The organism is Empedobacter sp. R132-2, assembly GCF_030324375.1.
GTDB classification, from domain to species: Bacteria; Bacteroidota; Bacteroidia; order Flavobacteriales; family Weeksellaceae; genus Empedobacter; species Empedobacter falsenii_B.
Genome location: NZ_JACAGG010000011.1, coordinates 1 through 57,671 on the forward strand (window position 1 = coordinate 1; position 57,671 = coordinate 57,671).

Sequence of the window (57,671 nt, forward strand, 5' to 3'; positions counted from 1 at the left end):
TTTTTGAGTTTAATAATAATTTACAATTTTTAAAAAATGTAGCTTAACTTACACTGGAAAATTCAGGGGGATATCCAATGTGATTGTGTTATATTATTAAACTACTGTTGTGAGTTCCTTTCAATTTGGTATATTTATCAAAGTAATTACAACAATATTGAATTTATCATTTACCCACTTCTCGTTGTGAGTTCCTTTCAATTTGGTATATTTATCAAAGTAATTACAACTTATTTCGATATTCGTATAATGCTCTTTGAGTTGTGAGTTCCTTTCAATTTGGTATATTTATCAAAGTAATTACAACACAAACATATATATTATTATAGCTGTAGCTGTTGTGAGTTCCTTTCAATTTGGTATATTTATCAAAGTAATTACAACATAGGAAAGCGATCTTCTATGTACATTCGTGTTGTGAGTTCCTTTCAATTTGGTATATTTATCAAAGTAATTACAACACGGCAACTCGCAACCAAACAAGCGATTATGTTGTGAGTTCCTTTCAATTTGGTATATTTATCAAAGTAATTACAACACGAGTATTTGCAACGTCGAATTAATATCAGTTGTGAGTTCCTTTCAATTTGGTATATTTATCAAAGTAATTACAACTTATTTCGATATTCGTATAATGCTCTTTGAGTTGTGAGTTCCTTTCAATTTGGTATATTTATCAAAGTAATTACAACGAGGAGAAGAATCTGATATTGCAAAAGCTTGTTGTGAGTTCCTTTCAATTTGGTATATTTATCAAAGTAATTACAACAAGCTAATTTCATTTCACCATCAACATTTCGTTGTGAGTTCCTTTCAATTTGGTATATTTATCAAAGTAATTACAACTCTTGAAAAGGTAATTCATTATAAAGTATTGTTGTGAGTTCCTTTCAATTTGGTATATTTATCAAAGTAATTACAACCCACTTAAAAAGTTTGTGACTTTTGAATCTGTTGTGAGTTCCTTTCAATTTGGTATATTTATCAAAGTAATTACAACACGACGCAATGAAAAAAGAATCAGTTGGTGGTTGTGAGTTCCTTTCAATTTGGTATATTTATCAAAGTAATTACAACTAAAATTACCTTATGGCACTTTACATTATAGTTGTGAGTTCCTTTCAATTTGGTATATTTATCAAAGTAATTACAACAAAAGAGACCAAGACAATAAGACCCATTATGTTGTGAGTTCCTTTCAATTTGGTATATTTATCAAAGTAATTACAACAGTGATGATTGGATAGAAGTAGATATTCAGGTTGTGAGTTCCTTTCAATTTGGTATATTTATCAAAGTAATTACAACGTAGTACTAAGTTTATAACAAAGGCTACTTGTTGTGAGTTCCTTTCAATTTGGTATATTTATCAAAGTAATTACAACTTCTAGGTGTTAAACTAATAATACCTATAAGTTGTGAGTTCCTTTCAATTTGGTATATTTATCAAAGTAATTACAACTTAAGCCATTTAGACATAAGAGGACTAGGAGTTGTGAGTTCCTTTCAATTTGGTATATTTATCAAAGTAATTACAACAATAATTAACTTTGCAATAGTATTAACAACGTTGAGAGTTCCTTTCAATTTGGTATATTTATCAAAGTAATTACAACATCAAGCAGGTATTTTTCAAATTAAAAACTGTTGTGAGTTCCTTTCAATTTGGTATATTTATCAAAGTAATTACAACCAATAGGATGCGGAAACTGCATAGAGTGCAGTTGTGAGTTCCTTTCAATTTGGTATATTTATCAAAGTAATTACAACGACACATACGCAGAAGTTGCAAGACTTAACGTTGTGAGTTCCTTTCAATTTGGTATATTTATCAAAGTAATTACAACGGTAGAAGTTAAAAATAGGACTTCCATCTAGTTGTGAGTTCCTTTCAATTTGGTATATTTATCAAAGTAATTACAACAAGCAGGTCGATTAAAAGGAATGTCAGACAGTTGTGAGTTCCTTTCAATTTGGTATATTTATCAAAGTAATTACAACTAGGATTATCTTTTAACCACTCTAAAATTAGTTGTGAGTTCCTTTCAATTTGGTATATTTATCAAAGTAATTACAACCCCACCCCAAACATCATCGCCTTTATATTTGTTGTGAGTTCCTTTCAATTTGGTATATTTATCAAAGTAATTACAACCAAGTTTTTCGTTAATAGATGTTAATTCAAGTTGTGAGTTCCTTTCAATTTGGTATATTTATCAAAGTAATTACAACATGCACTTACCTTATTTGATAATAAAGTATGTTGTGAGTTCCTTTCAATTTGGTATATTTATCAAAGTAATTACAACGCGCTTCGTCCTTCATCTACCCAATTAGCAGTTGTGAGTTCCTTTCAATTTGGTATATTTATCAAAGTAATTACAACTGAACAACTATGCTATGTCTTTTCCTCATTGTTGTGAGTTCCTTTCAATTTGGTATATTTATCAAAGTAATTACAACCAGAAATTGGACAATTAGACTTTAAAGCGAGTTGTGAGTTTCTTTCAATTTGGTATATTTATCAAAGTAATTACAACACCTTAATTCCAAAATTGTCTGTTTGTCTGGTTGTGAGTTTCTTTCAATTTGGTATATTTATCAAAGTAATTACAACTTTATCAATAACATTTTCATGATGATTATAGTTGTGAGTTTCTTTCAATTTGGTATATTTATCAAAGTAATTACAACCTCATTTTTATTATCCTTTGTTTTAAAGGGTTTGAGAAGAAAAGTAGAAATGAGAAAAAAAGTAAAAACCGATAGAATACATATTATTCTATCGGTTTTTTTATTTCTAAAACAATTCTAATTGTTGGGGTCCTGTGGGTAAATTAGTTTCTTTTTTTGAAAAGAAGATCTCCATTTGTCCAAATTGTTTATCGGTAATACAAATAATTCCTACTTTCCCATATTCAGGTAATTTAGATTTGACGCGTTTTATATGTACCTCAGCATTCTCTTTACTTGGGCAATGCCGCAAATAAATCGAAAACTGAAACATTGCAAAACCATCGTCAAGCAATTCTTTTCGAAATCTTGTTGCCTGACTTCGTTGTTTCTTTGTTTCGGTTGGTAAATCGAATAAAACTAAAACCCACATAATTCGATATGCATTATAACGACTAAAACTCATACCATTTCAGGAAAACGAATCATACGCTGCTCCCCTGTCATACACTTATACAACGAACTTGTTGTAGAACTTAGCGCAACCAACAAAGGTCGTTTTAGTCCATCCATCATCACATCTTTTGTTGCAATCGATAACAAATGCGCTTTGGCTTCTTTATTCATTTCTGTTGGTCGAAATGGTTTATTTATCCATTCTAATACCAACTCGTCAACATAAGGACGATAAGGCTCCATTATATCGTCAGCCAAACAATAGGGATTGTATTTATTACGGTGAAAAATTCCTATCGTTGGATTAAGACCACTACTCACCAATGCTCTTGCAACCATACTTCGAAGAATAGCATATCCAAAATTCAAAAAATTATTAGGCACATCTCCGTCACGTTCTCTTGTAAAATTATCAAACAGTTGTTTCCAATAATACTGCGCTGCAATCCCTTCCATATTCGTCGTATCTCCAGATTTTACATTGGTTAAATAATTTTGCATCGGCTCTTCTACAAATCCCAATTTACTTAGCAATGCTTTTTGCTGAAATATCTTTGCCTCTACAGTTTGTTTCCATAATTGTTTACGGAGAGGCTCCGAAATGTTGATTTGATGCTTTAAACGTTCGCTATGCAAAACATGACCACTCATTGGCAACATCAATCCCAAAGGCAAATGACTCTCATCACAACTAATAATGGCAACATTATTTTGTTGCAACGCAAGTATCAATTGATGACTCAACGTAATTTGATAATGATCCAATACCAAAAATCCCATATCCTCAACAGAAACAGAACCTTTGACTTCTTTTGTAATCGTATCCTCTATTTTCAGTTGATTATCCTTCAGCTTTAAATAGGACGGACTGCCAATGTAAATGGTGCGTTTTAGCATAGTTTAAATAAATGGATTAATTATTCTTATTTTTTTTTCAAATATTTGATTATGTTGCATATCTCTTGAATATAAAATTGAACAATCATTCAGGATTGCATCGGCAATTATAATCGAATCCTTAAGAGAAATTCTATATCGTTTCACAATAAAATAAGCTAAATTATAAGTCTCCATATAACAATAATTAGTTCTTATTATCCCTAAAGATTCTATTATAAGTTTCAAAGTTTCACGTTTATCCATTTTAGAAATTGTATGTATAATGTGTATAAATTCAATTAATACAAAATGCGATACTACTAGATTTTCATTCATAAATAAATCAATAGACTTATTTTTTAGTCCCAAATTATCATTCTGAAAAGCATAAACTAAAATATTTGTATCTATAGCTTTTTTACATTCTTCTTTTATAAAATAATTCTTCAAGTTTTGATGATTTAGAAATTAAATTACCTAATCTATCAAATTCTATTTTTTTAATCAAATCTTTCTCTTTCGTCAGTTCAATTTTATTCAATTGAGTATATTCAATTTTATTTACAATTACAGAAGATACAAAATGTGGTATTACATATAAGCGCCCTCCTGTAAAACTCACCACTTTGTAAACATCTTTACTATTTATATCTCCATCTTTAGGTATAACAACCAAATCATTTGGAGATAAGTGAAATAATAAACGATGTCCTTTATCATTGATTTCTGAAACTGGCGAAAGTCCTTGTTTTTGACGTTCTATCACTAAATTTAAAGGAATAGTATTGTAACTGCGTTTACCTGCTTTATCTTCATAAATTCCAAAAAATAAGTTTGTTCCCTTCGCTGCCTCAACAAACTTCTTTGTTTTATTGCCTGTTTCACCTAAAGGAAATTTACTTCCTTGTTCAAAAACGCGCACTTTAAGAATAGGTTGATGATTTTTACCTTCATTATAAAGAGAAATTGTTTTATTCATTTCTTCTATTCCTTCGGGAGAAAAAGCAACTTCAGGACTTCCTTTTGCCTTTAAATAATTCAATAATATTTTCTGAATTCCAGTATCGGTAATGGATTGAATTGTCTTTTCATTAAATGTTGTATCTAAAGATTTACGCGTAGCAGAAAGAATTTTACCTTTCGCAACCTTCACTCGGTCTAAATGTACTTGCCCAGAAACAGTTTCTTTATGCAATGGTTTTCTAACCGCCCAATTCATACCCTTTTGTTCTACAAAATCCTTTTTAGGCTTCCCATTTTTATCAAAACGCAAATTACCATTTTCGTCTTTATAACTTTCGTAATAGTTGGTTGCTTTATTAATAACACGTGTATTTTGTTTAAAACTCACTACAATATTTTCTAATGCATTTTTTGCTTCTATTGTAAATTGAGTCCAAGGTTTTAAGAAATCTTTTGGAACTTCACGAGTTATTTGTTCTCCTGTTTTTTGATCCTTATAGGTTACTTTTTCATAAACACGAAGCTTACGATTCAGATCATATCTTTTGGTTTCAGATTTTGCCGATTCATTATTTAATAAATTAACATGATCACGCGTTGCACAAGCAATTACCAAAGCATCCATAGCGTGATGTCTATGATCGATACGCTTTTTTGAAAAACCTTTTGATAATTCTATAGGAACCGTCGGAATTACTTTTCCATTTGTATTTGTTGAAGTAAAATCAGTAGAATTCGTTAACTCATTCATTCGCTCAAAACGTGGTAAAATCAATTCATTCCAAACGTCATTTAATCCCCAATCTTGTTTTAGGCGAGTCGTAATTTTACCATTTCCAGGTAATACATTAATTGAATTTATTCCATCATCTTTTGAATCTGGCGTAACATCACGCACAATATTAGACAGTAATTGACTGATATATTTGCTTATATAACGTGTATCATTCAGTTGACGTTCAATCATTTTTTCTGGAATATCTTCCATCAACAATTTATTACGTTTTGTTCTGTTCTTACTATAATTTTGCTTCACAAAATCCTCATAATCTTGCACTTCAAGAATTTTTACGGTTTTCCCATTTCCTAACGGAACAACTTCTCCGTGATATGCTTTAATGAAGGCTAAACCTATTCGATTGTCTTTTAATTTATTTACAGCCGATTCACAAATAATTTTATTACTCAAACTGTCGTCAAAAAACAAACTTTGCGGGATAATATGCTCGATTTCATATTCGTGGCTAAATAATTTGTTCAGCGGAATCATTTGACCTGTATAAGGTGAACGATAACGTTGCTCTAACCATAATTTATAGCGTTTTAAATCTGAGCTTGAAGGTTGTGCTGTTTTACTTATTTTTAAAATATCTTCCTCTATATTTTCTTCGGCATTTAAAACACCTTCTTCGTAGATTTTTAAAATATCCTGTTGCATCGGCGAATATGGGCGCACATTTTCTACAGTTGCATCCAAGGCTAACTCCGCCAACAATGCTTTAATACGCAAATTGGTATTTTCATTTTCGGTAACTACATTAGTTAAGCGTTTACGTTCATCAGCAGTATTTTTCATTTCACGACCTAATTCAATATGAATTTCTGAAAAGAAATCTTGTGCACCTTTTCCGTATTCTTGCCAAATATCTTTTACAACACGCAAGGTTTCAGTAATAACTTGCTCTACAATAGGATTACGAAGCGAATGCTGTTTAAATTCTTTTAGATAATTTTCTAAATCAGAAACAGAATTCCATTTTCCTGTAATTTCAGCCTCCGAATGACGACCATACGCTACATACTGAGCCAACCAAAGCGGGAGATTTTGAAAATTATTTTCTGTTGTTAAATTAAACTGTTCTGCCTTTTCGCGAACTCTATTTTTAATTTTTTCGTCATATTCTCCAGTTATGATTTTATAAATTCTTTCTTTTGAAATGTTGTCAATAGCATCATAATTCCATTGATTTCCAAATCGCATCAAAGGCAATAATTTCTTAATAGCTTTTTCAGAAAAACTTCCATAATCTGATTTAAACGGTGGAAATTTCTTAAACGATTCTACAAAACTTGCTTCGTCTAATTGATGTTTTAGTGCAAACTTTGCTAAAGCTTTTTCATATTCAATTTTGTCATTTACAGAATAGATAATATGCCACAAAGCCATTTCATTTTCAAACGAAAGAAAATCATTTGGAACATCTTCTACTTTATCTAACTTGGATTGAATTAAATATCTCGTTTCATTCATCGGATATTTTTTATCCTGAACATAATTCCATCGGTATTTTTCCGCTTCTCCTTTTGGAAGTTTGTTTTTGTTGCTTTTTTGTTTCAATAAAAAATCGATAACATGCTTCTGCTCAACTTCCTTTTTACTATTTAAGAAATCAAATAATGCCTCTTTATCTTCTACAGAAGTAATAAATTCAGTAGTAACTTTTGTATCATCTTCATTTCTATAAATTTCTAAATTTTGCAACCATTGCAAGAGACGAAATTCTTGATAATATGGATTCGATTTCGAAATGACTTTTATAGAAAAAACAACACCTTCTTTGGAGATACGTTTTTCTAACGTACAATTAGAAATAGAAGATTTTTGACTTCTTAAAGGACGTTGATAAAAGATGATATCATTTAAAAACAAATGAACAAAATCTTTAGATTCCAACATTTGCTGGTGCTGTTCGTTGTGTTTGTATAATTCACGTACACAATCTTGCAACAATTCTTCGTTTTGTAATTCTGAATGAAACTCTTGTTGTTTTCTAAGAATTTGATTGAGCTCCTCTTTATAAAACTTACGTTCAATCGTACGAACTAACTTTCCTTTAATTTTTTGTTTTGGATTGAGCAATAGATTTTCGTAAATGTAAGTTCCAACTGTTTTATTGGAATTATCAATATCTTGCTCTGTTTTTGATTTTATTGCAATCCAATCTTTTTCAGAATCAACAGCTTTATATGTCCTTTTTATATCACCATTCTTTAAGCATGATTCTGTTACAATGAATTCTTTTGTTTTTCCTACCCAATCTTCGGTTTTTACAATTTGTCTATCATATTTCCAACCATTATCGAAATAAACATCATGTAATATATTTCCCTTGATTTTTTCGCCAGAATCAACAACCTTATCAACTTTTAATTTTACAAATAATTTATCTTTTTCTTCTGCAAAATCTTCACCTCTTAATTGATAATAACCACGTTTTTGATTAAAGTTTAGAATTAACCATGCCAATTCTTCCTTTTCAATCTTTTGCGATAAGGCTTTCTTACGCAAGTAATAAATCGTCCAATCGTAAGGAACCAAACAATTATTTCCGTTTTTGTCTTTTAAAAATTCAGGTTGATTGCTTTTAAAATCTTCCAACATTTCAAGAAAAGACTTTTTAAAGAGAAAATCACCATTCTTATATGGAAGTTTAGGTTCGGCATGATTGATAAACTTTCCAAATCGCTTGGTAAAATCAATTTCATTAGCATAATGCCTTGGTAAAAAACCTAAAATATTTAAAGTGCGATGTAAACGTTCACGACGAAGTAAATGGCGTTCGCGCAAACGACGAACACCACGATAACCTGTACGTTCCGCTGTTTGAGAAATAGAATTCCCTCTACCAAATTCGCCTAAAATATCTTGCGACATAGGTATAATACGAGATCCCATACCAAGTATTTCGCCTTGTTTATTTTCAAAATCTTGCTGTACTAACGCCCAACCAATGGAGTTGGTTCCTAAATCGAGTCCAAGTATAGTTTTAGTCATAAGTTTTTATTTTGCCTATTAAATTACATAAAAAATATTTTATGTAATTACGGTTTCACGTAATTATATATTAATATTTTATTTTTATATTTGTCTTATTGAAAGGAACTCACAATAAGGATTATTCCGTTGTGAAAACATTTAGCGCCTCACCTATCTGTGGGGCTTTTTTATGTCCAAATGCTTCACGAACTCTATTAAAAGCAATATAATCTTGTGAGCTAAAACATTTAGCACCTCGCCTATCTTCGGGGCTTTTTTTATTTCTTATTATGTAAAAACAAAAAACCTCTCTAAAATCGCATTTAAAGAGGTCATTTTTATACTTTTTTTGTACCTAAAATTAGTGTTGCGCAACAGTTGCCGCTGTTAGCTGTAGCCTTTTATTTCAGTTTCAATTTCATCATTATGTCGGTCTGCTCATCATTTCCCAGTTTGAAAATATGTTTGTCAAAAACTACAAAGCCGTTTTTTTCATAAAATCTTATTGCTCTTGGATTTTGTTCCCATACTCCCAACCAAACATATTCAGAATCTTTCTGTTCAGCAACTTCGATTGCTTTATTATATAGTAATTGACCAACATTTTTTCCATGAAATTCTTTTGAAACATAGATTCTCTCAATTTCAAGTGCTTTATTGTCTTTCAATTCGGTTTGGGATTCTCCAAAATTGACTTTTAGATAACCGATTACTTCATTATCAATCTTTGCAAAGTAAAACTCAGAATTTTCATTGTTTACTTCTTTTGTCAATTTTTCGAGTGAGAAACCTTCTTCTAAATAAGATTTCATGTTTTCCTCGGAATTTGAATCTGCAAATGTTTCTTTGAAAGTTTGTCGCCCAATTCTTTGTAATTCCGTTATATTGCTTATTGTTATTTTTATAATTTCTATTGGATTCATTTTAAATTGTTTTTAATAATTATTTTCTATATTCCATTCATAGTTTAGCCAATCGTTGTTTTCTTTGGCACCTAATCTTTCGTAAAAAATTTTGCCTCCTTCGTTCCATGGTGCAACTGTCCATTTTATTACTTGACAATTATTTTTTATTGCTTCTTCTTTTATAAAATACATTAGCTTTTCACCAATTTTCTGACCTCTATAATTTTCATCCACATACAATTCTTTCATATAAATTGCAGGTCTGTTTTGTGCAGTAAATGGTAAAAAATAGTACACTAAAATTCCCGCAATTTTGTTGTTACATTCAGCAACTATACAATGAAAGTCTGGTGGATTTTTATGAAAACCACTTTGTTTTACTATTTCAGGAGTGATTGTAAAACTGTTAATGTATTTTTCAAAAACAGCTAATTCTTTCATTAGTTTCCAAATATTTTCACTGTCTTTTTCTTCAGCCTTTCTTATTATATCCATATAGTTTTAATTTTTTCTCAAAGTTCTGAATATGAAGAAAGAAAAAATTATACAAATGATAAAAAATGGAAACTATTTTATATTTGTTCTAATACGGCTTAAGCTTACCTGTGTTATTCCTAAATATGAAGCGATGTGTCCAAGTTGGACTCTTTGTATTAAATCTGGATAATTTTTTAAAAGCTCGTTATATCTTTCTGTTGCCGTCCCGAATTGTCTTGAAATAAGTCTTTCTTCGGCTTTAATAAGTTCTTGTTCCGCGAATTTTCTGCCCCAGTTAGCAATTTCTATACTTTCATTGAAAAGATTTTGAAGGTTTTCGGTGTTTAGCTCGTAAAGTTCACAATCTTCCAACAGTTCAATATTTTCATATCCTTTTTGATTGGCAATGTAGCTTTTCAAGGAAGCAATTGTATCTCCTTCTTTTCCAAACGAAAAAGTAATTTCGTTGTCATCAATTGTAGAAAAAGTACGAGCTATACCTTTTTTGATAAAATAGATATTTTTCTCAACCTTGTCTGCACGTATTATAATGAGATGTTTTGGAAAACTTACTTCAATAATATTTTCTTTAAGTACAAGTTTTGATTTGGCTGAAAGTGGATATATTTTATCAAGTATTTGGTCGATATTCATTTTGTTGACAATGCTGGTTTAAGGTTACAGATAACATCATTTTTTACGAAGTAAAATATAGTTGAGTTTCGTAATATTTACTCGCTAATATAATTATTTATTATCTTTTACTTTTTTTACAAACTCCTCGAAAGTATCAGATTTTTCATTTTCCCAATTCGTTGGTTCTATAAAATCATAAATACTTACTCTTAATCATTTTGTAATCTCCCTTTATTTACTGATAAGAGAGAAGATTATTTTTAAGTTGCTTTTGTTTTATAAATATGTAATTTTTCTAGAGAATTCTGCATCTCTTATTTTTTTATCATTTAGTAATTTGTAGCGAACTTTCTTAGTCCAGTTTCCATATTTATCATATTTGTATTCGAATATGTATTTATTATCTTTAACTAAGTCATTTTGTTCATTATATGTATATCTTTCATCAGGGATATTGAAATCTAATTTAATATCTTTATTGGAAACAATTAATTCATTATTAGTATTGAAAACTGCCGTAGAATAAGTGTTTGATTTATAATTATATATTGCTTTTTCATAACCATACTCTCCATTATTAATTACTAACATTATTGGATTACCGATTGAATCATTTTCGAAAGTTATTATTTCAAAAATTTTGTTATAATTATCCTTTTTAGTAATTTTTACGAGGTAATTTTTAATATCATATTCATAAAGTACCAAACTTCTTTCATTTCCATAAATTGGTATATTCTTTTCAGAATTAATACTTAGTTTAATACTATCATTTTTATATTTAATTGTAGATCTGTACTTCAAATTATTTTCAGAATCAAAACCTTCTTGTTTTATAATATAAAAATACTGATTAAGGTGATAAATATCTCTCTTCTTTTCAGAGCTATTTGAATTATAAAATATTGTTATTTCTTCAATTTTCTTTATTCCTTTTGAAGATCTAACATCGAATTTATCATTGTAATGAATTGCACTGTAAATATTTTGAGCTTTAACATTAAATGATAATATATATAAAAAAATGAAAAATATGTATTGCATATACTTAAACTTTCTAAAACTCATTATAGTGTTAAAATTAGTTCTTAGGCTTTATATAAATAGCCTTTCTACCAGTTGTTTCTTCTGAACTGACCAACTCATCGTTTTTTAAGTTCCTCATAACACCAGCGATAGCAACAGAAGTTATATCTTTTGGTACTAATTTCAACCGAAGTAACTCCTCTTTTATTTCAGCAACAGTTTTACCTTTATTAAGAAAGTTTGTATTTACTATATGCTCTCTAATTTTTGATGTCAATTTTAAAGATTCTATCCTATCTTTTGGTAATTCATTTAGAGGTTTAAGAGGGATTTTAAAGTCTAATAAAGTTTCTAATGGGTACTGAACGGCTTTTGCATATTCAACGTAATAATCTATATTGGTAGTTATACCTTTTTCAATACTATTGATTGTGTTTTCTGTTATAGTTGTTAATATAGAAATATCTTTTCTGGTATAGTTTAATTCTATACGCCTATTTAATAAAGACTTACCTAACTTTTCTCTATAAGCAGGTGAAACTAATCTATCTTTTCTATTATTATTACTCAACTCTAATGTTATTTTAAATTAATTAGATATAAATTTGCATGTAACAAAATATTTATCTATATTTGACTATAATTAATTAAGCGACAGTTATTAAACTCGAGTCTTGTTATCGAAAACGGCTAATTTAAGATGACGCAAGACCAATAGGGTTGTCGCTACCTCATATTTTGTATATTTGCATTCTATGGGGTGGTTTTCTCTATCGGATATTTCGTCAAAGGTTCTTAGCCGTACCTCGATTTAAATTGAAGATAGGAAATCGCCCCTCTTCATATCTCGACTCGTTCCATAAAACCCAACACAAAATGAGAACGAAACAATTTCCATTCATCCGTAAAAAACCACCAGATAAAGTCTGTTTGTTTTAACCATTCTTTTAAAGAACAATATTCCGTATTTATAACATTTTTAAAACACGGATCGTAAAGCAAAGGGCAATCCTTTCTTTACACGCTCTCTATCAGAGCCTCGGTAAGGAGACTTTGACAGCTAGGTTATACTCTTTTTTTTCGCACATTAAAAGTAAACCCTTTATTGCCATTTTCCAAATTTATTGGGGCTACTACCTGATTTAAGTTGTAAGTAATGAGTTATAAGTAATGAGTTAAATGTATAATGTACAGATTAGATGTTAGATATGAGAATTGAGATTTTAGAGTTGTACTATGTAAAAAGTAGAATGTATTATGTATTTGAAAAAGGATTAAAAAAATGTCATATGATTTGGAGGCGAGTGTCAAAAAGTTGAAGAGAATGGTTAAAATGTTTTACTGTTTGCGTAGCAAATGATTTAAAACATTGAATGGCTGAAACTTATTTTGACCGTCGAAAATCAAAGACAAGTCTTTTTTCGTTAGTTTTTTTGACGAAAAAAAGTGACAAAAGATTTCTTGAAATGACAGAATATTAGAGAAATTATGTGTTAAAAAGTGTTAAATTCCTGTATCGGTGTATATCGAAAATGACACTTTTCTGTATCGGTTGTGTATCCGCGCTGTATCCATTCTGTATCCATTGTATATGCGTTCCGTATGGTTTGTTCGTGGTTCGTGTATCGGAAGGGATAGGATTTTTGATTTACGAGGTGGGATTTAGGATGTAAAAATTACAGATTAAATGTTAGATGTATTTGAGGTTAAGAATGAGGTTCTGAACATAATTACGATAATAAGAAGATAATTATTTTATTACGTTCATTTTTGTCTTGACACAAAAACGAACCAAAAAAGTCAAGACTGCGATTTTCGACGTTCAATTACCATCTCACGCACTAAAAAGATTAAATGTTTCGCATACGCTCACTAATCTTTTTTACGCTTGTTTCAATGGATTGAAGCTCGTCTGCAAATCGTATGTCGACTCTAAAATCCGTTGTTAAATAGTGAATTTGAGTATTAATAAGAATAAAAATACGTATAACGTAAAATAACAAAAACCCCTTTCCCAAAAACAAAGTTGGCGCGATGTACTGGAAAAGGAGTGGCTTTTAAAACTAATGTTGAATTTTAAAAAACTTATGTAAAATCATGAAATAGTAAACAGATTCACACTCTATCCCCCGAAGACAACACAATAAGAAAGTAAATGATCTTCATAAAATGTATTAGTGTTAATTTTTTTCATTTATTAATGTATTTTTTAAAACTGTTGGAGGGGGATATTTTAGGAGGAATATAGGATTAACAGGCGCGAATGCGCGCACGCGTGATAATAGAGATGAAATTCTAAATGGAATTTGCGATAATAAGAAGTTCTCTATTTATTGCTTTTTGCTTGATCAAAAAGTAATCAAAAAATCAAGTCTGTGCTTACAAGTCGGTCAATAACGGCTATTCGCTAAATGCTTTAGAACATTCGCATGTGAAATGCGAACAGTAAATCATTTTTAACGCTCTTTACGCCGAATTGACACTCGACTTTTCAGCAATGACGATTTATAAATTCATTGTTAAAAAAGGATTTGAGTATTGAAAAAAGAGTTAAAAATCCGACGATTTAGAATCGAAATGATAACGAATTTGAATATTGAAAAAGGATGTAGAAAATGTCATATGATTTGGAGGCGAGTGTCAAAAAGTTGAAGAGAATGGTTAAAATATTTTACTGTTTGCGTAGCAAATGATTTAAAACATTGAATGACTGAAACTTATTTTGACCGTCGAAAATCAAAGACAAGAGTTTTTTGATTACTTTTTTGCTCTCTTCCCCGAAGGGCATATGAATTCCGATAATTAAAATAGATAAGCTATGAATAAAAAAGTGATAGAAAGAATTTTACATTCATTTTTTCCTTGATGAAAAAACATTTGAAATTAAAAGGAGAAGCTCCTGTGGAGCTTAGGTAAAATTGTTACAAGTTGATTAATAATTATATGTTCATTTTTGTCTTGACACAAAAACGAACCAAAAAAGTCAAGTCTGTGCTTACAAGTCGGTCAATAACGGCTACTCGCTAAATGCTTTAGAACATTCGCATATGAAATGCGAACAGTAAATCATTTTAACGCTCACTACGCCGAATTGACGCTCGACTTTTCAGCAATGACGAGTTTATAATTCGTTGTAGTAAGTGAATTTGAGTATTGAAAAAGGATTAAGAAAACGTCATATGATTTGGAGGCGAGTGTCAAAAAGTTGAAGTAAATGGTTAAAATGTTTTACTGTTTGCGTAGCAAATGATTTAAAACATTGAATGGCTGAAACTTATTTTGACCGTCGAAAATCAAAGACAAGTCTTTTTTCGTTAGTTTTTTTGACGAAAAAAAGTGACATTAAAGAAAAGAATATTCACCACATAGGTACATAGAACTGGATGTAGAAAATAAAGAGCAATAGAGAAGATAAATCTATTAAACAGAGTAAGAAGATCGCTATGTTTCAGTTTACTGAACTATACAATCTCTAAAAAAAGTGACAGATAGATTCTTCGATAGGCTCAGAATGACAAAAGACGTAAAACGTTAAGCGTAGAACGTCAAACTTTAAAAAAAACCTATGTTTCTATTGTGGTTAAAGATAGAATTGATAAAAAAACGTTAAGCGTAGAACGTAAAACATAACAAAAAACCCCTTTCCCAAAAACAAAGTTGGCGCGATGTACTGGAAAAGGAGTGGATTTTAAAACTAATGTTGAATTTTAAAAAACTTATGTAAAATTATGAAAATATTTTACTTTAAACTCAATAGACATACAATAAGTGTGCTATTGGGATTGGTTTGTGCTACACCCCTATTTGCACAAACAGGAAAAACCGTGACTGGAACGGTGAAAGATCATAACCATTTGCTCTCTGGCGTGGTGGTAACAGAGGAAGGTACACAGAATAGTGTGCAAACTGATGCAAATGGACAGTATTCGCTGATCTTAGAACATGATGATGCAAAGCTTATTTTTGAGCAATTGGATTTCCCTATTCGTGAAGAAGAGGTATTGAATAGAAGTGTGATAAATGTGAGTTTCATAAAAGAAGATAACGGGATTCAGCTAAAAGATGTGGTGATAAATGCGGGGTACTATGCTGTAAAAGACAAAGAACGTACGGGGTCTATTGCTCGTGTAACGGCTAAGGAAATAGAGAATCAACCCGTGAATTCTGTTTTAGATGCTTTACAAGGTCGTGTTCCTGGTTTAGAGATTACGCCAACTTCTGGTAATTCAGGTAGTGGTTATAAAGTTAGAATAAGGGGTCAAAATAGTATTGCTGCAGGGAATGACCCCTTATATATTATAGATGGTGTTCCATTTAGTACCACTAGCTTAGGATCTACTGCTTTAGGAGGTGTAATATTACCTGGTGGTAATTCAAATCCATTGAATACGATGGATCCTCAATCCATCGAATCTATTGAAGTGTTGAAAGATGCTGATGCTACTGCAATTTATGGATCACGTGGTGCAAATGGTGTACTATTGATTACTACTAAGAAAGGTAAAACTGGCAAAACAGCTTTTACTGCCGATGCTTCTACAACTATTATTACTCATGGTATATTCCCTACTCTATTAAATACCAATCAATATCTTGAAATGAGACGAGAAGCTTTTGCAAATGATAAGATCACAACCTATCCTACCAACGCATTTGATGTAAATGGAACATGGGACCAGAATAGATTTACCGACTGGCAAAAAGAATTTATAGGAAAAGCCACTACAGCTAACACCTTGCGTTTTTCTGTTTCTGGTGGTAGTGAACAAACAAGTTTTATCTTAGGAAATACATTGGTAAAAGAGAATGCTGTTTACCAAGGAGATTTTAAATATACTAAACTTGGTTTTTTTTCTACGCTAAATCATCAATCTATTGATTATAAATTCAACTTAAGATTATCTGTACAATATAGTTTAGATCGTAATTTTTTACCCACTACAGATCTTACACGTTCTGCTATCACGTTAGTTCCCAATGCACCAAGTTTATACAATGATGACGGAAGCTTAAATTGGGCTAATAATTCGTGGTCTAATCCTATTGCTGCATTAAGAAGTACATATAGAAATGAAACAAATAACCTAAACACTAATGCTGTAATTAGTTATCAGTTGTTGAATGGAGTTACAATAAAGACAAACTTAGGCTATCAGCGTACTGATTTTGATGAATTTCAATCGAATCCTAATACAATGAGAAATCCAGCTTTTGGAAGTACAAGTGCAGCATCTAATATACTTAAGAGTGAAAACTATCAAAATGGCTGGATTATAGAACCTCAGATTGATTTCAATTATAAATTAGGAAAAGGAAAAGTAAGTGCTACAGCAGGTGCTACTTTGACAGAACAAGAGAAAGAACAAAATTCTTTATTAGCAAGTGGGTTTGCGAGTAATCATTTAATGAATAACATACGTTCTGCGACTACCATAAGTTATTTGAAAGAAACTAGTTCTCAGTATAGATATGCTGCCTTATATGCTCGTATAAATTATCAATATAAAGACCGATATATACTTAATTTAACCGGACGAAGAGATGGATCTAGTCGATTTGGTCCTAATCATCGTTTTGCAAATTTTGGTGCAGTTGGTGCAGCTTGGATATTTTCTAAAGAAAATTTCCTACGTGACGTATCATGGTTGAGTTTTGGGAAATTGCGAGGTAGTTATGGTGTAACAGGAAATGATCAGATTGGTGATTATCAATTCCAAGATACTTTTACAATAGCGCAAGGTGGATATGACAATCTGCTTGTTTTATATCCTACACGTTTACAAAATCCTAATTATAGTTGGGAAAAAAATAAAAAGTTAGAAGTAGCATTAGAAGTAGGTTTAATTCATAACAGATTGGATATGGAGATAGCCTATTATCGTAATCGGTCATCTAATCAACTTATAAGTTACAAACTGCCTACAACAACAGGATTTACAAGTATCATTTCTAATTTAGGTGCTGTTGTACAGAATTCTGGAATGGAAATAACATTTAGTGCAATTCCAATACAGCATGGTTTAGTGAAATGGACTACAAGCACACAGTTATCTCTGCCACAAAACAAACTGAAATCGTTTGAAGGATTAGATAAAACACCTTATGTCAATGATTACGTAATAGGTGAATCACTATACATCCGAAAATTATATGATTATCAAGGTATAGATTCGACAACCGGATTATTTCAATTCAAAGATTATAACCAAGATGGACAAATTACCTCTATAGAAGATAGAAAAGTAAGTGTTGATTTATCACCACAGTTTATTGGGAGTTGGCAGAATAGCTTAGTCTATAAGCAATGGACAATGGATTTCTTATTTCAATTTGTTAAGAAAAAAGGATACAACGAATTCTACAGCTTCGGTACTCCAGGTATGATGTCTAATTTTCCTGTTGCAGTCTTAGATCGTTGGCAAAAACCTGGAGATAAAGATAAAAAATTTCAACGTTACACAACGGGGGTAGATTCTAAAGCTTTACAAGCTTATAACAACTTCTTATCAAGTACAGGTGTTATAGAAGACGCCTCATATATACGACTGAAAACTATAGCAATCTCCTATCGATTACCAATTAAAGAGTTGAATGGTTTGATTTATATACAAGGGCAAAACCTATGGACATTAACAAAAATGAAAGGTGTAGATCCTGAAACCGAACGTACTTTTTTACCTACAACGAAAAGAATAGTAATTGGTGGAAAAATAGAATTCTAATCAGTAATTAAAAAATCATGAAAAATTCAATAACAATACAATTGCTATTATTAGTGTTTATTACAAATAGCATACTTTTTAGTTGCGAAAAACTAATCGAAATAGACGATCCAAAAGGTGAAATACCTTCTGAAATAGTTTACGAAAATACACAAACTGCAACAGCTGCTATCACACAGCTATATGCTAACCTTAGAGATGAATATCTTGTAAGTGGAAATTTATATGGTGCATCTACTTTAATGGGGTTTTATGCAGATGAATTGGATTACTATGCGTTAGCAACGAATCCGGTAAATGATTATGTAGAACATAGAATACTTTCTTCTAATACCATTAATTCATCCATATGGTCAAGTGGCTATCAATTAATTTATATGTGTAATGTAGCATTAGAACGTTTAGATAATAGTAAAAATTTATCTAATGAAACAAAAAATCAATTGAAAGGAGAAGCTTTGTTTATAAGAGCTTTCGTTCATTTCTACTTGTCTAATTACTATGGAGAGATTCCTTACATCAAAACAAGTCAATATCTACAAAATGTAAAAGTGACTAGACAATCTACACTAGATATATACATCCAATTAAAAGACGATTTGAAGCAAGCACAAGTATTTCTTAAGAACGAATATCCTACTTCTGAACGTATAAGAGCAAACTACTTTACTGTAACAGCTTTACTTGCACGTGTTGAACTCTATCATAAAAATTGGAAAGATGCAGAAGAATGGTCTAATAAAATTATAAATACTGCATCTATGTATTATTTAGAAAATGATCTTTCCAAAGAATTTTTAAAAGAAAGTCATTCTGCAATTTTACAGTTGAAACCTAAAAAGATTGGAGATCCTACGAACGAATCTAAACAATTTATTTTTGAAGTTGGCCCTCCCCCTACTATGGCTTTGAGTCAAAAATTAGTAGATGAATTTGAATCCAAAGATCTACGTAAGCAAATATGGATAAAACAGATCAATAAAGGAACTGATTATTGGTATATGCCTTATAAATATAAACAAAACACTATAAAAAGTGAGTCTACAGAATACGCTATTCTTTTTAGACTTGCTGAACAAATTCTGATACGAGCCGAAGCTAGAATAATGCAAGGTAATATAACAGGGGCTCTACAAGATATAAACACCATACGAAATAGAGCAGGATTGACAAATACAACGGCTGTGAATTCAGTAGCAATAATGGATGAAATCCTTAAAGAACGTCGTTTAGAATTATTTACTGAACATGGACATCGTTGGTTTGATATTAAAAGATTAAACAAAGCTGAAATAACATTACAACCCTTGAAACCTGGATGGAAATCTACTGATATTCTTTTTCCTATTCCAGATACTGAAATAAGGATGAATCCTAATTTACTCCCTCAAAACAATGGCTATTAAAAATAATATTACAATTATGTATAAAATAATTTATACCACATCATTTTTTTTGCTCTTGTTAATTTTATCAATTGAAAAAGTAAATGGACAAACAGACACCAAAAAAGTATACTCTGAAAGCCTAAACGGCCGATGGAGTGAATCTTCTGTTATTATTAATTCAACAGAGGATGGTAAATGGATTTTAATACGTGAAGATTTTCGTAATAAATCAACTCACTATTTAATTCATCAAAAAAGAAAAATTAAAATTGAAATAAGTCTTCTGCTTACTTCAGAATTTTCAACGGATGAAAAATGGTTTGCATATTATACTTCTAATAAAGAAATTAAAGTAATCAATCTTCTAAATTTAAGTAATAAAACATTCAATAATATTTCTTCTCATGTATTTAGTTTTGATAATAATTCGAGATTTATAGCATTCTATCAAACGAATGAAAAGAAGTCTCTAATCATCTACAATTTACAAAATGATACAACAAACGAGTTTATAGGTGTTTCTGACTTTAGATGGAACCCTAAAGGTGATAAAGTTGCTATGATTTTGAATAATCCTATTTTATCAGATGTTAGGATCTATAATTTAGATCATAATAGTGTAAAAGTTATTCAATCATTTGATCATACTAATTTAAGCCTTTTGAATTGGAACGAAAATGGGGATGTATTATTATGGTCCGAAAATAACAAAGATAACACCATTTTGTTCCATGTAAATGGTAAAGGAAAAATAAGCAAATTAACTTCCGAAGATATCAGAACTCAATTGGATGACAAAGTTATAAGCACAAGTAACATACGCCTAAGTAGTGATGGTAGATCTGTATTTTTTTATAGAAAAAAGAATAATATACAACAAAAAACGGATGTAGAAATATGGGATACCAAAGATAAATGGATTACTCCTCGTAAAAATTCTTATGACAAAAATAAAAGTGATTTTCTTTTGTCTAGTTGGACACCTGAAGATAATATTGTTAAATCAATAACTGACAGTAACACCTCTTCTATTCTTTACAGACATAAACAACCATACGCATTGGTATGGGACGCGTTACAATATGAACCTCAATACAAACAAGATACCTATGTTGATTTGTATGTACAAGATATAAAAACAGGAAAAAGAAAATTAATTGTAGAACATCTCTATTTAGGTAATTATGATGAGTATGCTGTTTTTTCTCCAAGCGGTCTTTTTGTAGCTTATTTTAAAGAGCATCATTGGTATTTGTATGATATAAAAAAGGAAAAAACCTATAATTTAACAGAATCTATAGGGAGAAATTTTTACAATGAATCTGATAATAATATTACAGATAAAGCTCCAGTAGCGGTTCCTATTTGGTCGGAAGATGAGCATGAAATTCTTTTACAAGATCAATATGACATTTGGTTATTGAATGATAAAAAAGTAACTAATTTAACCAACGGTTCTTCAAAAGGTATCCATTTCAAATTAAGTAAAGCAAATAATACCATAGTTGAAAAACAATTGGTTCGTTATTCTTTTTCTGATACATTTACTTATAATTTTAATCGCCCCTTATTGATAGAAACTATTACAGATAATCTAGAAAAAGGATTTGCTTTGTTACAAAAAAATAAAGTTAAACATTTAATTTCAAGCGATCTAAATTATAGTAACCCTAAACTATTTCTAAATTCAAATAAGTTTGCTTATCAAGTGAGCTCCTATAAAGATTCACCCTCTTTCTATATGTATGATATGATACTAAATAAAAGTGAGTTACTTTATCAAAGCAATCCTACTTTGCAAGAATTTGATTTAGGAAAATCAGAAGTTATTGATTATACTTTACCAAATGGAGTAACCTTAAAGGCTACTTTACTTTATCCTTCCAAATTTGAAGCTTCAAAAAAATATCCAATGATTATTAATATCTATAATCAAAATGCAGATAAAAAGTTTGTTTTTCAATCTCCTAATTTTTATGGTTATGACGGTTTTAAACCTATTAATTATGTCACAAATGGTTATTTTGTTTTATTACCTAATCTTTCATACGAAATAGGTAAACCAGGAGAATCTGCTCTTCTCGCTGTAGAATTTGCACTAAAAAAAGTAATAGAAAACAAAGCTATTGATGCTAGTAGAATTGGATTGATTGGTCATTCTTTTGGAGGATATGAATCAGCTTTTATTGCCACTCAATCTAAATTATTCAAAACAGCAGTTGCTGGTGCTGCCGTAAGCGATTTACAAACTTGGTCTCACGATATGCAAGGCAATGACTGGAATACAGATCAGTTATGGAGAACTGAAAGTCATCAATTTAGAATGGGTGATAGTTATTACAAATTAAAAGATAATTATAAACGTAACTCACCTCTAGATCAAGTAGAACAATTGAAAATGCCCTTGTTACTTTGGACAGGTAAAAATGATTATAATATTAATTGGTATCAAAGTGTTTATCTCTTTATGGGAATGAAACGACTTAATAAGGAAGGTAAATTAGTAATATTTGAGAACGAACCTCATCAAATATTTAAAGAACAAAATCAATTAGAATTATCAAAGATCATAAAAGATTGGTTTGAAAAATATTTAAAATAATAATAAAGAGAGGAAGGAAAATCAAATCATCCTTCCTCTCTTCTTTTCGTCTACTATGGACGATGAGTTAAAGGAACACTACAGAATGTACCATTATCATTTTGATAAATTTGTGGTCCTGATGCTCCCATGTAAGTACATGGAACATCACCTATATTGTTACATTCTTGTGGTACCGATTCACATTTTTCATTCAAAGAATTAAAAATATAACCCGTAATTAACATATCTTCATTTGAAGATTTATTTTCAGAGGCAAATGCAAAAGCAACAGCCATCATTCCTACCCCAATTGGTAGCGCTTTTTTTAGAAAATTTGTTTTCATTTTGTAAAATTTTAATGTGGTGACTTACTCTATTATACAGGTTTTCAGTCTTCCCCTGCATTGCGCAATTAATTATTATTTCTTAGTTTGTACATCCATAATTGATCATCTACTACTCCTATCAAATAATTATTATAAGCCACTAATTGTTGAATTGATTGCTTTGGTTGATGATAAAAATAAAAGCTATATTCATATCTATTGTTTCTAAAATCATACGAGTCGATAATCGACATTCCTTTTGCATGATAATCTTTTTCAAACTTTCCTAACCTATCACTTACAATGAAATATGAATTATTATTTGATGCAGCTGTTTTATTAACCATAATTGTTTGACTACCTAACTCATAGTGATTTCTTTTCTTAAAATGAACTAAATCTATTTTAGCAGATGTAATGGTATCAATTGTATTATTTTGAGACTTCAATATTAAATTCTCATCTAAAACCAGATATTGATTTCTGTAATGATATAGATATGTATATATTTTTGATTGCTTATTCCACTGTAGAAGTCCATCAGTATCAAAGGTACCAGTTGATTGTTTTGTCAGGATTTTATCTTTTAAGTTGAATTTATTTTGATCTGTTACTATTTCTCCAATAACAGTGGAATTTGTTTTATTAATGGCTGTGACTACCGCAATTGCAACAGAATCCCTTGGAATAAATTGATTAAAATAAATCTTTTCATTTAATAGTGTTGATGCTTTCCAGTTTACTATTCTTCCTCTAAGTATTATTGGAACTGTACCGTCACCAACAAAAAAATAGGGAGGTTGCACAACAATACGGATGCGTTTATACGGTAAATCATAACGATTAATCTCAATTCTATGAATATTTTCTGTATAATTATGAAAATCAATCTCTTTTATATAAAGAGGCGCATTATAATTTCCTAAATATATAGAACAGCTATCTACCCCAGCTATATAATAGTCATTAGAATTTAAAGTTATTTGTTTTATTTTGTCAAGAATATGTGGAATGTATTTACGCGTAAACGCATTGTTATACTGAGATTTCTTTTCTGATAAACCATATAAAATGGTTACACTAACAATTCCAATTAAAATAAGAAAGAATTGTTGAATTATATAATCTCTCCATGTTTGAGAAATGTTTGTTATCCTAATGCCAATTAAAGCCAATCCTACAAATACACCATTAAAAATCAGATGTTCTGTCCATCCCATCTTTTCTAAAACTCCACCACATGAACAAGGTGTAAATGCTGTGAAATGTAGAATAATGACAATATAGGTGGTGAACATCACCATTAAGAAAAGTGAAATCTGTAAGGCAATTATTCGGTATCGATCAAACATCAAAAGAACCGCTGTTACCAGTTCTATGATTATAACTCCATACGAAATAGGAATCGCATAACTAGCTAATAAGGGCGATTGTCCTAACTGCGTTTGAAAGGTCTCAAAATCCATCAGCTTGCTTGCCGCTGCATAAATGAACAACACAATAAATAGGTAGCAGATGAGTGTTTGTATAAATGGATCGTATTTTCTCATCTTAATGTGTTTTAGGGTTTAAAGTGAACTACTCACCTCCTTCTTCAGTACGCTTGATATAAGGATCTTTATCTTTTGGTGGATCAGCTTCTTGTTGAATAGAATCAGCAGTAACTACACTATCCAATTCTATATGTAAATCTGATTCGCGTTTTTGTTCTACAACAGATAAACCATCTGATCTTAATTGTTCTTTTTCTTCCTGTTCTATACATTGATAAAATAGGAAACTAATGATGCTAATGAATAAATAAGTTTTTGTTTTCATAGTCGTGTTTTTTAGGATTATTTATATTCTTAGCTTAAAATTAGAAGGCATAATGATTAAAACAATAAAGAAGCACGTCAAAAACATAAACACTATGTTGATTTTATAAAAGTGTTACTTGTAATCGTTTATATTATTAATAATTAGCAAATTACCAAATGTTAATTTTTTAATTTACTATGAAAATAATATCCTACAACGCTGTATAAATGTGTGAAATTTATAAATTCATACATTTCATGGTGTAATCGATTAGTGATTTGTGGTAATTTACAAGCCTTATTCGATTAAAATAAGTAACTTACATGGAAATCTACTACTGTTTTCATCTAAAAAAACAATGCTTATGAAAACATCTGTACCCCTTCTAATTGGATTTTTATGGCTTATTTTCAACATCGAAAATGTCTATGCAATTGATCAACTAAGCACAGAAACAAATGATTTTCTGGTTCAGAGAATTGATTCATTTCAAACCGATAAGAACAATTCCGAAGTTTGGAAGTACATTAATGCTTATATCTTAAAGGCTAAGATTAGCAATGATGGCGAAACTTTATTCTATGGCTATAAAGAAGCTATTTACTATTCACAGGATTATTCAACCAAATTAAAATATGCTGATAGTGCAATAGTTGTTGCTCAACAGACAAGGAATAATGATTTGATTGTTCAAAGTTTTCTTTCGAAAGGATTGGTTCATTATCAGTTCAAGAAATTTCAACCAGCCTTAAAAAATTATTTATTAGCTGAAAAGAAATTGAATAAGAAATCATCCAACTACTTAACATATAAAGTCCTTTTTAATGTTGCTTTAATTAAATTTCAATTAAAACAGTTTGAGGAGTCTCATGATCTATTTGCGAAATGCTCTTCTTATTTTGAAAAAAATAGTTCGGATATCAATCACCAAGCTTATTATTTAAATAGCCTTTATTATTCCGTTCAAATCTTACAGGCTCAACATAAATACAAAGAAGCTAATCAGCTTAATAATAAAGGCTTGAAATTGAGTCAAGATTCGCAAAACGACTATTTTATTCATTATTTTACTTATTTAAAAGGAATTCAGTTCTATTTAGAAAAAGAGTATCAACAGTCTATAACCACGCTAAAAAATGAATTAGATCATTTGAAAAGTCACCACGATTCTAATACACTGAGTTTGGCTTATTTTTATATTGGTAAAACTTACGAGGCAATAAATGAAGTACAAAAAGCAATTATATATTTTGAAAAAATAGATCAACTTTTTAATGAATATGATTTTTTAGATAGCGATATTCGTGCTGCTTACGATGCCTTAATCCATAATTCTGAAAATAATCGTAATTACCCAAACCAATTGTATTATATCAATCAGTTACTAAAACTAGATCATTTGACTCAGCAAAATACAGTAAAGCTATCTCCCGTTCTCCAAAAAGAATATGATGAAAAAGAACTATTGAAGTTGAAGAAAAATGTTGAATTCAAAATCATCTTCTACCCTATTTTGATAGGTTTTGTGATCATTTTATGTTCAATCGGGGTATTGTATAGTTACAAACGTTTTTTCAAACAGCTTACGATAGATAAAAAGAAAGTAAAAGAACCTCCTGTTATTGAGATTCCGACTGAAGTTGTAAATCATATTTTGAATCAGTTGAATGATTTTGAAATGAATCACTTATTTGTACAGAAAACTTTAACCTTGGCTCAATTAGCAAAATCATTTAAAACCAATTCTGCATATTTATCAAAGATTATTAACTCAGAAAAAGGAACTAATTTTTCAAATTACATCAATCAACTTCGAATAAATTATGTTCTTCATCTCCTAAAGGATTCAGATCAGTTTCATCAACATTCAATTGGTGATTTAGCAGAATTAGTAGGTTTTTCATCTTCTCGTCAATTTTCGAATGTATTCTTTCAAGTGACTTCATTTCGCCCTTATGAATATATAAAACAATTGAAATTCAATTTGAACAAAAACAATTAAAAAGAAAAACGTAAACAACATTTTCATCTCTAAGTAGTAGCAGGATACTCCCAACATAAAGGCAAGATGAAGGCAACATAGTGGCAGTAGAATGTATGTAAACGATTTTTGAATTGAGATGTAAGAATTGTAGTATGTAAAAAGTAGTATGTATTTAAGATTAAGAATGAGGTTCTGATCATAATTTACGATAATAAGAAGATAATTATTTTATTACGTTCATTTTTTGTCTTGACACAAAAACGAACCAAAAAAGTCAAGACCGCGATTTTCGACGTTCAATTACCATCTCACGCACTAAAAAGATTAAATGATTCGCATACGCTCACTAATCTTTTTTACGCTTGTTTCAATGGATTGAAACTCGTCTGCAAATCGTATGTCGACTCTAAAATCCGTTGTTAAATAGTGAATTTGAGTATTGAAAAAGGATGAAAAACCGGCATTAAAACTCTCACGTTAAGAAAATGGTTGAGTGCAACGTTAAAAAGGTTTTAGCCCGTAGGGTTTGTAAAATCTTTAGTGGAATGAGAACATTTTTAGTAGAGAGGTTTACAGCCAAGAGTTTTTTGATTACTTTTTTGCTCATAAAAAAGTGATAGAAAGAATTTTACATTCTTTTTTTCCTTGATGAAAAAACATTTGAAATTAAAAGGAGAAGCTCCTGTGGAGCTTAGGTAAAATTGTTACAAGTTGATTAATAATTATATGTTCATTTTTATTCATGAGTTATTATTGTTTTCAAATGAATTCATATGCCCTTCGGGGAAGTCTTGACACAAAAACGAACCAAAAAAGTCAAGTCTGTGCTTACAAGTCGGTCAATAACGGCTACTCGCTAAATGCTTTAGAACATTCGCATATGAAATGCGAACATAAATCATTTTTAACGCTCTTTACGCCGAATTGACACTCGACTTTTCAGCAATGACGATTTATAAATTCATTGTAAAAAAAGGATTTTGAATATTGAAAAAGGAGTTAAAAATCCGACGATTTAGAATCGAAATGCAATTCAACTCTAAATTATTGGAATAAAAAAAGTTGGAGTGTTTGAGCAAAGCGAGTTGCCAACTTTATGGAAATAATTTATTTAAAATACCTGAGCCATAACATGGCTCCTCCTTTTAATTTCAAATGTTTTTTTGGATGAGCTTCCCCAAAGGGCATATGAATACCAATAATTAAAATAAACAGGAAATGAATAAAAAATGAAAGGAAGAAATGAAAATTAGAAATAAGTAGTACCTGAGCCACACCGTGGCTCCTCCTTTTAATTTCAAATTTTTAATTTCAATTTTTTTTTTTGGATGAGCTTCCCCGAAGGGCATATGAATTCAATATTCGTAAAATAAAAAAGAGGATGACTTTTAATAAAGATCTAAATAAAAGATTAAAAAAATTACGCAAATAAATAACTGTATGATAATAATTTATAGTATTTTTATCTCAAATAATACTATAAAATTAATATTTGAACAGCGATGAATAAACTATTTATTGTAGCGATTGCAGCTACTTTGATTGTTTCTTGTAACAACAAAACAGAAGAAAAGAAAACGGATAATGTTATAGTAGATACTAATCAAAAACAAGAAAATACGGTTGCTAATAATGGATTTGACATCAGCAAAATTCCATTTTCAACAGCTGATATTGGAGATTTTCCTTTCATAAATCTTCCGCAAGGTTTAAAAGAAATGAACAAACCTTTGGTAAAACAATTTGACATATGTTTTTTTCCTATTAACGGTGTTATGACACCTTTTGAAGGAAAGTTGTATAAAACTTTTGTTTCACCTAAACAAGGAGAAGAATTTTCGCAAAATTTCTTTGAAAAAAGTATGGCTGATTATTTACAATCTATCGGGGCTGTTAAAGTGTTTGATGGTGAAATAACCAAAGAAGAATATGAGCGTTACAATAAACAAGATCCGAATAAAGGAGGCGAAGGTGATATGGGATACGCTGGACAAAATATGAAGTTTTGGGTATTACGTACAAAAGATAAAGGAAATGTATATATACAATACCTTTCTAACAATGCTGGTGCTTCGCTTAATGTACTACAAGAAACAGACTTTAAGCAAACTATCACCAAAGTAACAGCAGACGAAATTGCTGAGGATTTGACTAAGAATGGAAAATCTATTTTATATATTAATTTTGATGTTGATCAAGCAAAAATCACGCAAGAAGGTGATGAGATTGTGACTGAAATTGCAAATGCCTTAAAGAAAGATAACACATTAAAAATATCAATTGAAGGGCATACTGATAATTCTGGCGACGCTAAGCATAACAAAAAACTATCTAATGATCGTGCAAATGCTGTAATGCAAAAACTAATTGCTTTAGGTATTGATAAAACACGTTTATCTGCTATAGGATACGGAGCTGAAAAACCATTGGTAGCAAATGATACAGAAGAAAATAAAGCTAAAAATAGACGTGTAGAGTTGGTTAAAGTAAAGTAAAATCTATATATGTTTTAATTTTATTAAACATGAAAAATATTGATACTAATCCGTAGTACATTATTAAAAAAAGTTGCTCCAAACATTATAGAAACTAAAGAACTAGATTCTATACCAAAGAATGTTTAATTCTGATGATTCTTTAAAATCATTTAATCAAAAATGATACAAATTCATATCTACTAAAAAAAAAACCTTGAATAATTCAAGGTTTTTTTATGTTTATACAATCAGTAAAACTGTTTCTTTTAATTTTTCGGCTTGTTTTGAATAAATAAAAATCTCAAAATCGGTTTGTATTTTTTCTTCAAAACTTTGTTTCATTTGTTGATAGGAAACTGCTTTTGGACTTTCTTTCAAGTATTGAATAAAATCAACCAACCATTCGCTAATCTCTTTGTCTACAACAATTTCAAGATAATCTTGTTTGGTATGAAATTGTAAAACTGCATTCTCAAAAGTTTTTCCTTTTTTTGTTTTCGTTACAAATTCTATTTGTGGTCTACCTCCTAACCAAACTACTTTTTGCGTTGGTTTATACATTACAAAAGTTTCATTATTCAAAACTGTTTCGATATAATTTGGTTGAATTGACGTTCTCGGAACTTTAAAATCAAACCACTCATTCAGCGACAACTCAAAACCAACACCGTGCATATAGTTAAACAATGATTTCTTTAATCCATACGAGAACTGATCATGAATTAAACCTGATTTTTCCTCGTGAATCATATCATTATTCGCAAAAGTTCCTAATTCGGTGCTATGATTAATTACTTCATATTTTTCTGGGTTCAACCCAACTGGGCTATGCGCTGTCATCGCAAATTGATGCCAAAATCCTGATTGAAGAATTCCTAATTCGAACATTTGACGCACCATTTCCAAACTATCAATCGTTTCTTGCTTTGTTTGTGTCGGAAAACCATACATCAAATATGCATGTACCATAATTCCAGCTTCGGTAAAATTTCGATTTACAACCGCAACTTGCTCCACTGTTACACCTTTATCAATCAATTTCAACAATCGATCCGAAGCTACTTCCAAACCTCCAGAAACCGCAATACAGCCCGAAGCTTTTAGTAATCGACATAAATCGTATGTAAAACTTTTCTCGAATCTTATATTTGTCCACCACGTTACGGTCAATTTTCTTCGAAGAATTTCTAACGCAACTTCTCGCATTAATGCTGGTGGAGCTGCTTCATCAACAAAATGAAAACCTGTATTTTGAGTTGTTTCAATCAACTCTTCCATTCTGTCCACAATTTGTTTTGCTGCAATCGGTTCATAAATTTTGATATAATCTAACGAAATATCGCAAAACGTACATTTTCCCCAATAACAACCATGCGCCATTGTCAGCTTATTCCAACGCCCATCACTCCACAAACGATGCATTGGATTAACCACTTCGATGACAGAAATATATTGATCTAATTTGATATCCGTATAATCTGGCGTTCCAACTTCGCTAAATTTATAATCTCGAATAGTTTGATTATTGATATAAGAAACTTGATGATTTTGAAGGGTAAAAGTTCTTTTCAAATCAGAAATTTCAACTTCTTGATTGATGTATTTTATCAACTGTTCAGTTGGTGCTTCACCATCATCTAATGTAATAAAATCGAAAAACTCAAATACTCGAGGATCGCTTAAAGAACGTAATTCCGTATTTGGAAAACCTCCGCCCATATCCACCACAATTTCAGGATAATTTGTCTTGATATATTGCGCACAACGAAAAGCCGAATATAAATTCCCTGGAAAAGGAACCGAAAAACCAATCATTTTTGGATTCGTTTTCTGAATTAATTTTTCTAATTCCGAAAGTGTAATTTTATCAATATAAGTTGGATCTTTTTGTAATTCTTGATACAATTCATCAAAAGAATTTGCTGATCTTCCCAAACGTTCAGCATAACGAGAAAAACCAAAATTTTCATCAACCGCTTCAATAATTAAATCCGATAAATCTTCTAAATATAAAGTTGCTAAATGTTTCGCTTTATCTTGAAAAGACATCGAACCAAAGGCCCATTCCAAATCTTCAACCTCCGCAAAACGAGAAGCTTCTGGTAAATATCCATCTTGAATAATTGAATCAGCTAAGGTCGAATTTTTTCCTTGTAGAAATCGGATAACAGGATCAATAGTTGCGATATATTCATCGCTTAACATCACCATTCTTTTACTATTATCACCTAATTCAATTTCTTGATTTTGAATAAATTCAAATAAATCAATTAAACCTTTTCTTGAGAATAATTGTAAGATGACATCTAAACCTAAATCAGCTTGAAAAGTTGAATATGAAAGTGTGTTTAGAAATCCTTTTAAATAAACTGTTCCAGGATATGGTGTATTTAATTGCGTAAAAGGTGGTGTGATTAATAAAAGATCCGTTTTCAATCGTTGAAATTTGTTGCAAAAATACGGATTGAAAAAAAATAATTTTAGATTTTTATCAATTATTTTTCAGTTTTATCAGTGGTTCTAAACGGCATCGTTTCAATTTTGAAACTCCCCTCAATCACAGCTTTTTCGAGATTAAGAATTCCTTTCAACGATTCATAATCTACTTTATCTGCATCGTCAGTTGGTTTGTGATAATCGTCGTGACCGCCTGTATGGAAAAATAAAACTGGAATATCTTTCTCATAAAACGAAGTTTGATCCGAACCACCTCTACCTTCATAACCTGTATAAAATTTGACAAAATCAGTCGGATTAATTTCATTAAAAATTGTTTCAAAAGTTGGAGAAGTTCCATAACCTATAATCGAAACACCTGATTCTTTGTTCAAACGACCAATCATATCCATGTTCAACATCCAATGCACTTTCGATAAATCATACGTTGGGTGTTTCACAAAATAACGTGAACCAACCAAACCTAATTCCTCTGCACCAAAAGCAATAAATAAAAAATTAACAGGTTCTGTCATTTTATTTTTACTGTAAAATCTTGCTAATTCTAACAAACCAGCAACGCCAGAAGCGTTATCATCAGCACCATTGTGAATCATTCCATAGCTATCTTTCGCCAAAGAACTACCTTGCTTTCCTTCTCCCAAATGATCGTAATGCGCACCAATCACAATCGTTTTTTCCGCTTTATTATCTAAAAAAGCAATCACATTTTTTGCAGAACGAATACTGTCAACAACTTTTACTTTTTTTACTTTTGCCTCAAATCCTTGAAAATAGCCATCTTCTCCTAAAGGTTGAAGTTTATATTTTTTGAATTCTTTCACAATATATTTTGCAGCTTTCAAATTTTCTTCACTTCCAGTCCCTCTTCCTTTCATTTTATCATCAGCCAAAAAATAAACGTGTTTTTTAAGGTTTTTTACTTCAATTTCTTGCGCAAAAGACTTGGTTCCTACAACCAAAGATAAGATGATAACTATTTTTTTCATATTCAATTTCGACTAAGTATACGTCTAACAAAAATAGAAAAATAATCAAGAATATAGATGAGTAGGATAATTTTAGAAATTTAATTTCGCTTATTATCACTGAAAATCAGGGTGAATAATTCAATAATTGTTAAATTTCAAAAACTTTTTTAAAAATTGATGCAACATTCAAAAACTTGCTGCGTCTATACAATAGAAACAACAATGAAACCTTGAAAATTTTGGAGAAAGAAAATTTTTCAATAAATGATAAACAACTATTAGATTGGTGCGAATCTGGTGTAGAGGCTGGTTATACTCAGCTCTATCATCGCTATTCGAAATCAGTTTACAATTCTGTTTATCGTTTGGTGACAGAAGTTTCTGATGCGGAAGATTTGACACAAGAAATTTTTATTTCACTTTTTTCTGATATTCAAAAGTTGAAAAGCATCGAGAATTTAGGAGCTTGGTTCAGTAGAGTTGCGATTAATAAATCGATTTCACATTTACGAAAAAATAAAGTTTATTTTTCTGATGTTGATGGAGCAAATATTATTGATGACAGTGAAGAAAGTTTGGAAGAAAAACAAATATTGGATGGTAAAATTGAAGAATTGCAACAAGCGATTGAAGAATTACCTACTGATACAAGAACAATTGTGAATCTATTTCTGTTCGAAGACATGCCGCAAGAAGACATTGCTCAACTTTTGGGATTGAGCCACAACACGGTGAGAAGTAAATATCATCGTGCAAAAAAGAAAATTTACGAAACCTTACAACAAACCGTTTGCAATGAATGATTCTTTAAAAAAACATATCAAAAAAAACAGAGAAGCCTTTGAAAACAAAGAACCTTCTGCAGAATTATGGAAAAGAATTCAGGCTGAGATTCCTAAACAGGAAGAAAAAACGTTGGTAATTGAACAACCTAAGAAATGGAGAATTCAGAATTGGAGTATTGCTGCTTCTGCGCTTGTTCTATTGAGTGTTGGTGGATATTTTTTCTTGAAAAATGATCAAGTAAATTCGCCAAAAACAATTGAAGTTGTTAAGGAAAAACAGGTTAAAAAAGTAGAAGAAGTTCAACCAGAAATTGTTTATCCAACTGAAATTAAAACTGAACAAAATGAAAAAGAAATTCAGTTTGTAAGAATTACGAAAGAGAAAAAAGTTGAAAAAGTTGTTCAAGCAAAAGAAGAATTAATTGGTATAGATGAAAACCTTAAAAATGAAATTTTAAGTTCATTAAACGATCAAGAATCAACAAGTAATCGTATTAATGCAATTGCAAAAATAGCTGATTTACCAAGTATTGATCACAATTTAAAAAAGAGTTTATACAACTTAGCTTTAAATGACAACAATACAATTGTGCGACTAAATGCACTCGAAGCACTTGCTTCAAAATTACCTAAATCGGACGTTTCAAAAGAGTTAACAGACATTTTTATGAAGCAAGATGATCCGATGGTACAAATGGAATTAATAGGAATGATAGCGCATATCAATAACGATCAAATCGATTTGAAATTAACAAATAAATTACAAGAAATGGTTTTGGATCCTACAACAAAACCGTTTGTGAAAGACGAAGCGTACGCGGTTCTTTTTAGAAAATAATAATTAACAAAAAATCAAAAAATGATAAGAAAAATATTTTTGGTAGCTGCATCTTTTATGATGATGTCTACGTACACTTTTGCGCAAAACGAATCGAAAAGTGCGAATGAAGATAATTCGAAAACGTACAAATTAGCTGTAAGTAAAGGAAAACTGAACCTTGATCTTGGACGAGTTACAGTCGAAGGTTACAATGGAAACGAAATTGTTTTTTCTACTAAAACAAGATCGCGAGATAATGACGAAAGAGCAAAAGGATTGCGCTCAATCAACTCATTAGGACTTGAAGACAACACTGAATTAGGAATAAATGTTGTAGAAAAAAATGGTGTAATCGAAGTAAAACAACTTCAACAAATGACACCTCCAAACATCAAAATATTGGTTCCGAAAGGTGTAACAATTTCATTTAATCATCAATCTCAATTTGGAAGTACCATTACGTTCAAAAATATTGAAAATGAAGTTGAAGCAACTGCAAGCTACAACAATATTGTATTAGAGAATGTAACGGGTCCTGCAACAATCAACACGATTTATGGTTCTATCGATGCTAAATTTAGTCAAAATGTAAAAGGTCCTTTGTCGCTTGTGTCGATCTATGGTCACGTGGATGCTTCGATTCCGAAATCTTCTAAAGCAAATGTAAAATTAACAACTTCGTTTGGTGATATTTTGATTGCACCTGAATTATCGTTAAAATTAGAAACAGTTGATAAATCATCTGAAATGATAAAAATTAACAATCAAGCAACAGGAACGTTAAATGGTGGTGGAACAAGTTTCCTTTTCAGATCAGATTACAGTAAAATATATTTGAGAGCGTTATGAGAACAGTAATTTTATCTTTAGCAATGGGCTTATTGGCAAATTTATCAATCGCTCAAACAAAAATTCAGAAGAGTTTTTCAGTTGAAAAAGGGCAAGAATTAACATTAAAATTTGATTATCCACAAATCGTTAAAATCACAACATGGAAACAAAACGAAGTGAGTATCTCTGGAAATGTTAATATCAATAATGGTAAAAATGACTCGAATTTCAACTTAACTGAAAGCAAAAACAGTCAAGGAAAAACCATCGAAGGTAAAGTTGTAAAACTAGAAGATATTCCACATCATGTGACAGCGACTTTTGGTAGTGAGAAAAAACAATTTCAAACCAAAGAGGACTATCAAAAATATATTGATGCAAATGACATTAAATCCTCTTCGGTTTCTACAGGTGTACAAATGGATATTACATTGGAAATCAAAGTTCCTGAACATATGAAAACGACTATCGAATCAACGTATGGAACAATTGAAGTTATCAATTTTGATGCACCGATTATTGCACAATCAACATATGGAAGTGTAGATGCAACAATGAATGCAAAACAAATTGGAGAAATAAAAGTGGAAACTTTTTTTGGGAAGATGTACACGAATCTAGATTTTGCAATCAAAACTATAAAATCAGATAATTTTCATTCTGTAATTGCAGCAAACGTAGGTAAACAGCCATTGCAAGAATTTTCTTCGAAATATGGAAATGTCTATTTAAGAAAGTAAATAGTAGATAAATTATAACATTTTTTGAAAACACAATTGAGGATTCTCAGTTGTGTTTTTCTTTTAGAAAAGATTATTTTTGATAAAAATTAAGCCTTGAATCATTTATTTAAAGTTGCCCTAAATTGGATTAAGAAAGAGCCTCAAACAGATTCTTCAACCAGAATTTATACAAAAAGTCATTACATTTCGATTGAAGGAAAACCTGATTTAGAAGTTTCTGCTGCGAAAACTTTCAAAGGTGATCCAAACTTATACAATCCAGAAGATTTGCTTTTGAGTAGTTTGACCTCTTGTCACATGATGTCGTATTTATATTGTTGTACACAACATAAAATCGAAGTAATTTCTTACCAAGATCATTCGGAGGCCACATTGCAAGTGAATCCTGATGGAAGTGGAAAAATTATAAAAGTAGATTTATTTCCTGAAATCATTATTTCTAATTCATCACAAATCGAGTTGGCGCTTTCACTTCATAAAAAAGCAAACGAATTGTGTTTTATTGCGAATTCGTGCAATTTCCCTGTTTATCATCACCCAAAATGTAACGCAAAATAAAACCGAACTAAACTCGGTTTTAATAATTTATTTTATTTCTGTTATAATTTCTCTTTTAAGAATTGAGCTGTGTAGGACTCTTTTACTTTGACAATCTCTTCTGGCGTACCTTCGGCAACCAAATAACCGCCTTTCTTCCCTCCTTCTGGACCAAGATCAATCACCCAATCGGCAACTTTGATAATATCCATATTATGTTCGATTACAAAAACCGAATGTCCCAAATCAATCAAAGCACGTAATGCTTTAATCAACTTCTGAATATCATGGAAATGCAGACCTGTAGAAGGCTCATCAAAAATAAACAAGGTTTTATTTGTCGTTTCTCCTTTCGTCAAGAAAAAAGCCAGCTTCACACGTTGTGCCTCTCCACCAGAAAGCGTATTCGACGATTGCCCAAGTTTTACATAACCCAAACCAACATCTTGTAATGGTTTCAGCTTTTCGACAATTTTATTTTGTTGATGCGTTGCAAAAAAGTCAATTGCTTCATCAATTGTTAGATTTAAAATATCTGAAATCGATTTTCCTTCGAATTTAACTTCTAAGATTTCTTTCTTGAAACGTTCGCCATGGCAATCTTCACAAACCAGCTCTACATCAGCCATAAACTGCATTTCGATGGTAATTGTCCCTTCTCCTTTACATGCATCACAACGTCCGCCATCTACATTAAACGAAAAATGTTTTGGTTGAAATCCCATCACTTTACTCGCTTTCTGATTGGCAAATAAATTTCGGATATCATCGTAAGCTTTTACATACGTCACAGGATTAGAACGCGAAGATTTCCCGATTGGATTTTGATCGATTAACTCAATTCCTTCCAATTGTTTCAGATCTCCAACTAACTCATCAAAATCACCGATTTTATTTCCAAAAATCTCGAAATGACGCTGAACAGCTGGTGCTAAAATATCTTTCATTAAGGTAGATTTCCCTGAACCCGAAACACCTGTAATAACGGTTAATTCGTTCAGAGGAAATTTAACATCAATATTTTTTAGATTATTTTCTCTTGCTCCAATAATTTTCAGATAATTAGGAGATTTCAAACGTTTTTTAGGAACTTCAATCTCTAATTTTCCGTTTAAATATTTCGACGTTAATGTATCACCTTTTAATAATTCATCATAGGTTCCTTCAAAAACTACTTCACCTCCATTTGTTCCCGCTTCTGGACCAATATCGATGATATAATCGGCAGCTTTCATAATGTCTTCATCATGTTCTACCACAATCACTGTATTGCCTAAATCGCGTAAACGATGTAAAATCGTAATAAATTTAGCTGTATCACGCGAATGTAAACCAATCGAAGGCTCGTCTAACACATACATCGAACCAACCAAACTACTTCCCAAAGAAGTTGCTAAATTGATACGTTGAGATTCTCCTCCAGACAAGGTATTCGAAGCACGATTTAGCGTTAAATATTCTAAACCAACATCTAACAAAAACGTTAAACGCGACTTAATCTCATATATAATTCGACCCGCAATTTGCTGATCATATTCGTTAAATGTAATACTTGTAAAGAAATCATTCAACTCATTCAAAGGTAAATCAACCAAATCATTAATCGATTTATCCGCAATTTTCACGTAATTCGTTTCCTTACGCAAACGCTTTCCTTTACAAGTTGGACAAGTTGTTTTACCACGATAACGAGACAACATTACACGATATTGAATTTTGTATGTATTCTCCTCAACCATTTTAAAAAAACCATCCAATCCTTCCCAGTCGTTATCTCCGTGCCACAAATAGTCTTTTTGCTCTTCGGATAATTCAAAATAAGGTTTATGAATTGGAAAATCTACTTTTTGAGAAAGTTTGATAAAATGATTTTTCCACTCGCCCATTTTCTCGCCTTTCCAAGCTACAACCGCATCTTCGTAGATTGACAACGATTTATTTGGAACGACAAGATTTTCCTCAACTCCAATTACTTTCCCGTAACCTTCGCAAGTTGGACAAGCTCCATAAGGATTATTGAAACTAAAGAAATGAATAGTTGGTTCATTAAAAATCAAACCATCTGATTCAAATTTATTTGAGAAATATTTTACCGTATTATCTTCTACATTTACAATCGCTATTTCTCCTTTTCCTTCGAAAAAAGCCGTCTCGATAGAATCTGCCAAACGATGATAAAAAGATTCTTCGTCCTCTGTTGGCAAAGCGATACGATCAATGACAAGATGAATATCATTTTCGGGTTGAGGTTCAAAATTAAATGAAATTAAATCTTCAATTTTCACTTGATTTCCATCGACACTCAAACGTGTAAACCCTTGCTGTTGAAGAATATTCAAATGTTCTGCAAACGAACGCTCTTCTGGCACAACCAATTTTATTTGAAGAATAAATTTAGTTTCAGCCACAAAAGTTTTTAGATAATCAATCGCATCCGTTACCGAATCTTTTTGAACTAATTCTCCTGTAATCGGTGAATATGTTTTTCCAATTCGTGCGTACAACAACTTTAGATAATCATAGACTTCTGTCGTTGTTCCAACTGTAGAACGCGGATTTGTAGAATTTACTTTTTGCTGAATCGCTATTGCTGGCGCTATTCCTTTGATATAATCAACTTGAGGCTTATCCAATTTTCCTAAAAACTGACGTGCATAAGACGATAAACTTTCGACATAACGACGCTGACCTTCCGCATACAACGTATCAAAAGCCAAAGTAGATTTCCCAGAACCAGACATCCCAGTAATCACGACTAATTTATTTTTTGGAATCGCTAAATCAATGTTTTTTAAGTTGTGCAATTTTGCACCTTTAATCAGAATAAATTCTTTCGGATCAAGTTGATTGATATCTTTTTTCATCTTGGCACAAAGTTAAGTTATTTTAGAAAGTTAAACTTAATCGCAACAAAAATTAGTCATAAAATATAACGTATAAAAAAGAACAGATTTAGTTAAAATATAAAAGCGCATCAACATGTTGACGCGCTTTTTTCAATAAAAAAATAAAAATTTATTCCTGAAATAATAAATAATTTTCTTCGTTTAACTCTTGATATCCAACATCGTACACATAAAAAATTGTGCCATTTTTTGATTCATCTACATTTGTAATGTACTTAAAATCAAAGTTTCTCAAACTCAATTCGTTTTTATTTACCGAACGAGCTCCTTCTTCTAATAAAGTTTTTAAGATACGATTATTTTTTCTTAATCTGTTGTTAATATTTCGTACAATTTCTACTTTATCACGATTAAGATTATTATTATAAGAATTTCGACAAAAATCGTTACAAAACTTTTTGTCTTTTCGACCAAATAAAGTTTGGTTACATTGAAGACACGTATTCATAAGATAGATTTTAGGTTATTTAAATACAAATATAAAAAAAAGTTAATCAATTTACAAATACTTAACATTATACCCTTTTCTACTTTAAAACGAAAGTATTAAATATTTAGTAAATGTTTATCATCTTATTTATTATTTTTGTTTAAATTTTATTGATTTTGAAAATTCTAAATAAATTACCCGACCCTTTTATTCTGTTTTTATTCGTTGCCATTGTTGTCGCATATTTTTTCCCAGATATTAGTTTGTGGTCTTACAAGGATTTCAATCTGAATACAATAATTGATATTGGAGTTATCTTAGTATTCTTTTTTTATGGATTAAAACTTAATTGGAAAGAAGTTTTTAAAGATTTAGCAAATTGGAAAATGCATGTCTTGATTCAATCCATCACATTTATATTTTTTCCATTATTAGTCTTGTGTTTCTATCCTTTCATAAAAAATTACCCAATTTATTTTACTCTGTATGTCGCAATATTTTATTTAGCCGCGTTACCAAGTACAGTTTCTTCGTCAGTTGTAATGGTTTCTATTGCGAAAGGAAATATACCAAGTGCTATCTTTAACGCAAGTATTTCTGGACTAATAGGTATTGTTGTTACACCGCTTTGGATGAGTTTGTTTTTATCAAAAAGTAATGGTGAATTTGATTTATTAGGAACTTTTTTGGATTTAGTTCTTAAAATTATTTTACCTGTTTTTATCGGAGCTCTTCTTCAACCTTATTTAGGGTTCTTTTACAATAAATATAAAAAGCAATTCGGTAATTTAGATAAACTAACCATTGTACTTATTGTTTACAACAGTTTTAGTCATACTTTTTTGGATGGATTATTTACAAAATTAGGCGTTCTTCCGTTGTTGGCAGTTTTCATAATTGTAGTTGCGTTATTCTTTTTCTTTTTCAAACTTTCAAAATGGATTGGTAAGAAAATGAATTTTAATCGAGAAGATGATATCACAATTCAATTTTGTTCGACTAAAAAATCATTGGTTCATGGCTCGGTAATTGCAGCGGTTATTTTCACGGGAGATATCGGTATTTATTTGATTCCGATTATGCTTTACCACACTTTTCAGTTAATTTATATCAGTTATATCGCCAATCAATATGCTAAAGAAGTTGAATAAAACTTATCGAAGTATTCTTATTTTTCTATTTCAAATTATTTTATTTTCGATACTATTTTCAATAGAAAGCGTTGATGATTTCATCGTCAATCATCTTACATTTCCAATTTCAAGATTTATTGCAAAAATCACGAATTCAGTTCATTTTCCTGTTGGAGAATTGTTTTATTTAATCATTGGAATAATCGGTTTTGTATTGATTTTTAAATTGATTCGAAGTTCTTTCAAATCGAAAGAAAAAATTTCGAATTCAATTTATTGTATTATGATTTTTGTAAACTGCATCTATTTTATTTACACGTTTGCTTGGGGCGTGATGTACAAAAAAGAAACGTTAACTATTGACAAAGAAAAAATCGTTATTCAACCTAAAATTCTGAAAGAAATCTATTGCTACGAGCTTGATAAAGCAATATCAGCAAGAAATTTAATCGAACATAATGATTCGACAACAACGATAAAATTCAAATCTAATTTAAAAGATTATAATCAAGAATTTTTTGCTTTACAACACCAAGTAAATAATGTAAAATGGTTAAAAAATTATCGATTATTAAAAGATACACAATACAAATTATCTTGGATTTCGGAAATGCAAAATTATATGGGTATTTTGGGATACTATAACCCTTTTACGGCAGAAGCAAATCTGAACAGATACAATACAAATTTGAAACAACCTGCAACACTTTTCCACGAATATGGACACCAAATGGGATTTGCATCAGAAAGTGAAGCTAATTTTTTAGCTTATTATTTAGGTACAAAATCTAGAAATCCTGAAATTAATTATTCGTTTTATTATAAAAGTATTTATACGCTTTTAGGTGCTATTTACAAATCTGATCCGTATTTTGTGAAAATGGAATTGGATAATATGCATTCTAAAATAAAGCAAGACAGAAAAGCCGAATTAAAACATTATTTGAAATATGAAGGTGTTACGAGCGATACTTTTTCTGAGTTAAATAATCAGTTTTTGAAGGCTAATAATCAAGAAGGAACTATAAGTTATAGCAAATATGTCGAATTGATTTATTTGTTATATCAGACAAAAAAAGCAACGAATTAATCGTTGCTTTTATATTATTGTTAAAGTTCTAAATCATTTAAAATTAATTTTTCCACCAGCTAATTTTTTCTGATTACGTTGCGTTGGATTACCATAAATATCAATCACTCCTCCTGCTCTAGTTTTTGCATCTACAGATTTCTCCGCTCTCGCTTCTATTACTCCTCCTGCATTTGTTGTTAAACTTGCTGTATCAGAATTTAATGTTTTCGAATAATATTTCCCTCCAGAATTTGCAATTACAGTCTGAAATTCAGTATCACCAGTTAAAATTACTTCAGCACCAGAATTTATTTTGACTTCTAATTTTGATGTTTCGATTGGTAATTTGATAGATGAACCTTCGTTAGATGTCAAATACAATGCTTGTGATTTTACAACATCATCAGAATAAATGCGAGAACCTTGACTTGCCTGAATTTCGTATAATGATTTGTAATAAACCTTAACCGTTGCTTCTCCTCCTTGCATCAATTTGGTTCCTGTCATTTTCAATTTCAGTTCACCTTTGTTATTTTCAACTTGAACATCGCTCGCATTAACTCCATCTATTTTTACTAAGTTTTCGTTCGAAGAAATTAACTCAACCGGAATTTTATCATAAACTTTTAAGATATTAAAATCTCCAACATTTATCTCTTCTTGCGCAAACGCAAAAGTTGAACAAAATATAGCGGCTGCTGACAATACGATATTTTTCATAAAAAAAGTTTTCTAATTTGATTTGAAATTACACAAAATTTAAACCAAAAAAGAAAACTTAAGTTATTTTTAAGATATATTGTAAGAATTATTTCGCTCCTTCAGCTGTTAATTCTGCAATACGTACAATAATTTCTGTTGCTTTTTCCATAGATTCTACTGGTACATATTCGTAAGGTCCGTGGAAATTGTGACCTCCAGCAAAGATATTAGGACAAGGTAATCCCATAAAAGATAAACGAGCACCGTCTGTACCACCACGAATTGGTTTGATATTTGGTGTAACTCCACAGTCTTTCAAAGCTTGTTCTGCGATTTCAACTGATTGAAATTTCTCTTTTACTTTTTCAATCATATTAAAATATTGATCAGAAACTTCTGCTGTAATTACTTCATGATCAAAGCGCTCTTGAATATCAGCAGCAATTTGTAAAAATAAAGCTTTACGCGCTTCATATTGCTCCATATCGTGGTCACGGATAATGTAAACCATTTTTGCTTCAGATACATTTCCTGTAATTTTAGCTAAATGAAAGAATCCTTCGCGACCATCAGTTAATTCAGGAACTTCGTCGTTTGGTAATTGTGCAGCAAACTCCATTGCAATATTAGATGCATTAATCATCTTATCTTTCGCATAACCTGGGTGAACAGATTTACCTTTGATTGTCACAATACCAGATGCAGCATTAAAGTTTTCGTACTCTAATTCTCCAATTTCAGAACCATCCATTGTATACCCCCATTCAGCTCCAAATTTCTCTACATTAAAAAAATCTGCTCCACGACCAACTTCTTCGTCAGGTGTAAATCCAATAGCGATACGTCCATGTTTAATTTCTGGATGAGCAATCAAATATTCTGCAGCTGTTACAATTTCAGCAACACCAGCTTTATCATCAGCACCTAATAATGTTGTACCATCAGTTGTAATGATTGTTTGACCTTTATATTGAGATAATTCAGGGAATTCGTTTGGTGATAAAATCATTGATTCGTTCAATTTGATATCTCCACCATCGTAATTTTCCCAAATTTGAGGTTGTACATTTTCTCCAGAAAAATCTGGCGATGTATCCATATGAGAAACAAAACCAATAGTAGGCACTTCGTGATCAACTGTAGAAGGAACATATCCAAAAACATACCCGTTTTCATCTATTGAAACATCTTCTAAACCGATTTGTTTTAACTCTTCAACCAAATAATTTGCTAAATCCCATTGACGGTCTGTACTTGGAAATTTATCTAAAAAAGCTTCACTTTCAGTGTAAGTTTTAACATATTTCAAAAAGCGTGTTACCAACTTTTCTCTCCATTCTGTTTGCATTGCGTTTTAATTTTTGTCAAAATTACTAAATTATCTACCTTTAAGGCGCAAATAAACCAAAAAAATGAGTGAGCTAACTTTTAAAATTATTGAATGTCCACGTGATGCGATGCAAGGACGCAAAGATTTTATACCAACTGACAAGAAAATTGATTACTTAAATCGTTTATTGACTGTTGGTTTTGAAGCGATAGATTGTGGAAGTTTTGTTTCGCCAAAAGCGATTCCACAGATGGCGGATACGAAAGAAGTTTTAGATAATATTGATAAAACCAATTCAAAATCGAAATTGTCTGTTGTTGTTGCCAATAAAAGTGGCGCAATAAAAGCTGCTGAACACGAAAAAGTTGATATTATTGGATTTCCTTTTTCTATTTCAGAGAATTTTCAGCAATTCAACACGAATAAAAGTCGTGAAGAAGCATTTGAAATGGTGAAAGAAATCAACCAAATTGCAAATGATAATGGTAAACATATGTTAATTTATTTATCGATGGCGTTTGGAAATCCTTATGGAGAAACTTGGAATGAAGAAATCGTAAAAGAATGGTCGAAAAAAATGGCTGATATCGGAATTTCTTCAATCAATTTATCAGATACAATTGGCGTTGCAGACGAAAAAACAATTGTTGATTTGTTTCAAAATTTGATTCCTCATTATCCAGAAATTGAATTTGGCGCACATTTTCATACCGTTTATACCGAATGGCATTCCAAAGTACAAGCCGCTTATGATAATGGTTGTCGTCGTTTTGATGGCGCTATAAAAGGTTTGGGCGGATGTCCAATGTCAAAAAGTGATATGGTCGGAAATATGCCAACTGAGAAGTTAATTAGTTTCGCAAATGAGCACAAAGAAAAACATGGTTTGAATCTTTTTGATTTCGAATCTGCTTGGAATGTTTCTTTGCGTACATTTGGCTTAGTTTAATCTTAACAATAAACTAAAAAATCAATTCTTTTGTTAAAGGAAATTAAAATATGTTGGACTTTAACAAAAAAAGTTAAATTTGCTCATCGGTAAGTTTTTTTATCGAGCTTAGAATATTAAAATGAAATTAAAGTATATGAAATTTAAATCGAGTATGATGTTGCTAATTGCAGCATTATTTACGGTAAATACTTTTGCACAAACAGCAAAACCAACACCAAAACGTCTTGCTAAAGTAGATGGTATAGCTGCTGTTGTCGGAGATCAGATTGTTTTAGAGTCTGATGTAGATCGAGATTATTTAATGTCAAAACAACAAGGGATGCAAGTCGAAGACAAATGTGATTTCCTAAACGACATTATGTTAGACAAAATGTTGGTTGATCGTGCAAAACAAGATACTTTAATCAAAGTGACACAAGATGAGGTAACTCGTCAATTAAATAGCCAAATCGAAGGTTGGATTGCTCAAGCTGGAGGAGAAAAACAAATTTTAGACTATTTCGGATTCCGTACAATGGCGGAAATGAAAAACGAAACTAAATATATCGTTGAAGATAATATTTATGCGCGTAACAAAAGAGAAATGGTTGTAAAAGGTGCTGATGCAACACCAGAAGAAGTTCGTATGTTTTTCGAAAAACACCAAGGTGAATTACCAGACGTGAAAGACGAAGTTTCGATTAGCCATATTGTAACTTATCCTGAAGTTTCACAAGAAAATCAACAAAAGATTATCGATCAATTAAAAGAAATCAAAAAAGAAATTGAAGAAGGTGCCTCTTTTGCAACGAAAGCAATTTTATATTCAGAAGATCCAGGTTCCGCAAGTAACGGAGGTGAATACAAAAAAGTTTCTCGTGGTAAAATGGTAAAAGAGTTTGATGCGGTTGCGTTTAACTTACAAGAAGGTGAAATTTCTGATCCATTCAAAACTGATTTTGGATATCATATTATTAAGTTAGAAAAACGTCGTGGACAAGAATTAGATTTGCGTCATATCTTGATTACGTTGAAACCAACGGAAGAAGAAATAAAAAAGGCTTATAATAAATTAGATTCAATTCGAGTTTTAATTAACGACGGAAAAATGACATTTAAAGATGCTGCATTAAGATTTTCTGATGATAAATACACAAAATTTAACTCAGGAAATATCATGAACCAAAATTCTGGTGACGATCGTTTCGAGAAAATGGCTTTGCCTCTACCAATGTTTACAGCAATTGCAACATTAAATGAAGGAGATATTTCTCAAGTTTTCGAAGATGATTTTGATAACAGAAAAGCTTTAAGAATCTTAAAAATCAATAAATTTTATCCAGAGCATAAAATCAATTATCAAGATGATTACTATAGAATTCAGAAATTTGCGGTTCAAGATAAAGAACGTACATTGTTGATGGATTGGGTAAAACGTCAAGTTGGTGATGCTTACATTAAAATTGGAAAAGAATACCAAAGTTGTAATTTCCCGATCGATTGGGAAAAGAAAAACCAAAAATAATAAAACAAAAAACCTCGAGAAATTCTCGAGGTTTTTTTATGTCTTAAAAATAAATAATCTTATTTCGCAATCGGAACTTGAGAAGGCCAAATTAACTTACTTGGATCAAATCCTACTTTCTTTGCCGAATCAAAAAATCTGTCTTTTACCTTATCCGAAATCTCTTTCTTACGCGATAGAATCCATAACTTTTTATAATCTTCACTTGCAACTAATACATTATTGTAATCTTTATCAAAATCGATTACATATAATTTTTTTGCTAAAATTGGTAAAAACGTTGTCGAGAACAACCCAACATTTTCGATATCTTGTGCTGCAATTCCTTCAATCTTTTCCCACCCTTTTTTCTTCGCATTGTAGCCGCGCACAATCACTTCCAATTGCCCATTTTCTTCGTTCAAATTAAAACGATGCGTCACATTTGTTTGTCCTTTTTGTGCTTTATTTTCCAAACGTGCAATCTCGTACCAACGCCCTAAAAATCCACCTAAATCAAAATTTTGAGCAGGTTTATATTTTACATTTTTCTTATTGTGATTAACGATATATGCTGTTGTCCCTAACGCCAATGCTGCAAGGGCTAATTTCTTAAAATTCATTTTACTAAAACTTAGGTTGCAAATGTATCAATAATATTAAAGTTGAAAAAATATGATTTCAAATTTTGAATTAATTAAACTTTCATTTAACTTTATTAAAATTAATTTTAATATTATTTAACCAAATGAAAAAACTTCCTGTTATATGTCCCAGCTGTGCCGAAGAATTAGCGGTCGAAAAATTAATTTGCAACCATTGCGAAACACAAGTTGTAGGAAACTATGAACTTCCTTTATTTCTGAAACTTACAAATGAAGAACAAGCATTTATTATGCAATTCTTTGTCAACTCAGGAAGTTTAAAAGACATGGCGAAAGAATTTGAAGTCAGCTATCCAACCATGCGAAATAAAGTAGATGATTTGATTAATAAAATAAAAACAATGTCCGATGAATAAAGAATTTTCAGTATCGATGTCGCTATTTTTTAAGGTTACAACTGCTATTTTAATTGTATTATTAATCTTAATTGGAGGAATATTGTTTAAAGAAACAGAAGTATATGTTGCGGTGATTTATGCAATCATTATTTATCCATTGTTTGCGTATTATTATTTAATCTCTTTAAATAAAATTAAAGTTGATTTGAATAATATTTATCTTATTTCAAAAATAAAAACGATAACTATTCCGATAAATGAAATAAAAATTATTACAAGAAAATCTCAAAATAATTTGATAATCGTTGGATGCAGAGGTTTTATGGGTTTGATAGGAAGATCTATGGACAATTATCGATGCAATATAAAAAATCGTACAAAACTTGTTGCTATTGAATTAGAAAATGTAAAATATTTGGTGAGCTGCGATCAGCCAGATGAATTTGTTAACACAATAAATACACTAAAAAATGATAAAGAAACTCCTTAATCCATTTGCATATTTCGATGAAAAAATACTGTTCATTATTGGACTATTTTCGCATTTCCTTTTCACTTATATCGCCAATATTACTGAATCTTTTTTCCCTGATTTTTTAAGCATTAAGAAAAATGGAATTTCTTATTCTTATCTCGATTTGTTGTATCAAAATACGAGAAATTTAGTAATTGCAATCCTCATATTTTACATTTTAGGAAAAATCATCAATAACAGAACACGAATTATAGACATTGTAAACGTTGTTTTAATCTCAAGAATCGCTTATTACATTGTATTCATAACGGATTTTATTCCAATTGTCAACAAAAGTATGGACAAGGTTTTGAAAGGAGTTACAACAAATAATCTCGAAGTTTTGCACGAAGCTCCAACAATGATTGTACTTGTAATTGTAGCTTTTATCGCGATATTTTTCTTGTGTATAATGCTCTATTTTTTATACATAGGTTTCAAAACTGTTACAAACATGAAAAATACAAAACAAGTTTTTGCTTTCATTGCTGTCTTGTTATTCATCATTGTTTCAACTTCAATATTATCATTATTAATACCACAAAAAATATGAAAAAAGTTTTATTTTTCTTTATACTTATTTGTTCTACAGTTTTTGGTCAATCAAAAAATGATTTCACAGAATCAGATATTCAACTTAACAAAAATCAAATTAAATTATTTGGAACATTATGTTTACCTCAAAATGCAAAATCTAAAATACCAATTGTTTTATTAATTTCTGGTTCTGGACCAACAGATAGAAATGGAAACAATAATATGATGATTAATAACTCTTTGAAATATTTAGCTCATAGTTTAGCTGAAAAAGGAATTGCATCTATTCGCTATGACAAAAGAGGAATCGGAGAAAGTTCTATTGCTAATTTGGACGAGTCTAAACTTACATTTGATGATTACGTTGAGGACGCAAGGAATTGGATAACTTTCATAAAAAAAGATAAAAGATTTGGTTCTATTTCAATAGCTGGACACAGCGAAGGTTCATTAATTGGAATGCTTGCATCTTCAAAAAATATCGACAAATTCATCTCGATTTCTGGTGCAGGAGAATCTATTGACCAAATACTTAAGAAACAATTAAATCTACTTCCTGAACAATTAAAAACCGAATCGTATGCTATTATAGATTCTTTGAAAAATGGAAATACTGTAAATAATATTAATCCTAATTTATCTTCATTATTTCGTAAAAGTGTACAACCTTATTTAATTTCTTGGATTAAATATAATCCTGTAAATGAAATCAATAAATTAACTATTCCTTTTTTAGTGATTCAAGGTGATATGGATATTCAAGTTGATACGGAGAACGCTAAAAACCTATCTCCTAAATCTGCTGTTATTATCAAAGGGATGAATCACGTTTTAAAAAATGTTACTTCAAAAGATGATTTATCTTCTTACAACAACCCAGAACTTCCAATAAATATAGAATTAGTAGAAGTCATTTCTAATTTTATCTTCAAAAACTAACTATAAAAGACAAAGCAAATTGCTTTGTCTTTTTATTTAAGAATTAACAAGCTGTTCCTCCTTCAAAATTTATCACTGTAGTTTTTTTTATCAGATTTTCGAGTGATTGTCATTGTTCCATTAGCTAAAACTGAATCAGATTCTACATTTTGTTTAATTATTATTTCTTGATCTACATCAATTTAAAACAATAATTGTATTTCTAAATTTACAATTCTTATTTGTGATTCGTAACAAAGGAGTTTAAAGATTATACAGATTTTTCATAGTATAAAGTTGGTTAGGTTATTTAACAAAGAGCAGAAGAAATTTTGCTCTTTGTTTGTTTTATATTTATAATCATTAAATAATTTATCATGTACTTATATTTTTATTAGTCAACAATTATTCGATTATTTACTTTTTTATTTCCAATTATTGATTGATTAATAAAATTGAAAACTTCGTCTAAATATTGCTTTCTTAATCCAGACCATTCATGTTTTCCTGAATTAGAGAAAATAGCAAAAGATGCCTGACTATATTTTCTATTCAAATCTTCTAAAGTAGCAGAACCATTTAAAGGAAAAAACCCTTGTTGATTATCCAAACAACTTCTGTGTGGCGCATTGTAAGCTGGTACAACATCATCGCTTAAACCATGTACATAAACTGTTGGCAAAACACTCGATTTTGTAACATAACGATTGTCTACAATCGCTCCTGCATAACTTACTAATCCATCAATTTTAACTTGATTGAATTGATTTCCGTACCATAAATCTCTCAAATAATAAGCATTTAGAATAGTCTCCGCTCCTGCACTACTTCCTCCTAAAATTAATTTATTAATCGAGAATTTAAGTTCTTTTGAATTATTTTGAATAAAATTTAGCGCAGTTAAAACATCAAAAGAGGCTTCTTTAAAAATCATCAACTTTTCTTGTTTTGGCAAATCACACCCAAAACCAGCCGAAGAATTTGCCAATAATCTATACGAGATAGAAACAGCTACGAAACCTCTTTCTTGAGCATCTTTCATTCGTTCAATTTCTTCTTTATCCGCTCTTGTTCCTCCTGAAAATCCGCCTCCGTGTACCCAAGCAAATACATTATAGGTTTGATTCTCTTTATAGTTTTTCGGATAATAAATATCAAACGCTAAATTATTTTTTTTATCATATACTATCGTTTTCTGCGCATATGTATAACTTATCATTAAAAATAAGGCAACTAAATATTTCATTTTCTTCTATTTTAAATAAAAATTGCTTGACTTTAACTTCTTACGTTGTCAATTTGTCAAGCAATTTACTATAAATAATTTTCCCTTTAATTATTCTATTTTTTTACGAAATAATGATTGTGCTAATCGAATGTTCTTGCGAATTCACCTCAACAGCTTCTCCTTCTATCCATAAATTATATTGATAAGGTTTATCTGTTTGATTCATCACAACCACCACAACTTTTCCGTCTTTGTTTACAAAAGAAGTCGTCATTAAATCTGAACGATTAGACGATGCTGCAATTCTTTGCGCACCTGGACGAATAAATTTTGAGAATTGACCAATGTAGTAAAACGAATTTGTATACGTAACTTGTCCATTTCTAGTATCACCATGAATTGGTGCAAAACAGAAATTTCCTACGTGATTTGGTCCTCCTTTTTCATCCAACAAAACATTCCAATCTGTCCAAGCAACTGTTCCGGAGTTAAAATCGTTGATCATATTGTAACCATATTTTTCACCCAATGCCCAATTTCCCATTTGATTGTAATCAAATTGTTCTTTACAACCTTCTGTAAAAATTAGATTAACATTCGGGAAAGCTTCGTGAGTTAACGCTACATTATTGAATAAATTCACGCTTCCGTTCCATGTTTCGTACCAGTGAAAACCAACTCCCCAAACATATTTAGCAGCTTCAGGATCATTCAAAATAGTTGAAGCACGCTGGTAAATTAAATCACGGTTATGATCCCACACAATAATTTTTTTGTCTTTTAATCCTTTTTGGTGAAAAGTCGGACCTAAATTATTTTTCAAGAAATCACGTTCTTCTTCAGCTGTATAAATACACGATTCCCATGTTTGCGTTGCCATTGGTTCGTTCTGAATAGAAACTCCCCAAATTGGTAAACCAATTTTCTCATAATTCTCGATAAATTTCACAAAATAGTTAGCCCAAGTTTGGTAATATTCAGGTTTCAAAGAACCTCCTTTTAACATACTGTTATTCGTTTTCATCCAAGCTGGCGGACTCCAAGGACTTGCATATAAACGATAAGCATCTTTCATTTCTGCTTTTGCCATTTTAATCATCGGAATTTTATAATTCAAATCATGTGCAATGTCAAAAGTTTTTAACTCATTATCATTATCTTTTACATACGTGTAACTATCGCTCGAAAAATCACTCGAATTTATTGTTGTTCTAATCAACGAATAACCAATTCCTTCTTTTTCGCTATAATAAGCTTTGATAATTTCTTGTTGCGCTTTCTTTGGCAATTTTGCTAAAACTTCTGCTGAAGCATCTGTGATAGCTCCTCCAATTCCTTCAAATTTTTGGAATTTACGTTTTGGATCAATAAAAATTGCAATATCTGTTTCTTTTGGTTGTGGAAACTTTTTTACAGCTAACTTATCTGTCCATTTTGCGATACGTTGATTCGTATTTTTAGCAGTTGTATATATTTCGATTTTCTTGTTCGAAAGTTTAAAATCTTGCGCATTTACGGCAAAATAATTTAACAATAAAGCTGCAATAAGAGGATATTTCAAATGTGATTTTGTCATAATTATTATTGAATTAAAAATTTGGCTAAAATTGGTAAATGATCTGATGGATATTTGAAATCGTAGAAATCATCAATCGTATTGAAACTTTTACACGTTACTTTTGAATTCTTTTTGTAAAAAATGTAATCTAAAATTTCTGTTCCTTTTACATTGAATTTAAAATCTTCCCATGTAAAATCTGGTCCATAAACCATTTGCGCATTTAGACGAGTATCTAAATATTTGTTTTGAATATATTTAACAGATTCATCGTTTTGATTCATATTAAAATCTCCCATAAAAAATGCTGGAACGTTTTTCTTTTCAGTTAACTTTTGAATTAAATTATCAATCATTTCTAACGATTTTTGACGCGCAATTTTTCCATCATTATCAAAATGTGTATTGATTATCCAAAATGTATTTTTCGTTTTTTTATCTTGAAATAATCCGTAAGTGATAATTCTATAATAAGAAGCATCCCAACCTTTCGACATTTTTTCTGGCGTTTCTGATAACCAAAAAGTATGTTGTTCTAAAACTTTATATTGATCTTTTTTGTAGAAAATAGCAGAATATTCAGCATTTTTATCATCATTTCGAGGAGATCCAATAAAATCTAAACTCGAATTATTTTGTTTGATAAAATCTAACTGAGGAACTTGCGCTTCTTGTACACCAACAAAATCAGCATCATAATACTTGATTAAATCAACCAATTTTTGTTTGCGAATATTCCAATGATTTGCGCCATCATCAACAGACGCTAATCTAATATTGTAAGACATAATTGATAAATTTTGTTGTGCAAAACCTATCATTGTCATGATTAAAACTAAACTTAAACTAATATATTTTTTCATGTGTGTGATGTTAAAAAATTCCAAGTAAGCACAACAATACTTACTTGGATGAGAAATAAATTAAATTTCTAACTAAAACTATAAATGAGGAATTTAATCAACTAAAGTAAAACTTGTTTTAAGCGTTGCGTCTGAATTTCCTCCAACAAAAATGTCGAAATCTCCAGCTTCAGCAACATAATTCATATTGATATCGTGGAATTTTAAATATTCTGGAGTTAATGTAAACGTAATTGTTTTTGTTTCTCCTTTCTTAATCATCACTTTATCAAAACCTTTCAATTCTCGAACTGGACGCGTCACACTTCCTACTAAATCGCGAACATATAATTGTACTACTTCTTCTCCATCGTAGTTTCCTGTATTTTTAACATTTACAGTGACTTTGATTTCATCTTTTCCATTCCTCATCGTTGATTTGTTCAACTTTAAGTTACTATAATCAAACGTTGTATAACTTAAACCATAACCAAATGGATATAAAGGCGAATTCGGAGAATCTGTATAACGAGATTTATATTTTTGCTCCGCATCACTCGCTCCTAAATAAGGTCTACCTGTATTTTTTTGATTGTAATGAATTGGAATTTGACCTACAGAACGAGGAAATGTCATCGGTGTTTTGGCCGAAGGATTGTATTTTCCATACAACACATCTGTAATCGCTAAACCTCCCATTGTTCCTGGATACCATGCGTATAAAATTGCATCCATATTATCATTTTCCCACGAAATTGTCATTGGACGACCAGCCATTAAAACTAAAACAATTGGCTTACCAAGTTTCTTTAATTCTTTTAATAATTCTTTCTGATTTCCTGGTAAATCTATATTTGTTTGAGAAGCAGCTTCACCTGTTTGATTCTCGTTTTCTCCCATAACCGCAACAATTACATCCGAGTTTTTCGCTAAATTAATTGCTTCTTGAAAACCATCAGTTTTAGACGAATTAAGTTCTGTTCCTTGTGCGTAAGTAATTTTTGCATTTTTACCTAAAACATCGTTCAAACCTTCCCAAACAGACCACGCTTTTCCGTATCGATCTCCACGTGCAGCCCAGTTTCCGATGATGTTTTTTTCATCTTTAACTAAAGGTCCAATTACCGCAACTTTTTGAGATTCTTTTAATGGTAAAATTTGTTTATCATTCTTTAATAAAACCATTGATTTACGCGCAACATCACGAGCTTCATTTAAAAACTCTTGTTTCATTACCGTTTCTTTCTCTCGTTTTGCATTTGAATAACGATATGGATCTTCGAAAAGACCTAAATCATATTTAGCTTCTAAAATTCTACGAACCGCAGTATCAATCACATCTTGTTTTACTTTTCCTTCTTTTACCAATTTTGATAAATGATTAAGAAAAGCACCACTCATCATATCCATTTCAATTCCTGCTTCAACCGATTTTAGAGTTGCTTCTTCCAAATCTTTTGCAATTCCATGAGGAACTAATTCCTGAATCGCCGTATAATCTGTTACAACAAACCCTTTATAATTCCACTCTTTACGCAAAATTTGATCGTACAAATATTTACTTGCTGTAGAAGGAACTCCTCCAATTTCGTTGAAAGACGTCATGAAAGATCCAGCACCTGCATCAACAGTCGCTTTGAAAGGCGGCAAAATATAATCTCTTAAGAAACGATCAGAAATTTCTACCGAACCATAATCGCGACCAGCCTGCGCTAAAGCATATCCTGCAAAGTGTTTTGTACACGCTAAAACGGTATTTAAATCATATAAACTTTTACCTTGAAAACCATTAACACGCGCTATTGCAATTTTACTTCCTAAGAAAGTATCTTCACCTGCACCTTCAGAAACACGTCCCCAACGAGGATCAAAACCGATATCAACCATCGGAGCAAAAGTCCAATGAACTCCGCCAGCAGCTGTTTCTTCAGCAGCAATTCGAGCCGATTTTTCAATTGCTTTTAAATCCCAAGAAGAAGCTTCACCAAGTGGAATTGGAAAAATAGTTTCATAACCATGAATTACATCGTATCCAAAAATTAATGGAATTCCAAGACGTGTTTCTTCAACAGCAATTTTTTGTAATTTTTTGGTAATATCTGTTGTCGTAGCGTTAAATACAGACCCCATCATACCTTGTTTCGTGTATTTTATATAATTTTTATCAATTGCAGAGCCTGTAACATCACCTCCATCATAGGTATATTGTACCATCTGACCCACTTTGTCATCAATCGTCATTTGACTCATCACATAATCAATAAACTCTGATTTCGATTTCGATTTATCAAACTTTATTTTTTGCGCATAAGTATTGAATGCTAATCCTAAGAAAGCAATTGAATAAATTAGTTTTTTCATTTTTTTGATTTTAATTCGAGGCTGTTGTTTTGAATTTCAATTTGTCTAAACCTCTTTGTACATCTTCATTTTGCATAAACAATTTCCACAATAATCCAGAGCGATAATTCTCTATCATTGGTGTAATTGTTCCTTGATCTATCGCCAAATATTTCGTAATCACTCGATCATTTTTTACATCAACCGCATCATACGGACCTGCTACTCCAATCAAGCTTTTGTTTTGTTTTTCGTAAATAAACTTCAAGAAATCCATAGATTCTTTCGGTGCATATGGGAAAGACGATAACGCAGCTGTAGGCGTAATTACATTATTGTCATTTAATGGAGAGTGTGCTGTATAACCTTCTGTTCCATCTCGATTGAAGGTATAACTTGCCGTTAATCCCCACATATTTTTTTTGTACTTCTTGAAACTTTCCGTTTTTTGTTGATTGTAGATGTAATGAATCTTTGCTTGATTTTTCACTACTTTTCCATAATCAATACCAATTCCATCTATTAAATTGTTCGGATTAAGTCCAATAAATGAATATTGTGCCCAAAATAAAGGTCCAACATTTTTATTAGCTCCGTTATGCTTTACAATCAATGGAACTCCGTATGCAGAATCATTTGATTTTATATCACCATTTCTCGTCCAACCATTGTAATAAACTTCTGAATTGATAGAATGTTTTGGAGAAGCCGCAGCAATAACATACGTAATCATGGTTTCATCAAATCCTTTTAAAGGAAAATTGATTTTCCATTCGTAATTTGGAGACCAATGCCAGTACAACACATTTTCTCCTCGTGTATAAAAATTGAAATCGATTTCTTTCCAAAGTTGATCAGCTAATTGCGAAATCTCTATTTCTTTCTCATTTTTAGAATCTTTGAAATACTCTTTCAAACAAATTAAACCCTGAGCAAGAAATGCAGTTTCTACCAAATCACCTCCGTTATCGTATGTACTAAAAGCTTTTACTTTTCCTGTTTCGCCATTTAACCAATGTGGCCAAGCTCCATGAAAACGATTTGCATTTTGTAAAAATTTCAATCCTGTTAAAATTCGTTCAGTTGCTTCTTTTCTTGGAATAAATTCGCGATCAATACCAACAATTAAACTCATTAATCCAAATCCTGTTCCTCCTGTTGTAATGATATTTGAATCATTTTCTGGATAAAAACCATCAGGATGAAAACGTTCACGAGCTAATTTTGAATGAGGTTCAGCGTAATCCCAAAAATATTGAATCGTCTGTTTTTGAACTTTATCTAACAGCTTATTTTCTTGTTTTGTTTGAGCAAAAGCACTTGCGCCACATAAAAAAGCGCAAGTAACTATTGTTTTATTTAATTTAATCATTACCAACCTGGGTTTTGAGTCATTGTTGGAGTTTGAATAATTTGTCCATTTGGAATTGGGAACAATTCATGTTTTCCAGTAACGAAAGTTTTACCATTTTTCGCCATCATCTCTTTTGCTTGACCAGTACGAACTAAATCAAACCAACGATCATGCTCAAATGCTAACTCCAAACGTCTTTCATTCCAAATTTTTAATCGTAATTGATCTTTAGACATACTTGCTATTGGAGCTAATTTTACACGTGTTCTAACACGATTAAGAGGTGTTAAAGCATCTTGCCCAATTTCATTTGCTGCTTCAGCTTGAATTAATAAAACTTCAGAAAAACGAATTACACGAATGTTTTTGTCTCCATCCGCAGAACCAAGATTCGCACTTGAATACGCTTTTTCGTTATACATCGGGTTTTCTACAGAAGTTGGAACTAAACGACCGTCATATAAAGTTTCACCTCTAAAAATGATTGTTGCATCACGACGAATAGCATCTCCTTCAGCATTAAAAGCATCTAATAAATTTTGAGAAGGAACATTGAATCCCCATCCCCAACCTCCAGTACCACGAGCTCCTTGAGTTTCTGAATATTGTTGAACGCCATGCGCAACAGCATCTCCACGAGCTTGGATTTCAAATAAAGACTCTTTACCATTCTCAGTTTCTTTTCTCCAAGTTGTTGCGTAATCACTTTCTAAATCATAAATACCAGAATTAACAACGGTTGTAGCCATATCGTACGCTTGTTGATTTTTTCCTTGGTATAAATATACCTTTGCCAATAAAGCTTGAGCAGCTCCTTTTGTTGCACGTCCTAAATCTTTTGCAGCATATTCATTTTTAGTAGGAAGTTTTGATATTGCATCTAATAAATCTGCTTCAATGTATGCATAAACTTCTGCTTTTGGTTTACGTACTGAATAAGACGCCGGAACATCTAACTCCTGTATCACAGTATCTCCAAACATACGAACCAAATAGAAATAAGAAACAGCTCTCAAAAATTTTGCTTCCCCAATTAATCTATTTTTTTCTGCATCTGTGATTGATGATTCTGTCGTATATTTTATAGAATATGACGCTCTACCAATTGTTTTATAAAAACGTTTCCACATAGCTTCGATAGAACCAGTTGTAGAACTATGTAATAATTCGTC

General features: G+C 30.9%; 43 protein-coding genes and 1 CRISPR repeat array (1 of these 44 running past the window's edge). Of the genes, 18 read left to right on the forward strand and 25 right to left on the reverse strand.

Annotated elements, in window-relative coordinates; genetic code table 11:
• The first annotated feature begins 106 nt into the window (after nt 1–106).
• A CRISPR array of direct repeats spans nt 107–2,694; the repeat unit is 47 nt; unit sequence GTTGTGAGTTCCTTTCAATTTGGTATATTTATCAAAGTAATTACAAC.
• A 106-nt stretch (nt 2,695–2,800) separates the two neighbouring features.
• The 9 genes from cas2 to HXZ69_RS07120 all read right to left on the reverse strand — a co-directional run bounded on the left by cas2 (nt 2,801) and on the right by HXZ69_RS07120 (nt 12,343).
• Nucleotides 2,801–3,139, reverse strand: coding sequence for a CRISPR-associated endonuclease Cas2 (cas2, locus tag HXZ69_RS07080; protein ID WP_038330675.1), 339 nt, complete (start codon nt 3,137–3,139; stop codon nt 2,801–2,803).
• The gene (gene cas1 / locus HXZ69_RS07085) at nt 3,136–4,026 is read right to left on the reverse strand and encodes a type II CRISPR-associated endonuclease Cas1 (RefSeq protein ID WP_038330673.1); all 891 of its coding nucleotides are present in this window, start codon (nt 4,024–4,026) and stop codon (nt 3,136–3,138) included. Before cas1 ends, cas2 begins: the two co-directional genes overlap by 4 nt.
• A 3-nt stretch (nt 4,027–4,029) precedes the next feature.
• Complete coding sequence (locus HXZ69_RS07090; protein WP_286495473.1) at nt 4,030–4,458, reverse strand: PIN domain-containing protein; 429 nt, start codon at nt 4,456–4,458, stop codon at nt 4,030–4,032.
• Nucleotides 4,427–8,746: a type II CRISPR RNA-guided endonuclease Cas9 gene (gene cas9 / locus HXZ69_RS07095; RefSeq protein ID WP_286495474.1), complete on the reverse strand. Its 4,320-nt coding sequence runs from the start codon at nt 8,744–8,746 to the stop codon at nt 4,427–4,429. The genes HXZ69_RS07090 and cas9 overlap by 32 nt, the downstream gene beginning before the upstream one ends.
• Nucleotides 8,747–9,129: 383 nt before the next feature.
• Nucleotides 9,130–9,651, reverse strand: a complete 522-nt coding sequence (locus HXZ69_RS07100) for a GNAT family N-acetyltransferase (RefSeq protein WP_286495475.1) — start codon at nt 9,649–9,651, stop codon at nt 9,130–9,132.
• Between the two features lie 12 nt (nt 9,652–9,663).
• Nucleotides 9,664–10,128: a GNAT family N-acetyltransferase gene (locus HXZ69_RS07105; RefSeq protein WP_286495476.1), complete on the reverse strand. Its 465-nt coding sequence runs from the start codon at nt 10,126–10,128 to the stop codon at nt 9,664–9,666.
• 72 nt (nt 10,129–10,200) lie between these two features.
• Nucleotides 10,201–10,764 (reverse strand): Crp/Fnr family transcriptional regulator, encoded by a 564-nt coding sequence (locus HXZ69_RS07110; RefSeq protein WP_286495477.1) that lies wholly within the window; start codon nt 10,762–10,764, stop codon nt 10,201–10,203.
• 258 nt (nt 10,765–11,022) lie between these two features.
• Nucleotides 11,023–11,790 (reverse strand): hypothetical protein, encoded by a 768-nt coding sequence (locus HXZ69_RS07115; RefSeq protein WP_286495478.1) that lies wholly within the window; start codon nt 11,788–11,790, stop codon nt 11,023–11,025.
• A 37-nt stretch (nt 11,791–11,827) separates the two neighbouring features.
• Nucleotides 11,828–12,343, reverse strand: a complete 516-nt coding sequence (locus HXZ69_RS07120; protein WP_286495479.1) for a hypothetical protein — start codon at nt 12,341–12,343, stop codon at nt 11,828–11,830.
• A 3,157-nt stretch (nt 12,344–15,500) separates the two neighbouring features.
• On the opposite strand from HXZ69_RS07120, the gene HXZ69_RS07125 reads away from it, so the two are divergent.
• From HXZ69_RS07125 to HXZ69_RS07135, 3 genes are read left to right on the forward strand one after another with little or no spacing between them, the layout of a single operon-like run.
• Nucleotides 15,501–18,494, forward strand: coding sequence for a SusC/RagA family TonB-linked outer membrane protein (locus HXZ69_RS07125; RefSeq protein WP_286495480.1), 2,994 nt, complete (start codon nt 15,501–15,503; stop codon nt 18,492–18,494).
• A gap of 17 nt (nt 18,495–18,511) precedes the next feature.
• Nucleotides 18,512–19,900, forward strand: coding sequence for a RagB/SusD family nutrient uptake outer membrane protein (locus HXZ69_RS07130; RefSeq protein WP_286495481.1), 1,389 nt, complete (start codon nt 18,512–18,514; stop codon nt 19,898–19,900).
• Nucleotides 19,890–22,484: an alpha/beta hydrolase family protein gene (locus HXZ69_RS07135; protein WP_286495482.1), complete on the forward strand. Its 2,595-nt coding sequence runs from the start codon at nt 19,890–19,892 to the stop codon at nt 22,482–22,484. The genes HXZ69_RS07130 and HXZ69_RS07135 overlap by 11 nt, the downstream gene beginning before the upstream one ends.
• A gap of 53 nt (nt 22,485–22,537) precedes the next feature.
• On the opposite strand, the gene HXZ69_RS07140 is transcribed toward HXZ69_RS07135, so the two are convergent.
• The 3 genes from HXZ69_RS07140 to HXZ69_RS07150 all read right to left on the reverse strand — a co-directional run bounded on the left by HXZ69_RS07140 (nt 22,538) and on the right by HXZ69_RS07150 (nt 24,610).
• Nucleotides 22,538–22,810: a DUF6520 family protein gene (locus HXZ69_RS07140; protein ID WP_286495483.1), complete on the reverse strand. Its 273-nt coding sequence runs from the start codon at nt 22,808–22,810 to the stop codon at nt 22,538–22,540.
• 68 nt (nt 22,811–22,878) lie between these two features.
• A complete protein-coding gene (locus HXZ69_RS07145; RefSeq protein WP_286495484.1) occupies nt 22,879–24,342 on the reverse strand; it encodes a DoxX family protein in 1,464 nt (487 codons plus the stop codon).
• 28 nt (nt 24,343–24,370) lie between these two features.
• Nucleotides 24,371–24,610, reverse strand: a complete 240-nt coding sequence (locus HXZ69_RS07150; RefSeq protein ID WP_286495485.1) for a hypothetical protein — start codon at nt 24,608–24,610, stop codon at nt 24,371–24,373.
• A 346-nt stretch (nt 24,611–24,956) separates the two neighbouring features.
• On the opposite strand from HXZ69_RS07150, the gene HXZ69_RS07155 reads away from it, so the two are divergent.
• Together HXZ69_RS07155 and HXZ69_RS07160 are read left to right on the forward strand one after the other, a co-directional pair.
• Nucleotides 24,957–26,594 (forward strand): helix-turn-helix domain-containing protein, encoded by a 1,638-nt coding sequence (locus HXZ69_RS07155; RefSeq protein ID WP_286495486.1) that lies wholly within the window; start codon nt 24,957–24,959, stop codon nt 26,592–26,594.
• Between the two features lie 1,484 nt (nt 26,595–28,078).
• A complete protein-coding gene (locus HXZ69_RS07160) occupies nt 28,079–29,071 on the forward strand; it encodes an OmpA family protein (RefSeq protein ID WP_286495487.1) in 993 nt (330 codons plus the stop codon).
• Nucleotides 29,072–29,293: 222 nt separating this feature from the next.
• Here HXZ69_RS07160 and HXZ69_RS07165 read toward each other — a convergent pair whose 3' ends face one another.
• Complete coding sequence (locus HXZ69_RS07165; RefSeq protein ID WP_286495488.1) at nt 29,294–31,489, reverse strand: B12-binding domain-containing radical SAM protein; 2,196 nt, start codon at nt 31,487–31,489, stop codon at nt 29,294–29,296.
• A 59-nt stretch (nt 31,490–31,548) separates the two neighbouring features.
• Nucleotides 31,549–32,499, reverse strand: coding sequence for a M20/M25/M40 family metallo-hydrolase (locus HXZ69_RS07170; protein WP_286495489.1), 951 nt, complete (start codon nt 32,497–32,499; stop codon nt 31,549–31,551).
• A 176-nt stretch (nt 32,500–32,675) separates the two neighbouring features.
• On the opposite strand from HXZ69_RS07170, the gene HXZ69_RS07175 reads away from it, so the two are divergent.
• The 5 genes from HXZ69_RS07175 to HXZ69_RS07195 all read left to right on the forward strand — a co-directional run bounded on the left by HXZ69_RS07175 (nt 32,676) and on the right by HXZ69_RS07195 (nt 36,218).
• Complete coding sequence (locus tag HXZ69_RS07175; RefSeq protein ID WP_286495490.1) at nt 32,676–33,284, forward strand: RNA polymerase sigma factor; 609 nt, start codon at nt 32,676–32,678, stop codon at nt 33,282–33,284.
• Nucleotides 33,277–34,104 carry a hypothetical protein gene (locus HXZ69_RS07180; protein ID WP_286473661.1) on the forward strand — a complete coding sequence of 276 codons (828 nt, stop codon included), beginning with the start codon at nt 33,277–33,279 and terminating at the stop codon, nt 34,102–34,104. Before HXZ69_RS07175 ends, HXZ69_RS07180 begins: the two co-directional genes overlap by 8 nt.
• Nucleotides 34,105–34,125: 21 nt before the next feature.
• On the forward strand, nt 34,126–34,935 hold the full coding sequence (locus HXZ69_RS07185) for a DUF4097 family beta strand repeat-containing protein (RefSeq protein ID WP_286495491.1): 810 nt from the start codon (nt 34,126–34,128) through the stop codon (nt 34,933–34,935).
• A complete protein-coding gene (locus tag HXZ69_RS07190) occupies nt 34,932–35,657 on the forward strand; it encodes a hypothetical protein (RefSeq protein WP_286495492.1) in 726 nt (241 codons plus the stop codon). Before HXZ69_RS07185 ends, HXZ69_RS07190 begins: the two co-directional genes overlap by 4 nt.
• Nucleotides 35,658–35,753: 96 nt before the next feature.
• A complete protein-coding gene (locus HXZ69_RS07195) occupies nt 35,754–36,218 on the forward strand; it encodes an OsmC family protein (protein ID WP_286495493.1) in 465 nt (154 codons plus the stop codon).
• Between the two features lie 41 nt (nt 36,219–36,259).
• Here the strand turns inward: HXZ69_RS07195 and uvrA are convergent, their stop codons facing one another.
• Complete coding sequence (gene uvrA, locus HXZ69_RS07200) at nt 36,260–39,061, reverse strand: excinuclease ABC subunit UvrA (protein ID WP_125350351.1); 2,802 nt, start codon at nt 39,059–39,061, stop codon at nt 36,260–36,262.
• A 151-nt stretch (nt 39,062–39,212) separates the two neighbouring features.
• The gene (locus HXZ69_RS07205) at nt 39,213–39,551 is read right to left on the reverse strand and encodes a hypothetical protein (RefSeq protein ID WP_038331633.1); all 339 of its coding nucleotides are present in this window, start codon (nt 39,549–39,551) and stop codon (nt 39,213–39,215) included.
• A 158-nt stretch (nt 39,552–39,709) separates the two neighbouring features.
• On the opposite strand from HXZ69_RS07205, the gene HXZ69_RS07210 reads away from it, so the two are divergent.
• Together HXZ69_RS07210 and HXZ69_RS07215 are read left to right on the forward strand one after the other, a co-directional pair.
• Entirely contained in the window at nt 39,710–40,684 is a 975-nt protein-coding gene (locus HXZ69_RS07210) for a bile acid:sodium symporter family protein (RefSeq protein WP_280045722.1), read from the forward strand.
• A complete protein-coding gene (locus HXZ69_RS07215) occupies nt 40,665–41,756 on the forward strand; it encodes a DUF3810 family protein (protein WP_286495494.1) in 1,092 nt (363 codons plus the stop codon). The genes HXZ69_RS07210 and HXZ69_RS07215 overlap by 20 nt, the downstream gene beginning before the upstream one ends.
• A 33-nt stretch (nt 41,757–41,789) precedes the next feature.
• On the opposite strand, the gene HXZ69_RS07220 is transcribed toward HXZ69_RS07215, so the two are convergent.
• Nucleotides 41,790–42,458, reverse strand: coding sequence for a head GIN domain-containing protein (locus HXZ69_RS07220; protein WP_038331627.1), 669 nt, complete (start codon nt 42,456–42,458; stop codon nt 41,790–41,792).
• 88 nt (nt 42,459–42,546) lie between these two features.
• On the reverse strand, nt 42,547–43,788 hold the full coding sequence (pepT, locus tag HXZ69_RS07225) for a peptidase T (protein WP_115000674.1): 1,242 nt from the start codon (nt 43,786–43,788) through the stop codon (nt 42,547–42,549).
• A 64-nt stretch (nt 43,789–43,852) separates the two neighbouring features.
• Here pepT and HXZ69_RS07230 point away from each other — a divergent pair, with 64 nt between their 5' ends.
• Both HXZ69_RS07230 and HXZ69_RS07235 read left to right on the forward strand, forming a co-directional pair.
• The gene (locus tag HXZ69_RS07230; RefSeq protein WP_115000675.1) at nt 43,853–44,719 is read left to right on the forward strand and encodes a hydroxymethylglutaryl-CoA lyase-like TIM-barrel protein; all 867 of its coding nucleotides are present in this window, start codon (nt 43,853–43,855) and stop codon (nt 44,717–44,719) included.
• Nucleotides 44,720–44,855: 136 nt separating this feature from the next.
• Nucleotides 44,856–46,226 carry a peptidylprolyl isomerase gene (locus HXZ69_RS07235; protein ID WP_244958045.1) on the forward strand — a complete coding sequence of 457 codons (1,371 nt, stop codon included), beginning with the start codon at nt 44,856–44,858 and terminating at the stop codon, nt 46,224–46,226.
• A 59-nt stretch (nt 46,227–46,285) separates the two neighbouring features.
• Here HXZ69_RS07235 and HXZ69_RS07240 read toward each other — a convergent pair whose 3' ends face one another.
• Nucleotides 46,286–46,828, reverse strand: coding sequence for a lipocalin family protein (locus tag HXZ69_RS07240; protein ID WP_219034590.1), 543 nt, complete (start codon nt 46,826–46,828; stop codon nt 46,286–46,288).
• A gap of 125 nt (nt 46,829–46,953) precedes the next feature.
• Here HXZ69_RS07240 and HXZ69_RS07245 point away from each other — a divergent pair, with 125 nt between their 5' ends.
• The 4 genes from HXZ69_RS07245 to HXZ69_RS07260 are packed head-to-tail and all read left to right on the forward strand — an operon-like array spanning nt 46,954 to nt 49,198.
• Nucleotides 46,954–47,226: a DUF2089 family protein gene (locus HXZ69_RS07245; RefSeq protein WP_038331614.1), complete on the forward strand. Its 273-nt coding sequence runs from the start codon at nt 46,954–46,956 to the stop codon at nt 47,224–47,226.
• Nucleotides 47,219–47,698: a PH domain-containing protein gene (locus HXZ69_RS07250; RefSeq protein ID WP_286495495.1), complete on the forward strand. Its 480-nt coding sequence runs from the start codon at nt 47,219–47,221 to the stop codon at nt 47,696–47,698. The genes HXZ69_RS07245 and HXZ69_RS07250 overlap by 8 nt, the downstream gene beginning before the upstream one ends.
• Nucleotides 47,679–48,275, forward strand: coding sequence for a hypothetical protein (locus HXZ69_RS07255; RefSeq protein WP_286495496.1), 597 nt, complete (start codon nt 47,679–47,681; stop codon nt 48,273–48,275). The genes HXZ69_RS07250 and HXZ69_RS07255 overlap by 20 nt, the downstream gene beginning before the upstream one ends.
• Nucleotides 48,272–49,198 (forward strand): alpha/beta hydrolase, encoded by a 927-nt coding sequence (locus HXZ69_RS07260; protein WP_286495497.1) that lies wholly within the window; start codon nt 48,272–48,274, stop codon nt 49,196–49,198. The genes HXZ69_RS07255 and HXZ69_RS07260 overlap by 4 nt, the downstream gene beginning before the upstream one ends.
• A 373-nt stretch (nt 49,199–49,571) precedes the next feature.
• On the opposite strand, the gene HXZ69_RS07265 is transcribed toward HXZ69_RS07260, so the two are convergent.
• From HXZ69_RS07265 to HXZ69_RS07290, 6 genes are all read right to left on the reverse strand, one after another.
• Entirely contained in the window at nt 49,572–50,423 is an 852-nt protein-coding gene (locus HXZ69_RS07265; RefSeq protein WP_219034585.1) for a carboxylesterase family protein, read from the reverse strand.
• 103 nt (nt 50,424–50,526) lie between these two features.
• Entirely contained in the window at nt 50,527–51,981 is a 1,455-nt protein-coding gene (locus tag HXZ69_RS07270) for a glycoside hydrolase family 30 protein (RefSeq protein WP_219034584.1), read from the reverse strand.
• 5 nt (nt 51,982–51,986) lie between these two features.
• Nucleotides 51,987–52,826, reverse strand: coding sequence for an endonuclease/exonuclease/phosphatase family protein (locus tag HXZ69_RS07275; RefSeq protein WP_221855166.1), 840 nt, complete (start codon nt 52,824–52,826; stop codon nt 51,987–51,989).
• Nucleotides 52,827–52,919: 93 nt separating this feature from the next.
• A complete protein-coding gene (locus HXZ69_RS07280) occupies nt 52,920–55,166 on the reverse strand; it encodes a glycoside hydrolase family 3 N-terminal domain-containing protein (RefSeq protein WP_286495498.1) in 2,247 nt (748 codons plus the stop codon).
• A 10-nt stretch (nt 55,167–55,176) separates the two neighbouring features.
• The gene (locus HXZ69_RS07285) at nt 55,177–56,517 is read right to left on the reverse strand and encodes a glucoamylase family protein (protein WP_221855170.1); all 1,341 of its coding nucleotides are present in this window, start codon (nt 56,515–56,517) and stop codon (nt 55,177–55,179) included.
• Nucleotides 56,517–57,671, reverse strand: partial view of a RagB/SusD family nutrient uptake outer membrane protein gene (locus HXZ69_RS07290; protein ID WP_286495499.1) — the 3' portion only. The gene runs 279 nt beyond the window's last position; only the last 1,155 of its 1,434 coding nucleotides appear in the window; the start codon falls outside the window, past its right edge; its stop codon occupies nt 56,517–56,519. Before HXZ69_RS07290 ends, HXZ69_RS07285 begins: the two co-directional genes overlap by 1 nt.

Bases quoted from the DNA above. Each gene is read 5' to 3' on its own strand.
- HXZ69_RS07100 (WP_286495475.1), bottom strand. From the start codon at position 9,651: ATGAATCCAATAGAAATTATAAAAATAACAATAAGCAATATAACGGAA.
- HXZ69_RS07180 (WP_286473661.1), top strand. From the start codon at position 33,277: ATGAATGATTCTTTAAAAAAACATATCAAAAAAAACAGAGAAGCCTTT.
- HXZ69_RS07185 (WP_286495491.1), top strand. From the start codon at position 34,126: ATGATAAGAAAAATATTTTTGGTAGCTGCATCTTTTATGATGATGTCT.
- cas9 (WP_286495474.1), bottom strand. From the start codon at position 8,746: ATGACTAAAACTATACTTGGACTCGATTTAGGAACCAACTCCATTGGT.
- HXZ69_RS07230 (WP_115000675.1), top strand. From the start codon at position 43,853: ATGAGTGAGCTAACTTTTAAAATTATTGAATGTCCACGTGATGCGATG.
- HXZ69_RS07125 (WP_286495480.1), top strand. From the start codon at position 15,501: ATGAAAATATTTTACTTTAAACTCAATAGACATACAATAAGTGTGCTA.
- pepT (WP_115000674.1), bottom strand. From the start codon at position 43,788: ATGCAAACAGAATGGAGAGAAAAGTTGGTAACACGCTTTTTGAAATAT.
- HXZ69_RS07250 (WP_286495495.1), top strand. From the start codon at position 47,219: ATGAATAAAGAATTTTCAGTATCGATGTCGCTATTTTTTAAGGTTACA.
- HXZ69_RS07140 (WP_286495483.1), bottom strand. From the start codon at position 22,810: ATGAAAACAAATTTTCTAAAAAAAGCGCTACCAATTGGGGTAGGAATG.
- HXZ69_RS07270 (WP_219034584.1), bottom strand. From the start codon at position 51,981: ATGACAAAATCACATTTGAAATATCCTCTTATTGCAGCTTTATTGTTA.
- HXZ69_RS07150 (WP_286495485.1), bottom strand. From the start codon at position 24,610: ATGAAAACAAAAACTTATTTATTCATTAGCATCATTAGTTTCCTATTT.
- HXZ69_RS07190 (WP_286495492.1), top strand. From the start codon at position 34,932: ATGAGAACAGTAATTTTATCTTTAGCAATGGGCTTATTGGCAAATTTA.
- cas1 (WP_038330673.1), bottom strand. From the start codon at position 4,026: ATGCTAAAACGCACCATTTACATTGGCAGTCCGTCCTATTTAAAGCTG.
- HXZ69_RS07135 (WP_286495482.1), top strand. From the start codon at position 19,890: ATGGCTATTAAAAATAATATTACAATTATGTATAAAATAATTTATACC.
- uvrA (WP_125350351.1), bottom strand. From the start codon at position 39,061: ATGAAAAAAGATATCAATCAACTTGATCCGAAAGAATTTATTCTGATT.
- HXZ69_RS07130 (WP_286495481.1), top strand. From the start codon at position 18,512: ATGAAAAATTCAATAACAATACAATTGCTATTATTAGTGTTTATTACA.
- HXZ69_RS07275 (WP_221855166.1), bottom strand. From the start codon at position 52,826: ATGAAAAAATATATTAGTTTAAGTTTAGTTTTAATCATGACAATGATA.
- HXZ69_RS07215 (WP_286495494.1), top strand. From the start codon at position 40,665: ATGCTAAAGAAGTTGAATAAAACTTATCGAAGTATTCTTATTTTTCTA.
- HXZ69_RS07170 (WP_286495489.1), bottom strand. From the start codon at position 32,499: ATGAAAAAAATAGTTATCATCTTATCTTTGGTTGTAGGAACCAAGTCT.
- HXZ69_RS07265 (WP_219034585.1), bottom strand. From the start codon at position 50,423: ATGAAATATTTAGTTGCCTTATTTTTAATGATAAGTTATACATATGCG.
- HXZ69_RS07145 (WP_286495484.1), bottom strand. From the start codon at position 24,342: ATGAGAAAATACGATCCATTTATACAAACACTCATCTGCTACCTATTT.
- HXZ69_RS07285 (WP_221855170.1), bottom strand. From the start codon at position 56,517: ATGATTAAATTAAATAAAACAATAGTTACTTGCGCTTTTTTATGTGGC.
- HXZ69_RS07105 (WP_286495476.1), bottom strand. From the start codon at position 10,128: ATGGATATAATAAGAAAGGCTGAAGAAAAAGACAGTGAAAATATTTGG.
- HXZ69_RS07220 (WP_038331627.1), bottom strand. From the start codon at position 42,458: ATGAAAAATATCGTATTGTCAGCAGCCGCTATATTTTGTTCAACTTTT.
- HXZ69_RS07160 (WP_286495487.1), top strand. From the start codon at position 28,079: ATGAATAAACTATTTATTGTAGCGATTGCAGCTACTTTGATTGTTTCT.
- HXZ69_RS07255 (WP_286495496.1), top strand. From the start codon at position 47,679: ATGATAAAGAAACTCCTTAATCCATTTGCATATTTCGATGAAAAAATA.
- HXZ69_RS07280 (WP_286495498.1), bottom strand. From the start codon at position 55,166: ATGAAAAAACTAATTTATTCAATTGCTTTCTTAGGATTAGCATTCAAT.
- HXZ69_RS07235 (WP_244958045.1), top strand. From the start codon at position 44,856: ATGAAATTTAAATCGAGTATGATGTTGCTAATTGCAGCATTATTTACG.
- HXZ69_RS07260 (WP_286495497.1), top strand. From the start codon at position 48,272: ATGAAAAAAGTTTTATTTTTCTTTATACTTATTTGTTCTACAGTTTTT.
- HXZ69_RS07155 (WP_286495486.1), top strand. From the start codon at position 24,957: ATGAAAACATCTGTACCCCTTCTAATTGGATTTTTATGGCTTATTTTC.
- cas2 (WP_038330675.1), bottom strand. From the start codon at position 3,139: ATGAGTTTTAGTCGTTATAATGCATATCGAATTATGTGGGTTTTAGTT.
- HXZ69_RS07240 (WP_219034590.1), bottom strand. From the start codon at position 46,828: ATGAATTTTAAGAAATTAGCCCTTGCAGCATTGGCGTTAGGGACAACA.
- HXZ69_RS07115 (WP_286495478.1), bottom strand. From the start codon at position 11,790: ATGCAATACATATTTTTCATTTTTTTATATATATTATCATTTAATGTT.
- HXZ69_RS07205 (WP_038331633.1), bottom strand. From the start codon at position 39,551: ATGAATACGTGTCTTCAATGTAACCAAACTTTATTTGGTCGAAAAGAC.
- HXZ69_RS07245 (WP_038331614.1), top strand. From the start codon at position 46,954: ATGAAAAAACTTCCTGTTATATGTCCCAGCTGTGCCGAAGAATTAGCG.
- HXZ69_RS07110 (WP_286495477.1), bottom strand. From the start codon at position 10,764: ATGAATATCGACCAAATACTTGATAAAATATATCCACTTTCAGCCAAA.